The following is a 55,447-nucleotide window of genomic DNA, read 5'->3' on the forward strand; positions in this document are numbered from 1 at the left end:
CGCCTGCCCCTACGCCGACTCCTACACCTAGACCTACGCCTGCCCCTACGCCGACTCCTACACCTAGACCTACGCCTGCCCCTACGCCAACTCCTGCACCCACGCCTATCCCCACACCTGCACCAACTCCCACTCCTGCCCCTGCACCGACGCCTGCCCCCACACCTGCACCCACATCGCAGCTTTCATCTTCCCCGGTCACAGTGAGCATCCCCGTGAAGGAGGGCTGGAACCTTATCTCCTTCCCCGTCATGCCTTTGGACCCCAGAATATCCGAAGTCCTCGCCTCCGTGGCCGGCCTGTATAGCACAGTCATGGGCTATGATGGTGGCGGGCTGTCCTATTACCCCAGCCTGCCTGACGAGTTCAACACCCTGCGCCTGCTGGATCCCTACCAGGGCTACTGGATAAAGATGGAGAGAAAGGGGGTCTTGGTCATCTCCGGGTATCCAGCAACGTCCCAGACCCCGTTGGCATTGAAGCCGGGTTGGAACCTGGTAGGCTACCTGCCTACCAGGGCATTGCCCGTTGCTGAGGCTCTGGTCTGCATTGAAGGGCAGTATGATGCTGTGCTAGGCTATGAGGGTGGGGGCCTGTCGTTCTACCCGTTCCTGTCTGACGAGTTCAACACTCTTGCTGCCATGCGCCCGGGGTACGGCTATTGGATCCGAATGAAGACCTGGGGTAGCCTGGTCTATCCGCAGTAGAGAGAAGGCTTGAGAGAGCGAGGGGCTGTTTCAGGAAGCGCTTTCAGATGGGGCCTGCTACTGGTCATCGTGGTGGTGGGCTTGGCCGTCCTGCTTGACAATCTGCTTTCTCGCCAAAACAACCTGGAGCAGGGAGCAGAAGGGAAAAGCCCTCGTCCACCCCTTGTTGGGCAGCAACTCGCGGAGACCCCTATCTGGATGAACGTCCACAGCCCCTCCAGTCTGCTGGACGAGGAACCCCTGCCCGCCGGGACAGTAGTGGAGGCCTACGACCCTCAAGGTGCTCTCTGCGGCAGATTCGTGGTGGTGCAGGCGGGGAAATACGGTCTCATGCCCATATATGGCGATGACCCCTCCTCTCCGCTGGACGAAGGGGCTCTCCCGGGGGACACCATCACCTTCTGGGTTAACGGAAGCAGGGCAGCCAGCACCCCGGCCCGGGTCCACTGGACAACCTACGGCGACGTGCAGCGGGTTGACCTCTACGCTTCCTCTCCGGCAAACCAAAGGCGAATACGAGACTGGGTTGCCACGACCATGACCCAAATCGGCCGTTCACTCCGCGACCTTTTCACCCCCTGAAAGGCTCCCATAGTTCTGCCGGCCAACCTTTTCCCGGCCTGACCTTCCCCCAGAATTAGTATCACCGGTGATTAGAGTCCCGCCGCTGTTCCAGCATACTCCATGGGGGTCCGGTCCTTCAACGAGCTGTGCGGTCTGACCTCGTTGTAGTCCCTCCGCCAGTTCTCGATGGTGTCCCGGGCATGCCTCAGGCTCATGAACCAGTTCTCGTTCAGGCACTCGTCCCTGAGCCTCCCGATGAAGCTCTCGGCATAGGCATTCTCAATCGGCTTTCCTGGCCGGATGAAGTTCAGCTTCACGCCCTTGCGGTATGCCCACTCGTCCAGGGCCCGTCCTGCGAATTCGGGGCCGTTGTCCACGGTGATTACCTCTGGGAGCCCACGCAGTTCCCCTAGCCTCTCCAGTACGCTGGCCACCCTGGCACCCCCGAGGGATGTATCTACCTCGATGGCAGGGCATTCCCTGGAGTAGTCATCAACGATGGCCAGGGCGCGAAAGCGCCGCCCGGTGACTATGCTGTCGGCGACAAAGTCCATGGACCAGCGCTCATTCGGCCGCTGGGGTGACGGCATCACCACCCTCAAGCCGGCAGCACCTTTCCTCCGCCTCTTTCTCCTCAGCGCCAGACCTTCTTCGCGGTAGATCCTCTCCGCTCGCTTATGGTTGACCACCAGGCCCTCCCTCCTGAGCATGATGTGAAGCCGGGGACTGCCAAACCGCTTCCTCTCACCTGCCAGCTCCCTCAGGCGCCGGCGCAGTGTATCGTCACCATCCGACCTCGGCCGGTAGCGGTAGACCGAGGCCGAGATACCCACCAGGAGGCAAGCCCTTCTTTCGCTCAGCCCAAGACTGTCCCTGGCATGGGAGACCGCCAGGCGTTTGGCCCTGGGCTTCAGAAGTTTTTTGAGAGGAGTTCCTTCAACGCCCGAATATCCAGGGCCTGCTCCGCCACTATCTGCTTCAGGCGGCGGTTCTCGTCCTCCAGGGCTTTGAGCCTCTTGAGGTCACTCACCGTCAGGCCGGCGTACCTGGCCTTCCAGTTGTAGTAGGTGGCATCGCTGATCCCGTGCTGGCGGCAGAGATCCGAGACCTTGGCCCCGGCCTCCCCCTCCCTGAGCACCGCGATGATCTGTTCCTCGGTATGCCTTGATTTCACGTGAGCCCTCCTTCGCTATTCTATTACTGCGGAGGACTCTAATTCAGGGTGCTACTGTTTTCGGGGGGAGGGTCAGGCCCGCTCCAGCTCCAGGATTCCAACCCAATTCTAACCTCTTCCCAATGAGCTTCTAACCTTTCTCGCGCTAAGCTAGTCCGGAGGGTCATGAAGAGCAGGTAGGCCAGCGGAAAGGAGAGCAGGGATGAAGATACCGTTTGTGGACCTGAGGAGACAGTACGCCGCCATCCGGGGGGAGGTCCAGGATGCCGTAGCCCGAACCCTGGAGGGGATGCATCTCTTTCTGGGGGAGAACGTCCAGGCCCTTGAGCAGGAGTTTGCCAGCTTCTGCGGCTCCCGCTTTGCAGTAGGTGTTGGCTCCGGCACCGATGCCCTGTACCTGGCCCTGCGGGCCTCCGGTATCGGCCGCGGGGACGAGGTCATCACGGTTTCCCACACCTTTATCGCCACGGCGGAGGCTATCGCTCTCACCGGGGCGGTGCCCATCTTCGTGGACATAGACCCGGAAACCTACAACATGGACCCAGGCCAAATAGAGGAAAGGATAACTACCAGGACCAGGGCTCTGCTGCCGGTACACCTCTACGGCCACCCCGCGGAGATGGGGCCCATCCTGGACATCGCTCAAAGGCATGACCTGCGGGTGATTGAGGATGCCTGTCAGGCCCATGGGGCCCGGTATCACGGGAGGGCGGCGGGGAGCCTTGGGCACCTGGGCTGCTTCAGCTTCTATTTCACCAAGAACCTTGGAGCCTATGGAGAGGCGGGGATGGTGGTCACCGATGACCCCCAGCTCGCTGAGACCCTGCGCTTCCTCCGCAACCACGGCTCGCGCAGCAAGTATGAGCACTGCCTTCTGGGAGTAAATGCCCGCCTGGATGAGATACAGGCGGCAATCCTGCGGGTCAAGCTGCCCCACCTGGAGACCTGGAATGAGAGAAGAAGGGAACTGGCCCAGCATTATGCTCAGCAACTGCCGCCCTGGATGGTAAAGCCCGTAGAGCGGCCTGGCTGCCGCCATGTCTATCACCTCTATGTCATCCGCACACCATGGCGGGACCAGCTCAGGGAATGGCTCAAAGAGTGCGGAGTAGAAACCGGCATTCACTACCCCATCCCGGTCCACTGGCAGGCGGCCTGCCAGACCTATTCTGGGGCCAGTGGCCTTCTCCCTGCCACCGAGGAGGCTGTCAGCGAGATACTATCCCTTCCGATGTACCCCGAGTTGAAGGAAGAAGAAGTGGACTATATCTGCGGTTCCATCACGCAGTTCTTCGAGACACGGACAGCCAAGAAGGCTCCGGCGGCCCTGGTCGGGAGATAGGCAGGGGACGGAGAGTAGCAGGACCATCCCGCTCCCCGCTCACCCGGGGTCCGGTTATCCGGCCCTTCTCAGGGCACTAGCCAAGGTCAGAGTGGCTTTCGTGCCGTGGAACAGTAAATGATGGGTCTTACCGGCCTCCAAGGTCAACCCGCTGGAGCTCGCCCATGGCCGTCCAGCGGACCACTGCGGGGGTGGTGGAAGCCGTCTCGCCATCAACGGTGAACCGCAGCACATCCCCCGGCAGGGCCCCCTCGTCCTCTGGGGTAGTGGGGTCATCGGCATATACCGGCATGAGTCCATACCGTCCGGCCCGGGTGACCACGAACTCCCCGGAGAGCACTCCCTGGGGGTCGTAGGCCCTCACTACGGAGCCGACGGGCAAGGGCCTGTCGTTCCACAGGCTATCGGGGCTGTAGAAGTTCATCCACCACGGGGTTGGAGCAGGCTGGTCAGAAGCAGCCACTGCTACCCCACCCACCAGAAAGACCAGCAGGGCCGGCGCTAACACAAGGAGCAAGCGAAGAGTGGGATTCCTCGCAGCCCAAGGGCAGACCTTCACGAAAGTATTCATCACGCGATATTATGGAGGGAAGAGGGTAAGGGAAACGGTTAAGATGGGTAAGAAACCGGTTAGAACGGGGTAAAGGTCTGGTCTAGAGAAGCATCTAAATCAAGTTGCGCAGGTAGTCGCGGAGTTCCGCACCCAACTCGGGATGGTCCAGCGCCAGGGCTACGGTTGCCTTGAGCCAGCTCATAGGGGTCCCGGCATCATACCTGACCCCCTCATACTCCACAGCGTAAATCTTCTCCCTGGGCAAGAGCCGGCGGAGACCATCGGTAAGCTGAATTTCCTGCCCCCTTCCCGGGGGGGTAGCCTCCAGCGCAGCAAATATCTTGGGTTCCAGAACATACCTCCCCACGATAGCCAGGTCTGAAGGGGCCTGCTGGGGAGAGGGCTTCTCCACCAGGTCCAGCACCTGGTAAAGGCGAGGCCCAATCTGCTTTGGGGCGATGATGCCGTAGCGCCCGACTTCCTCCTTTTTCACCCTTTCCACCGCCAGTACACAGCCCCCCAATTCCCCATAGGCCTCTATCAACTGGCCAATAACAGGCCCGTTGCCAACAAAGACATCGTCGGGGAGAAAGAGGGCGAAGGGCTCCTCCCCTACCACTGCTTGCGTTACCAGAACGGCATTCCCCAGGCCCAGCTGCTCTTTTTGCCTCACATAGGCGATGTCCGCCATGTTGGAGAGCCGGCGGACCTGTTCCCAGAGGGCGGTCTCTCCCCGCTGCTGAAGAAGGTATTCCAGTTCAAAAGAACGGTCAAAATAGTCCTCAATGGCCCGCTTCCCCTGGGCTGTAACCATGACAACCTGCTTCAGTCCCGCGGTGACGGCCTCCTCCACGGCATACTGAATAATAGGCTTGTCCACCAGGGGCAGCATCTCTTTGGGTTGAGCTTTAGTAACGGGGAGAAACCGGGTGCCCCACCCCGCGGCCGTGATCACCGCCTTGCGAACTTTCATCGGCCTCCTTCACCCCATTCCTCACAGCCCGAAGGACCCGGTTGTATAGCGGAGAAAGCAGAAAACAAAAAAGGACATAGAGTCCTGCCAGTCCGCCAATCCCCACCAGCGCCACCAGCAATACCTTCAAGGTATAGCGAGCCTCTCTTGAGCGGGTACCCTGTTCCTGGGGAGGGCAAGAGAGAAGGTGCTGCCCTTCCCCGGTTGGCTCGTGGCCCATATCCTGCCGCCGTGCGCCTCCACGACGGCTTTGCAGAGGCTGAGCCCGAGCCCCTTCCCCAGCGCGGGCAGCCCGTTGTCCACGCGATAGAAGAAATCAAATATCTTTTCCAGTTCCCGTATGGGGATACCTATCCCTTCGTCCCTCACCTGGACCAGAGCAAGGGGCAAGAGCGAGGCGAGGTCTTCCTGGTCCCGGACAGCCGGGGGCAGCTCATCCACGCTCCGTACGTATTCTGACACTATTTCTATGGTCCCACCTTGAGGTGAATACTTAAGGGCATTCCCTATCAAGTTCACCAGCAACAGTCGCATCTTCGTTTCGTCCAGAGAAAGTCTTGGCATGGTGCGGGGCGCCTTCACCCTAATACAATGGTCAGGCGCCTCCTCCTGCAGCTCCAGGGCCACGGACCTGACGAGCGAGGGCAACGAAACTGGCCGCAGCACAAGATCGAAACCGCCCTTTTCCAGCCGCCAGGATTCGATCACATTGCCCACCAGCCGTGCAAGGCGCGAGCAAAGATGTTCTATAGCCAGGAGGTACTGCCTCTCCTGTTCATCGGAAATGCGGCCCTGCATTTCCTGGAGGACGGTGGCGTAGGATTTGAGGGTGCCCAGTGGAGAGAGGAGTTCATGGGAAAGGAGGACCAGTTCGTCCGGTTCAGCCCTCTTCCTGGAACCGACCTCTTCCAGGGTTATCATCCACCGCGCTCCATCCCTGCGGTTGAGAAGCCTCTGGTGGACGTGAAACCTTCTTCCGTTTCCCTTGGTCCCGGGCGACCTGATCTCTAGCTCCCCGTCCCCACCCGGGCGGGCAGACCCCGGACTGCGCCCCAGGGCCTCCGCACAGTGGCGCCCGATATTCTGCCCGATTAGCTGACGGGCCAGGGTGTTCTCGGCAATGATCCTGAGGTTCCGGTCCAGGGCAAGTATGGGCTGGGGGGCCTTTTCAAGGGCCTCACTCCAGCCAAACCAGCCCCTCTCGTTCCTCAAGAGACCCGTTTCGCTGCTACAAGCTCCGAAGATTCTATAGCCAGACGGTAGCCCAAACCCCTCTGAGTCAAAATGTATTTGGGGTTTTCGGGGTCTTCCTCAAGTTTCTTGCGCAAATAGCGAATATATAGCTTGATATACTCCCTCTCATTGACATAGGCAGGACCCCAGACATGGAACAGCAGCTCCCTGTGGCCTATTACCTTGTTCTGGTTGCGCATGAGGTAAACCAGCAAACGAAACTCCGTAGGGGAAAGTGTCACTCTCCTGCCATTAACCGATACCTGGTGGGTCCTCAGGTCGACGTGCACCTCCTTGCAGGTAAGAACAGCCGGCTCGTCTCCACCGTTGCTCTTGCTGCGTCGAAGAAGAGCCCTAACCCGGGAGAGCAGCTCCTTGTGGTCAAAGGGTTTGCTCACATAGTCGTCCGCCCCCAGCTCAAAGCCCCGCAGTATGTCGGTGTTGCCGTTTCTGCCACTGACGATGATGATTGGAACGTCAGATGCCTCCCGGATGCGCCGACAGGCCTCCCAGCCATCTATCCCGGGAAGCATGATATCCAACAGGACCACGGCAGGACGGGAATTGTAGAGAAGCCGTATTCCTTCTAGGGCATTGCAGGATGATAGGACTTCGTAGCCTGCCCGGGCCAGCCAGTCTTCGAGAAGCGCCCTGGCCTCCGGGTCATCTTCTACTACCAGAACCCGGTCCCCCATCTTAGTAACCTCCCGACCCGATTCTCCCTCTGGAGGGGTGAGAAGCGACTGCGTTATTCAGTCTCGTCTATAACCAAATAGTACTTCTCGCCCAAGGAGTATGGTACCTTTTTCCTACGCCGCCAGCAGAGAGCCTAGCGCATTTCCTCAATAATGTCAATATTGGAGATATCCCCCCACATACCAGAATTCTAACAAGATTCTAACCGACCCCTCCCCCAAAAATGACTTTGCCTTGCCCACAATGGGTAGGGCTCAAGACAGGTGCGTTTGAGAGGAGACAGAGGAGTTGCCTGAAAAGGCCCGTGAAAACGCTGGCTAAGGTTATCCTGGTAGCGGAGAGTGATGCCTTCTCCCGAGAGCTTCTGTCTTCTGTCCTAACGCGCTCGGGATACCGCGTCATCTCAGCGGCCACAGCCAGGGAGACTATGGATAAAGCCAGCCGAGAGGGACCGGACCTTATCCTTGTTGACGTGGCTCTGCCTGACATGGACGGATTTGAGACTTGCCGGCGGCTACGCCATAATCCGGCTACTGAAACAATACCGCTCCTCCTTATGGAGGCGGCGGCAGAGCCAGGGGCGCAGGAGAGGGCTCTCCTGGCCGGGGCTGAAGGAAGTACTTCCAAGGCGGCAATATCCGGGGAACTGGTTTCCCGTCTGAATCGGCTTTTCTGGCCCCTGGAGGCAGCAAAAGCTAATGACACCCTGACTCGCCTCCCGCAGTATCGTGCCTTTCTATCCCAAACGACCAGACTCCTCTCCAAGAACGAGCCTCTTGCCCTCCTGGCCGTGAAACTCGTTGGCTTCAGGGCTCTCAGCCCGAAGGAGAAGGAGCAGGCCATTCGCCTTGGAGCCATGGCGATAAGGGAAGCGCTGGCCATTCTGGGAAAGCCATCAGATATAGCCAGCTACCAGGGCAGGGGAAATTTCCTGGTTCTTACAAGCCCTTACCGTGCCTCAGCCCTGTGCCGCCGTATTCTTGCGCGCTTCCAGAGTCTGGCTGCAAGCTTCCTTACTTCCCAGCCTCCTCCGTCTCTTGTCATCGGCGGGGTCACCAATCTCCACCGTGGTTTCAGGAATGTCAGCGAGATAATCCGGCTTGCCGAACAGGGGGGCAAGTATGCTCGGCGGCGGGGGCTCGGGCACTATCTAGCCTCCTGGGAAAAGAGCCTCTTGGGAGAAGCGGTGCCCCCTCCTCCCCCGGCCCCTTTTCGGGGCGCGCGGCTGCAGGGGGAATAATCCATTTCCAATAGAATAGGGAGAGAGGGTCAGCGAAGATGCCAATAGGCAATCATCTTGTGCGACGGCTTGAGCTGCCGGTAGTAGCCATGGAGCTGGCAGTGAAATCCTTGCTCAGCGAGACGACCCTGAGCGCTGAGCATCGCAAATCTTTGGACACGGTTCACCGTCAGTTGGTGGGCCTCCTCCGTAGCCTGGACGACTTGAAGGCAGGGCGAATAGCCGAAGGCCCGTTGGTGACCCAGCCCGGGGAAGTTGACCTGGCGGAGGCGTTCAGCCAGGCCCTGGGCCTGATGGAAGGAAGGGCCCGGGAAAAAGACATAAAGCTGGAGGTGGCGGAACTGTCCCCCTGCAGCCTCTTCTGTGACGCTGGGCTCCTGCTGAAGGTATTCTTCTACCTTTTACGCGCCGAGGTAGAAGTGGCTCCCTCCGCGTCTCGGATTGCCATCAGGGGCTACCGGGAGGGGGAAAACGCCAGAATCGAAGTAATAAATCCCTCCCGTCCAGCCTGGCCTCGCGTGCTGCCCCGCACCGGTCCGGGCCAGGACCTCTCCCTGGCCCAACGCCTGGCCCACGCCGTGGGCGGTGCCCTGAGGGCCAAGAGGGGGAAAGAGCGGGGAACGATTATACTCCTCCCCTGCAGCTACAGCAGTCCCTACCTGAGGGTAGGCCGCTTTCAAACCCAGGTCAACTCCAGAGTTCAGCTAGCCCTGAAGGAAATCGGAAGAATCCGAAAGGGACTGGAAAGGGATGAAAAGCTGGCCCGCCGCATGGAAGAGAGCCTATCTGCCCTGGAAGGCGCGGTGAGGGAAGCTCGGAGCGGCGCCAACTCGCTGGCTCTCATCGGTGATGAGATGGCATACAGGGAACAGGTCCAGCAGGACCACGTGGCCCAGCTGGAACTGGACCAGCTCACCTTTTTTGAAGGTGTCCTCGATATTGCCCGCGAACTAGTATCATTCTACAAGGGTCTGGCTCTGAACCCGGAAAGGGCCAGACGCGTTGCCCGCTTGGCCCTTTCCATCGCCTCAGAGCTGCACCTCTCCACGGCACAAAAAAGGAGCATCTACTATGGGGCCCTCCTCCACGAACTGGTCTTGCCGCGGGAAGAGGAGGCCAAGTCACACCCTCCTGACGAGGCGAAGACAAAAGAGCGCCTGCAGCTCCTCAGGGCCCTGTCTCAGGTAAGCTTCCTCTCCAAGGCCCTCCCTCTATCCCTGGCTGTCCATGAGAGGTTCGATGGAACGGGTTCCCCTCACGGCTTGAAAGGGCAGAGAATACCCATGGAGGCCCGCATCCTCGCCGTGGCTGACCAATACGAAGCCTTGGTCTCCGAGGCCTTGCGCCTCGGCCCTGAGGCCTCAGAAAGGGTCAGGGAGGAAATAATGGCCGCCTCAGGGACGGCCTTTGACCCGGCAGTGGCAGACGCCTTCCTCCGGGCCTGGAAGAGCAGGAGGCTAGCCATAGAGATTGAAGAGGTGAGCCGCGGCGACTGAGACGCCCTTTGAGAGGGCACGGCAAGGCGCGTCAACATCATGCTCCTGGCAACCCGGGGATGACTTGAGGAGAAGGCCCGGGTTAACCCTCTGTAGCTAGCAGAGGCTGGGCGGAACTCAAATCGAGTTCCCTCTTTCACCTGTAAGCTCTTTCTTACAGCTTCCTTTCAACGACGGGGCAGCCAGTGGCTCTTGCCCATTTACCAAACCATTACCAGGTTTTCCGCCGAAATTGACAGAAACTTAATCCTCTTTGCCCTGGTTCTTTACCTCTTGGGCTTAAAGTCAGAATGCGAATAGAGAAAGGACGTAAAGATATGCCCAAGAAGGAAGAAACCGGACGCGTCAGCCTTGCGAAGGGAAAGGCCCTCCTGGCTATGAGGGACCGTTTCCTGTCCCTGCAGGAGAAGTACAGGGACCAACTAGAGCAGAATAGAGATGTTCCGCTGGTGGCCGAGGTAGTCCTGCGGGATGTAGTCAAGACGATGGAGAAAGAAGGGCTCAACTCTGTTCTGGAGCAGCCCCAAGGCGTCATGTTTGCTGAGCTCCTTGGACACATTGCCAAGCAGAGCTTCCTCTACGGGTACCTCTGGGCTAAGGGCGAAGAAGAGCAAGAGGCCATCGGAGAAAGCGGAACTCCCAACAGATAGCTCACAAGAACACCCTGGAGGGTTAGCGTGACCGGGCGCTAGGCTACGTCTGGCCGCCATGTGGTTTAGAAGGGCAGCAGTCTCCCCAGGCCAGTAGGGCCAGTCAGTCTCTAGTTCCCACCGAGACTGACGTGCCTGTGGCACGGGCAATCGTCTTTCCCTCGGAGTTGACGACTGTCATTTCCGAAATTGCCAGCGTCCTGCCGGCATGAACGACCCTGGCCTCAGCGTGAATGGTTTCCCCCACAGGCGCCGAACCCAGAAAATTGATGTTCAGCTGGACAGCCACATACATATTCTCCAGAGTATTGACAGCACAGCCAAAAGCCTGGTCAAGCAGCGAGGCAATAACACCACCTTGCACCAGATTGTCCCAGGTAAGAAAGTCTCTTCGGACCTCCAATCTCACCTTAGCGTATCCTCGGGAGAGTTCTTCAACTGTCATGCCAAGAAAGACGGCGTAAAATGAGCTATCAAACTTGCGACGCATCTCCTCAATTTCAGCCATGGCTTCAATCTCCTGTCTGCCTACACGGTCAGCAGAGGATAACGAATCTCTCTGCCCCACAGGATTGTAGCGGAATAGCAGCAGCAGCACAAGAATTGGCAGACCTGCTGGGAGCCAAGACGCAAGGGTGGTTCTGGACGGATGGGGCGGATAGACTCCCGGCGCATGATTGACAAAGGGGCGAGACTTTGTATATCCTAAGCACAATGTCGCTCTTGTGAAAGGGGGAACTACATGAAAAAGTGGCTCTACCTGGTGCTGGCCATGGGGTTGCTTGTTGCCGCGGTTCCGCTGGCGGGCTGTGTTCAGCCAGTAATGGCGGAACATTACAAGGTTGGTGCGGTCCTGGCTCTCACCGGCCCCGCCTCTAACCTGGGTGTCCCGGAGAAGCAGACGCTGGAGATGATGGTGGAGGAGATCAATGCTAAGGGTGGTGTCAATGGGCATCTTCTGGAAGTGATTATCTATGACAACGAGACCAGCGCAGAGAAGGCCGTTACCCTGGTGAACAGACTTGTGGAGCAGGATAAGGTGCTGGCTATCATGGGGCCCACTACCAGCGGAGATAGCCTGGCCGTGATCGACGCCGTTACTACGGCCAAGGTCCCTCTAATCTCCCTGGCCGCCAGCATCGGTATTGTGACTCCCGTAGAGCAAAGATACTGGGTGTTCAAGACCCCTCAGGCCGACAAAGAGGCAGTCACCGAGATTTACAAATACATGCAGAAGAAAGGCCTTACCCGACTAGCTATAATCACCAACACCTCCGGGTTCGGGGCTGGCGGGAGGAAGTTCCTGCTCTCGGATGCTGCCAGCTACGGGATAAGCATAGTTGACGACCAGACTTATAGTGTCGGTGACACCAGCATGCAGTCCCAACTCACCCATATAAAGGGTACCCCGGCTCAGGCGGTGATCGTTTGGGACACCGACCAGCAGGCCGCTATTGTGGCCTCCGACATGAAGACCCTTCAGATGAACATCCCCCTGTTTGCCAGCCACGGGATTGCCAATAAGGCATTCATCCAGAATGCGGGGGCCGCCGCCAACGGGGTTATCTTCCCCGCGGGCAAGCTACTGGTGGTGAACGAGGTCCCCGCTACTGACCCGCAGAAGCAGGCCCTGACAAAATACAGGAACGATTTCGAATCCAAGTATGGCAGTGGGACCGTCAACACCTTCGGGGGGCACGCAGCTGATGCCCTCAACATGGTGGTCCTGGCCCTCCAGAAGCTACCGGCAGGCCTGGACCTTGCCCAGTCCAGGGCCAATATCAGGGATGAGATAGAGAAGGTCAAGGATTTCGTGGGCATAAGCGGGGTCTTTACTATGTCCCCCCAGGACCACCTGGGAATGAAACCAGGGTCCCTTGCCGTGATCAAGATAGTTGACGGGAAATGGACCTGGGCTCAGTAGGGACAACTTGCCTCACAGGCCATAAGCTGTACTTAGCAGGAAGGGGGGAAAGGTGGTCTTTCCCCCCTTCCTGTGAGGGTGTAGCCAGGGACCGATGTCAACAGAGCAGTTCATCCAGTATCTGATATCCGGTATTACTCAGGGCAGCATTTATGCCCTGGTGGCGTTGGGGTTTACCACCATCTACGCTGTGACCAAGATCATCAACTTCGCCCAGGGCGAGTTTGTGATGTTGGGGGGCATGCTCTCCTTCACCCTGGCCCATTCCGCAGGCATGCCTCTGGTTCCCGCCTTGCTACTTTCGGTGCTGAGCACAGCCGCGATTGGTGCCATCCTCTATACTCTTGCCATCCGCACTGCCAGAAAGGCCTCGGTAGTGAGCCTCATCATCATCACCATAGGAGCCGCCATCCTCATCCGCGGCATTGCTGCGCAGCTGTGGGGGGTGGAGGCTGTACGTCCTCCATTTTTCACCGGGGATGAACCCATACCGTTCCTGGGAGCCCTCATCCGCCCACAGGCCCTGTGGATAATAGGCACCTCCCTGGCCGCAACCCTTCTCCTGCATCTCTTCATGTCCTACACCATGATGGGAAAGGCTCTGAAGGCATCTGCCATAAGCCAGACAGCCGCCGCCATGGTGGGGATTGACACCCGACTGATGGCTCTGTGGGCCTTCGCCATAGCGGCCGCACTGGGTGCCCTCGGGGGAGTGGTGGTGGCCCCCTTGAGCCTCACCGCCTACAATGTGGGCGTCATGCTGGGACTCAAGGGCTTTGTAGCCGCTTCTGTGGGCGGCTTCAAGAGCCCGGTGGCTGCCGTCGTCGGCGGTCTGACCCTTGGGGTCGTCGAGTCGCTGGCTGTGGGGGTGGACTGGGGGCCCTTCACATCCTCCTATAAGGACGCCATTGCCATTGTCCTCCTGCTGTTGGTCCTGCTGGCGCGCTCTGGGAGCCTGGCAGCAGAGGAGAGAACAGGCTGATGATTAGGAGGGCGAAGGGTAATTGGACCTATCTTATTATTGCAGCGTTGCTCCTATTGCTGATATTGATACCTTTCGACTGGTTCCTGGGTCGGTACACCAGCCTGATGATCTTCACCGGCATCAGCACCATGGTTACGGTAGGCCTGTGCTTGCTGATGGGCTATACTGGGCAGGTATCCCTGGGGCAGGCTGCTTTCTACGGCACCGGGGCCTACATATCCGCTATTCTGAGCAAGACCTACGGCGTCAACCCCTGGCTGGCCATGCTAATAGCTGCCGCAGCTACTGGCGCCTTCGCCTATGTCATCGGCTATCCCATCTTCAGGCTGAGGGGTAACTACCTGGCAATGGCCACCCTCGGCCTGGGCGTAATCATGTGGATACTGTTCCGGCAACTGAGCCAGTATACCGGCGGCCCCGATGGTATGGCTGGCATTCCTTATCTGTCTATCGGCGGCTTCTCGTTCAATACCCCCTTCAAACGATACTTCCTGGTCTGGTTCTTCTGCCTGGTCATCCTGCTTATCTCACAGAACATCATCAGGTCACGGGCAGGGAGGGCTCTCAAAGCTATTCATGGCAGTGAGGCCGCGGCCGAGTCAATAGGCATCAATGTTGCCCAGTTCAAGGTTAAGGTCTTTGTCTTGAGCGCCGTTTACGCCTCGCTGGCAGGCAGTCTCTTCGCCCATCACCTGCGCCACGTAAGCCCCCAGTCCTTCGATTTCCTGGCCTCGGTGAAGTTAGTGGTGATGGCGGTAATAGGAGGCCTGGCCAGTGTCTGGGGTTCTATCTTCGGCGCCGCCACCACCCGCATACTCAGTGACGAGCTGTTGCTCAGGTTCGGCGAGCTGGATGTAATAGCATACGGACTCATACTTATGCTGGTCATGATTTTCATGCCAGAGGGTTTGTTTGTAAAACTAAAGGATATCATGGGACAATGGCGCCTCAGATATGAGCAGAGGGGAACGAAGACTTGAGTGAATCCATATTGGAAGCCAGGAGTTTGGGCAAGACCTTCGGGGGGCTGGTAGCCCTGGACAAACTTGACCTGACTATAGAGACAGGGAAGATCACCGCCGTCATCGGCCCTAATGGGGCTGGAAAGACCACGCTGTTCAACCTTATCGCCGGGGTCTACTCAGCAACCGCCGGTGAGATTCGCTTCCAGGGAATGCCTATTAGCCAAACTGCAGCCCACAAAAGGACAGCGATGGGCATCGCACGGACTTTTCAAAACATCCTCCTATTCGGGAACATGACCGCCCTGGAGAATGTAATGGCAGGCCAGCATCCTCGCAGTAGCTATGGCTTCCTGGAGGCTGCCCTGCGACTCCCCAAGGCCCATCGCGAAGAGGAGACCATCTCTCTCAAAGCGATAAGGTACCTTAACCTGGTAGGCTTGGGGATGTATGCACAACAGGAGGCCCTGAGCCTGCCTCTGGGACAACAAAAACTCCTGGGCATCGCCCGAGCCCTGGCCACTGACCCCAAGCTTCTGCTGCTCGATGAGCCCGGTGCTGGACTGACTACCCTCGAGAAGCGAGCCTTGGCCGACCTAATCCACCGCATCAGTGAAATGGGAATAAGCGTGCTGCTGGTGGAGCACGATATGCCCCTGGTGATGGGCCTTGCTCAGTGGGTCGTAGTTCTAGATAGTGGACGAAAAATAGCTGAAGGCACTGCCTCCCAGGTCCAAAGGGACCAGAGGGTCATTTCTGCCTACCTTGGTGAGGAGATAGAGTGATGTTGAAGGTTGAAAAGGCCTCGGTGTCCTACGGCCGGGTCACAGCACTGCGAGAGGTCTCCCTGGTGGTGAACGATGGGGAGATTGTAACTCTTATCGGTACTAACGGAGCCGGCAAGACCACCCTCCTGAACGCCATATCGGGAATGGTGCCCCTAAAGAGCGGCAGCATCTGGTTGCGCGATAGCCGGCTGTGCGGACTTTCAACTCACGAAACCGTGAGGATTGGGCTGGCCTACGTTCCTGAAGGAAGGCAAATCTTCGGCTCTATGTCGGTGATGGACAACCTGACCCTGGGTGCCTACTCCCAATGCTCCCAGAACCGATTCAGCACTCTAGGGCCCATTGGTTGGTTCCTTCGTCGTCCCTCAGTCCAGTCCAATTTGGAAATGGTATTCAGGCTTTTCCCAATACTTAGAGAGCGTCAGAAGCAGCACGCGGGCAACCTCAGCGGAGGCGAGCAGCAGATGTTGGCTATTGCCAGAGCGCTGATGTCCTCCCCCAAGATGCTTCTGCTAGACGAGCCTTCTCTCGGATTAGCACCTAACCTGGTGAAGGACATCCTGAAACTCCTGGTCAGACTGAGGAATGAGGGGCTTACCATACTCCTCATTGAACAGGATGCTGCTGCTGCCCTCAGAATTGCTGATAGAGGCTATGTAATGGAGAGGGGACGAGTTACCATTGAGGGCACTGCCGGGGAGCTTCTAGGTGATGATAGGGTGATACAGGCGTACCTGGGTACAAGGATTTCTTAGTCTAATATAATACAAACGTGGTAAAATAGCTTGGGGCCAATGACGAAGGGACATGTGAAGAAGATGAAGCGCCTATTATCAGGCAACGAAGCCATTGCCCTCGGAGCATACCACGCCGGTGTAAGTGTTGCTGCTGCCTACCCAGGGACTCCCAGCACCGAGATACTGGAAAGTCTAGCCAGGATGGATGGCATCTATGTTGAGTGGTCCACCAATGAGAAGGTGTCCATGGAAGTAGCTATGGGAGCTTCCTATGGTGGGGTCAGAGCCCTGGTTCCCATGAAACACGTAGGATTGAATGTAGCGGCAGACCCCTTTTTCGCGGCATCGGTGACAGGGATAAGAGGGGGGCTGGTGGTGGTATCCTGCGATGACCCCGGTATGCACAGCTCTCAGAACGAGCAGGACAACCGCCATTATGCTCGCTTTGCCAAGGTCCCCATGCTGGAACCCAGCGATAGTCAGGAAGCCTATGACCTTATGAAATGGTCTCTTGAGATGAGCGAGGAATTCGATACACCGGTGCTCTTCCGCACTACCACACGGATCTCTCACTGTAAGACCGTGGTAGAAGTGGATGAAACCCCCCAAATCGCGAAGAGGTCTCCCAGATTCATCCGGGACCCCGGCAAATTCGTCATGGTCCCCACCAACGCCAGACCCAGGCATCCCCTCATGGAGGCGCGTATACAGAAGCTGTCATCATATGTAGAGACGTTTCCCCTTAACGAGCTAATCCTCAGAGACCGAAGCATCGGCGTCATCTCCGCCGGGGCTGCTTACCAATATGCCCGGGAGGTTTTCCAGAATGCCAGCTTCCTCAAGCTGGTGACCACCTACCCTCTCCCCCGTAACCTTATCAGGGAATTCGCAAGCAAGGTGGAAAGGGTAGTGGTGGTAGAGGAGCTTGACCCCTTCATTGAGGATTCCCTGAAAGCTATGGGCATTGATGCCCTGGGCAAGGAGTTCGTGCCCATCACCGGGGAGTTGAACCCACAGGTATTGGAAGAGGGAGCCGCAAAGGCGGGACTCCTCCAGAGAGCCAGAAAGACCAAGCCCGAGAGGTCTCCGGTGCCGCAGCTCCCCCTGCGTCCGCCGCTATTGTGTCCCGGCTGTCCCCACATGGCTGCCTCCTATGCCCTGAGGAGGCTAGACTTCTACCACACCCACCCCCAGGAGGACCCGGCATCGGGCAGGGAAGTCCTGGGGGAACTCAAGCGCCAGGGCGTAATAGCCACCAGCGACATTGGGTGCTATACCCTGGCGGTCTATCCGCCCCTCCTGGCCCTGGATACCTGTGCCTGCATGGGGGCGAGCATTGGGCAGGCCCACGGGCTGGAGAAGGCCGGGGTGGCCAACAAGACGGTGAGCGTCATCGGCGATTCCACCTTCCTTCACTCCGGCATCACCAACCTGGTCAACATAGTGTACAACAGGGGCAACAGCACGGTGATAGTTCTGGACAACAGCACCACTGCCATGACCGGCCATCAGGGGCACCCGGGAACTGGCATCACCGCCAGGGGAGAAGAGGGGCAGAGAGTGGTAATTGAGGACCTCTGCCGCGGCGTGGGGGTCAGGGATGTCAGTGTGATAGATGCCTTCAACCTCCCCCTCATTGAGGCTACCATAAGGCGATGTGTGGAGATGCAGGAGCCTTCCGTGATTGTGATTCGCGGCTCGTGTCCCCTTCATGTAAGGGGCAAAGGCACCGCGCTGGCGGTGGACCCGGAAAAATGCGACAGCTGCTTTGCCTGCCTCAGGCTTGGCTGTCCGGCTATAGTCATAGAAGGGGAAAAGGCCAGGATTGATTCCTTCCAGTGCCTTGGAGAGAGGTGCTCGGTCTGCCTCCAGGTGTGCACCCGGGATGCCATCAAGGCAGGGTAGGGTGAAAACAGATGTGCTCATGGTAGGGGTAGGAGGTCAGGGGGTGGTCCTGGCCAGCGATGCCCTGGCTGAGATTGCCATGAAGAACGGCTATGATGTGAAGAAGTCAGATACCCTGGGGATGGCCCAGCGGGGCGGCAGTGTGTCCAGCCACGTCAGGCTGGGGGAGCACATCTTCTCACCCATTATGAGTAAGGGCGACGCTGATTTTCTCCTGGCTTTCGAGCTGCTGGAGGGCGCCAGGAGCGCGGACTATCTCAGGCAAGGGGGCGTCGCCATCATAAATGACCAGGCCATCCCCCCATTGTCTGTGGTGGGCGATGCCTCGGCCTATCCCAGCACCAGTGAGGTGGAGAGGATTATCCGCCGGTACACCGATGAGGTCTACTTCCTGCCGGGACGGGAGATTGCCGAGGAGATGGGCAATGCCCAGGTACTCAATGTGCTGCTCCTGGGTTTCTTGTCCCGCTTCCTGGCCATGGATGAGCAGGCGTATATTGGGGACCTGTCTCAGCGAGTCCCGGCCAGGTTTCTGGAGTTGAACCTGAGGGCCTTCTCCCGGGGCAGGGAAGAGGCTGAATCCCGGAGGCTGGCAAAGCCCATAGGAATGCGAGAGCGCCGGAGGTCAAAACGATGATCTGGAGCCCCAAGTATGAGACGATGCCCAGAAAGGACCTGGAGAGACTCCAGCTGGAACGGCTGAAGGCCCAGGTAGCCCGGCTCAACGAGAAAGTCCCCTTCTACCGGCAGGCCTTCCTGGACAAGGGCATCACCCCTGCCAGCATTCGCTCCCTGGCAGACGTGGCCAGGCTGCCTTTCACAGCAAAACACGACTTCCGCGACAACTACCCCTTCGGGCTTCTGGCTGTTCCCCATGATGAGGTGGTGAGGATACACGCCTCAAGCGGTACCACAGGCAAGCCGGTGGTAGCTCCCTATACCAGCGGCGATATAGAGATGTGGACGGAGGTTATGGCCAGGACTCTGACTTCTGCTGGAATGAGCAAAATGGACATAATGCAGAATGCCTATGGCTACGGGCTGTTCACAGGAGGGCTGGGCTTCCATTATGGGGGGGAGAGGGTCGGTGCCGCTGTTATCCCCACTTCAACGGGCAACACCAAGAGGCAGCTCATGCTCATCCAAGACTTGGGGACCACTGTTATCACCTGCACTCCTAACTATGCGCTCATAATCGCTGAAACGGCACTGGAGATAGGATTAGACCTCAAGTCTACCAGGCTCAGGCTAGGAGTCCTGGGGGCCGAGCCCTGGTCGGAGCGGATGAGAGCAGAGATAGAGGCCAAGCTGCCCATCAAAGCCATAGATATATACGGACTTACCGAAATAGTGGGCCCCGGCGTCTCCGTGGAGTGCCCCCACCAGTGCGGCATGCACATCTTCGAGGACCATTTCCTGGCTGAAATCGTTGACCCCCGGACGGGTGAACAGCTTCCCTATGGCGAAAAGGGGGAACTCGTGCTTACCACCCTCACCAAGGAAGCATTGCCAGTTATCCGCTTCCGGACCAAGGATATAACCTCTCTAGACCCCTCGCCCTGCAAGTGCGGGAGGACCCTGGTGCGCATGTCCAAGGTAACTGGTAGGACTGATGACATGCTCATCGTCCGCGGCATCAATGTCTTTCCCTCGCAGATAGAGAGTGTTCTCCTTGAGGTTGAGGGCGTGGAGCCCCACTATCAGATCATAGTTGACCGGGAGCACCACCTGGACGAGCTGGAGATCTGGGTGGAGGTCTCGGAGGCCGTCTTCTCCGATGAGATGCGCAAGCTGGAGTCCCTGGAAAAACGGGTGAGAAAGGAGCTGGAGAGCGTCCTGGGTATCAGTCCCCGGATAAAGCTGGTGGAGCCGAAGTCCCTGGCCCGTACTGAGGGGAAAGCGAAGAGGGTCATCGACCGGAGGGAGCTGTAGATGAAAGCCAGGCAGGTTTCCGTCTTTGTCGAAAACCAGCCAGGGAGGCTGGTGGCCATGCTGGAGGCGCTGCAGACCAGGAATATAGACATTCGGGCCCTTTCTGTGGCCGACAATGCCGATTTCGGCATAGTCCGCATGATCCTCTCGGATACACGCTTGGGCGCCGATGTGCTGCGAGAAGCCGGATTTACCGTAAAGGAGACTACCGTCCTTCAGAAAGATATGCCCGATAGGCCGGGCGGTCTCCTGGAAACGGTAGCCAGGCCTTTGAGCGAGGCCGGTATCAACCTGGAGTACTTCTATGCTTTCCTTGACCCTGCTCCCGGCAAGGCTACTATTGTGATTAAGGTGGCAGACCCCGAGCGGGCTGAAAGGGTGCTCGGGCCGTAATGGAATGCACCGTCGAGCTTTTCGGAACCCTTCGACAGCTAATGAAGGCCTCTGAGGTCAAGCTCAAGCTGCCTCCCGGGTCAAGCCTCAGGGATGTATTGAGTAACCTGGTACAAAGAGAGGCCCGGCTGCTGGAAGGTGTGGTTGACCCAAAGACGAAGGCCCTCAACGGGCCCTACCGGTTCTACAAGGAGGGGAAGGGCTTTATGGATGACCTGGGCCAGAAGGTGGAGCACGGGGACCGCTTTTTGCTGATGTCGGCGGCGGTGGGGGGCTAGTTTGTATTCGTACAGCGGCAAGTGCCTGGTCGTGGACCTGACTACGCAGAGCACACGGCTGGAAGAACTGCCCGAATCCTTGCTCAGCAGTTATGTTGGCGGAGTGGGCCTGGGAACCCGGCTCCTCCTCGAGAAGTCGACGCCCGGTGCCGAACCCCTCAGCCCGGACAATCCTGTGGTCTTTGTCTCCAGTGGACTGGCGGGCACCATGGTACCGACTGCCAGCAAACATGCGGTAGTAACCAAATCCCCGCTGACCGGTCTGGTGGGCGATTCCCTTTCCTCCAGTCACTGGTCCCTGGCATTGAAAAGGGCAGGCTATGATGCCCTGATAATCACCGGAATGGCTTCCTCCTGGGTTTCCCTATTCATAGATGATGACATAGTTCACTTCCGCAAGGCAGACCACCTGTTAGGTAAAGGCAGCTCCCAGACTGAAGAAGCTATCCGCAGGGAGACAGGTGACAACAGGGTCAGGGTGGCATCTATTGGCCCTGGTGGGGAGAGACTGGTTCGCTATGCCTGCATCAGCAATGACAGCAACCGCCAGGCGGGTCGCACCGGCACCGGCGCCGTTATGGGTTCCAAGAGGCTGAAGGCTATCGCCATCAGGGGGACCAAGCCCATCTCGGTATGGGACCTCGACGGGCTTCAAAAAGTCTGCGCCGACCTCTACGCGAAAGCACAGACTTCTGCCACTGAGAAGTACAGAATGCTGGGAACACCAGCCAATGTTCTGGTCCTGAATCGTCTGAGCGCACTCCCCACCCGCAATTTCCAGCAAGCCTCCTTTGAGGGAGCTGAAGGCATCAGCGGGGAACACCTGGCAGAGTGCTATCTGGCAAAGGTAACCGCCTGTGCCAGCTGCCCTATCGCCTGTGAACACCTGTACCGGGTCCAGGACGGCCCCTACGCAGGGCTGGAGATGATGCTGGACTACGAGACCCTCTTTGCGCTGGGTCCTCTCTGCGGCATCAGCTCGGTGCCAGCAATACTAAAGGCAGCGGAGCTGTGCGACTTCTATGGCATAGACACCATAAGCACTGGGGGCTGTATCGCCTGGGCTATGGAGTGCTTCGAGAAGGGGCTGTTGACCACAAACGACACCCGGGGGCTGAGGCTGTCCTTCGGAAACCATGATGCTCTGGTGGAGATGGTGGAGCGCATCGGCAAGCGGGACGGCGTGGGCGACCTTCTCGCCGAGGGAACCAGGCGAGCTTCAGCTCAACTGAAGGGAGGCTCCGAGCATTGGGCTATTCATTCCAAGGGGCTTGAGTTGCCAGGCTATGACCCCAGGAGCATGAAAACCCAGGCCCTCGGATTCGCTGTGGGGCTGCGCGGCGGCTGTCATAACCGCTCCCCTTCGTACGAGGTGGATATGTCACCCGGCGTGGACCGGCTGAAAGCTGAACCGGGACGAGGGTTGCTCAACAAGGAGAAGGAGGACTTCGCCGCCGTCCTCGACTCCCTCATCCTCTGCAAGTTCATACGTCGTTGCTTCGAGGACTTCTTTCTGGAGGCAAGTCGGCTATACACCCTGGCCACCGGCATAAACATGAGCCCTGCTGACCTCAGGCAGGTTGGCGAAAGGGTCAACAACTTGAAGAAGGCCTTCAATATTCGCGAAGGATGGACACATGCCGACGACTGGCTCCCCCCCCGCATGTTTAAAGACCCCATACCTTCCGGCGAAGCCAAGGGAGCGGTCCTTTCCGAGGCAGAACTGAGAATGATGATAGATGATTACTATAAGGCACGCGGCTGGACTGCCGAGGGCCTCATTCCCCCGGGGAAGTTGAAAGAACTTAAAATGGATGATGTGATAGAATTGCTCAATGGATAGTGACATGGAGCGTAGGTACATCCACTGCGATGCTGATAAGTGCACTGGCTGCCGGATATGCGAACTCGTCTGCTCAGCATCCAAGGAAGGCAGGTTTCATCAGGAGCTATCCAGGATAAGGGTAGCCCAACCCACCCCCACCATAGTTACAAGCATCGCCTGCCGCTTCTGCGAGAATGCCCCCTGCATAGCTGGTTGTCCCAAAGACGCCCTGAGTATGAGTGGGGAGACTAATACTCTTAAGCTCGACAAAGCGCGCTGTACTGGTTGTGGCTGGTGCATAGAAGCCTGCGATTTCGGGGCTATCATGCTGGATAGAAGCACGAAATCGGTAGTCATGTGCGACCTGTGCCTTTCTCTTCCCGAACCCCGTTGCGTTGAGATATGCCCGAAGAAGGCCCTCAGTCTTTCCACGTCGGAGGCAGTTGCCCAAAAGGCCAGGGACCGGGTAGCGACGACTTCAAAAAAGTGTATAGTGTAGCCGCAAAGAGCAAAAGGCATATCCCGCTCGCTCTTGTTTCCGCAATAGCCGTATTGGCACTCCTGTGCGGACTATCTTTGTCTTTGCCTGCACTGGCACAAACCCAGCCCGCAAGTCTTAAGAACGTAGTGCTAACGGTATATCCTGAATACGACGACCCCATTGGCCTGGGAGTCCCCACAGTGCTAGTGATGCTCGACGGACAAATTGAAGGTGCAGTCCCGCCAACAACTGTCAGGTTCCTGGTACCGCAAGGTGCAACCATGTATTCCGCGGGGTCTGGACCTAGAGCAAATTATGTGGGAGGACCTCCCGACAGGAAACCTTCGGACATCAGCGGATGGGATGAGATCAGCTATGAGCTCCAGACTGACAACTTCGTCGTCGAATATTACATGCCCATACAGACCTCGCCGGACAAGGCGTTCTCAGTTGAGTTTGTTCCTCTGTACGACATTAGCCGTTTGACAGCTATTGTGCAGGAACCACGGCAAGCTACGAACTTCAGCTCGGCACCTCAGATGCAGCCTGTAACGCAACGGCAGTCTACCGATACGCAGGGGTTCAATCTGCGTTACTACACATACGCCACTTTGAAGAGCCTCCAACCAGTCGGCTTCTCCATCTCCTATACGAAGAAGAATCCTGCCCCATCACTGGAAATCAGCAGCTCCAACCAGGGACCTGTGCTCGTTGCCGTGATACTGGGTGTCGTTTTGCTGGGGATTGGAGTCTACTGGGCACTCAGGAAATCATCCTCTGTGAGATCGGGCAGAGATAGAGTCTCCAGAAAGGGACATGGCTCGGAACCTGGCGGAGACCGTTTCTGCACCCGGTGTGGTGCCGAGCTGGACAAGTCACACCGCTATTGCCGCAAATGCGGAACCAAGGGCCGTTAGAAGTTGGGTTCACATAGTTTACATAATCCGTGCAGAAAAAGATATAATGCGCGACACAGGTACAGGCAATCGGAGAAAAGGGGGGTACTACACGGATGACTGCAGTTCACATTCCCGGCAAGAAGTCCGGTCATATCATGCTGTTTGCCCTCAGTACCTGCGGCTGGTGTCAGAAGACAAAGAAGCTGCTGGATGATTTGGGGGTGGAGTACTACTACGAGTATGTTGACCACCTTCATGGCGACGAAAGGGAAAGAGCGATACAAGAGGTAGCGGGCTGGAATCCCAGTGGCACTTTCCCCACCCTGGTCATAAACGGTGAGAGATGCATCGTTGGCTACAAGGACGGGGAAATCAGGGAGGCGCTGAGCGTTGCCTGAGCGGGAGGTAACCGAGGCCGATATTGACAGCCTGCATAAGAGACTGGAGCAGGAAGCTGAATCTGCCGGCTATCATCTCAATGCTGATGTGCAGTTCACAAAGGGCCTGGTCAAGAGCCTGCTCGTAAACGAGCGCAGGTATGGCTACTGGGCCTGCCCCTGCCGCCTCGCCTCGGGAGACAAACAGGAGGACCTGGACATTATCTGTCCGTGTGACTACAGAGACCCTGACCTGAATGATTATGATGCCTGCTACTGCGCCTTGTACGTCTCTGAGGCTGCCCGGAAGGGCGAAAAGACCGTAGGCAGCATACCGGAGCGGAGACCACCGCCAGCGGAACGTCAGCAAAGAGCTCAAAGGCAACCAGGAGGAATGTTCGGGCTTTCCCTGCCCATATGGAGGTGCAAGGTGTGCGGTTATCTTTGCGCCAGGGAACAGCCACCCGAAGTATGTCCCATATGCAAGTCAAAGAGAGACCGCTTTGAGCGGTTCATTGAGGCAGCAAGGACATAGTGGGAATCACTTTTGCCTGGCGGTGGATGTCTTGGCCAGGGCTGCCTTGACCCGCTGCAACAGGGCAGTCGGTGAGACTGGCTTTTCGATATAATCGTCCGCAGCAAATTGCACCGCCGTCTCCAGGTGGTAGCGCCGTCTAGCAGGCTCCTCCCTCACCGAGCTCAGCACCACGATGGGCATGCTGTCGTAGGCTCGCCACTTCTCTTCTTCATGGAGTTCCTTCAGTACGGCGAAGCCGTCCTTCCGCGGCATAAGGAGGTCAAGCAGCATCAAGTTCGGCCTTTCCGCAGCCAGCTTGAGCAGCGCTTCCTCACCGTCTTTTGCCATGATCACCTGGAAGCCTGCTGGCTCCAGCATCATGCCTATAGCGTCACGCATATCAGGGTCGTCGTCCACCACCAGAATCTTGGCTCCCTCAGTTGTCTTCTCTGTCATTGCTGGCGCTCCCCCTGTGCCTGGCCCTGCCGAGGCAAGGTGAAGCTGAATCTGCTCCCCTGGCCGGTCTCAGGGCAGGGGCTTTCCGCCCAGACCCTGCCCCCGTGGGCTTCCACGATCCTTTTTACTATAGCTAGGCCAAGCCCCGTTCCCGGGACTTCCACATTGCTGCCCCGGAAGAACTCGTCGAAGAGGTGAGACATATCCTGGGGTGGAATGCCTATGCCGGTATCCAGCACCTCGATTAGGACCTCATCGGGCTTCTCCTTCACCCGCAGCGTCACCATGCCGCCAGATGGGGTGTATGTCACAGCGTTGACCAGGAGGTTGGTCAGCACTTGCTGCAACCGGAGTTCATCGCCCCGGACGTTGGGCAGTGGCTGGGGAAGCTCCTTCTTCAGCGCTATCTCTTTCTGCTGCGCCTCAACGGCCACCACCTCTAGAGAATTCTTGATCACCGACTCCATGTCGGTCTCCTTAAGCTCATCCATCAGTTGCCCAGCCTCTAATCTAGATAAATCCATGATGTTGCTGATAAGCTCAATCATCTGCATGACTCTCGTGCTGCTCCGTTTGAGAATCTTGAGCACCTTATCTGGGATTTCCCCAGCATAGCCTTCGAGCACAACACCCATATAGGCCTGAACAGCTGCCAGGGGAGCCTTGAGGTCATGCCCTGCCACGTATACGAGGCGAAGAAGGTCTTTTCTGCCCTCTTCCAGCTTGAACAGCTCTCTGGCCACCTCTCGTAGGCGGCCATGGAGGTATTCCCTACTTACTTCCAGCCTGGCCAGCTCCTGGGCCTCCTGAATGAGAAGCTCGTTGGCCTTTGCTATGGCCTCATGGGTCCCAGCCCTATCGAGAGCCAAGGCCCCAAGATTAGCCGCGGCCCTGAGGAAATCGATTTCCTCGGCGGAGTGACTGCGGGACTCCGAGGCGTAGATCCTGAGCACACCTGCCAGCTCCTCGCCCAGCATCATGGGCACTGATAGCATGGAGACGATGCCCTCTCTGATAGCCTCCTCCCGATATTCCACCCGGGCGTCGGCAGATACATCAACCATAGAGACATTCTTGCCGTCCGCAAACTCGGTCAGGATGTGGGTGCGCTGCACGGGCCCCTTCTGCACATACTCCCTGCTCAGCCCATAGTCGGCACTGTGCGTGAGTTGACCCCTTTCCGCGGTCAGCAACAGGACAGCGCAGCCCTTGGCGCCGACGGCCTTAGTGACGCTTTCCACAATTGACTGGAGGACGCCGCGAACCTCCAGAGTGGAATTCACCGCGCTGGCGATTTCATAAAGAGCCTTGTGGCCAACAAACCCCATCATAAACAGCGTGGGTTCGGATGAAGTCCGCCCCGGCCTTCACCTTCTTGGGCAGCTGCTCTACACGGCCAGGCTGGACAGGCGCACAATTGCTGTCTGATTACCGGCGACATTGACGCCATCGCAGCAGCTTTTCAGCAACTCACCCTATTTTTGCACCACGTGGCCTGAGGTGCCCCTTCGGCGCGGCATCTGCGGTCACTGCAAATTGGCCGCCGGTCAGGACCTTCTACAGCTTGGTTCCCGCGGCTGGAAAAGTAACCAGCTCCAACCGGCCGTCCAGGCCTGTGGGGCTCACCCAACACGCCTTCACCTCGCCAAAAAGCCGCCAAGCATCAGGCCAAACAAGACTAACTCTTCATGCCTTGATGTGGCCAAGGGGAAGCACGTCCCGGCCAAAAACCGTGTTAATCAGTACCGCTGCTGAGCAATACCAGGCGATGAGAGCGCACAGAATCCCCTCGTACCCGGCGATGGTCCTGACAGTGTGGCTATACTCGCCCCAGGCCAACAGGAAGAAGAGCAGGGTCAGAGTCACAAAGACGCTCACCACCCCCCAGGACGTTTTCAAAGAGGCAACTGTCGCGTAGGCTGTAAAGATACCCCATCCTACTAGGAACAGAGCCATACCAGCGGGAGCAACGGCAGGAAGCAAGTCTGCATTTTGCAGAATTATCATAGTGGCCAGGGCGATCCAGAAGGCACCAAATGACGAGAAACAGGTAGCCCCAAAGATGTCCCCACGCTTCATGTCCCACATACCGGCACAAAACTGCGCGAGGCCGCCATAGAACAATCCCACGGGTAGGACCATACCCAGGCTATTGGCATCGACAATCCCGGCATTGACGAAATTCAGCAGGAAGGTGGTCATAGCGAACCCCCCCAAGCCAAGAGCTGCCGGGTTTGCCAGTTTGTTGTCACTCATGAGTTTCTATCCTCCTCTTTTCGTTGTTCCCCTTCTCACGCACCGTCTTTGCTCCGTCTACCACTGACCAGCGTTTCTACTACCGAGGGGTCAGCCAGTGTGCTGGTATCGCCCAACTGGTCGATGTTGCCGGCAGCAATCTTGGTGAGTATTCGCCTCATGATCTTTCCGCTTCTTGTCTTGGGCAGAGCATCGGCAAACTGAATTTCGTCTGGCGAGGCTATAGGGCCAATCGTCTTGCGAACATGAGATACCAGCTCCTTTCTGAGAGCGTCAGATTCTTGCTCGCCAGCTTTTAGAGTGACGAAGGCATATATCCCATCACCCTTTATCTTGTGGGGCGTACCCACAACCGCAGCTTCTGCCACCTTGCTATGGGAAACCAGGGCACTCTCAACTTCGGCTGCTCCTATGCGATGACCTGACACTTTGATGACATCGTCTATGCGTCCCATTAACCAGTAGTAGCCATCTTCATCCACCCTGGCCCCATCTCCGGTGGTATACATGCCAGGGAACTGAACGAAGTAGGTCTTCTTGAACCTTTCTGGCTCACCATACACCCCCCGCATCAAGCCCGGCCACGGTCTCTTAATCACCAGATAACCACCCTCATTCACATCAGCGGCAGAGCCATCCTCTCTGAGCACTGCTGGCACAATCCCAGGAAAAGGCCATGTAGCTGAACCTGGCTTCAAGGGAGTAGCTCCGGGCAGTGGACTAATCAGTATGCCACCCGTCTCTGTCTGCCACCAGGTATCCACAATTGGGCACTTGCCCTTGCCTATCACATTGTAGTACCACATCCAGGCTTCAGGGTTGATAAATTCACCAACCGAGCCCAGGATACGCAACGAGCTTAGGTCATGCCTGTTGGGCCACTCATCTCCCTCTCTCATTATCGACCGAATCGCAGTAGGAGCAGTATAGAAAATATTAACCTGATACTTCTCCACAATCTCCCAGAATCTATCTGGATGAGGATAGGTAGGAACGCCTTCAAACATGAGACTTGTTGCTCCAAGGGCCAAAGGACCGTAGACGATATAGCTATGACCAGTCACCCAGCCAATATCCGCTGTACACCAGTAGGTGTCCTCTTCCTTTACATCGAATATCCATTTGAAGGTCTGCTGGCAGTATAAGAGGTAACCAGCCTGGGTGTGGAGAACACCCTTGGGTTTTCCTGTGCTGCCGCTGGTATAAAGGATGTATAGGGGATCCTCGGCATCCATTACCTCGGGCTCGCAAAGCAGTTCTGTACCATCAGCATTCATCTCGTCTTCCCACCAGTAGTCACGGCCCTCCTTAATGGGCACTTCAATCTTGGCCCTCTTGACTACTATCACATCCTTCACCTCGGGGCAGGCCTTGAGGGCCTCGTCTGCATTGTCCTTGCTCCTTATGATTCTACCGCCACGGTAGTAACCATCGACACAAACGAGCATTTTGGACCCGCAGTCAAGCATCCTGTCCCTGAGGGAATCTGCACTGAAACCGCCAAAGACCACGCTATGGACAGCCCCAATCCTGGCACAGGCCAGCATAGCAACCGGTAGCTCAGGAATCATAGGTAGATAGATAGATACCCGGTCACCCTTCTTGACGCCATGCTTCTTCAAAACACTGGCAAACTTGCAGACCTCCCCGTGTAGCTGTTGATAGGTAAGCGTCCTGCTATCACCAATGTCCCCTTCCCAGACTATTGCCGCTTTGTTCTTCCTCCATGTCTTGAGGTGCCTGTCCAGGCAATTGTAGCTGACATTGAGCTTTCCCCCAACAAACCACTGGTGCTTAGCCTCCTTGAAGTCTTCGACAAGCACCCTGTCCCACTTCTTATACCAATGGAGCTGTTCTGCCATCTCTGCCCAAAACCCCTCAGGGTCGTCAACAGACCTCTGGTAAATCTTCTTGTACGCGTCCGGGCTCTTGATATGAGCGTTTTCGCTGAGCTCCTCTGGAGGATAGAAGACTCTTGCCTCTTCCATCATAGAGGTAATTGCCTTGGGTTCTTCTTGCACAGTCATCCTCTCTTAACCTCCTTCAGTTCGATAGTCAACCTGCGGGTATTTTGGCATTGGCTACGGCCAGCCAAATGCCGTCTGCGGCGTCCCCTAATCAGCAGTAACACCTAGCAACTGAACATACGCCTGGTGTAGTCTTGTTGCCACCATCCGTGCTACTGCCTTGAAAACCACAACGCCCATGTCGGGGTGGGTGGAACACATGTTGGACAGCTCCTGCCCGCCCACTGCCAGTGCCGTTGTCTTCTCTATGGCTTTTACCGTAGCAGTATAAACGTGCGGCTCTATTATAGCTGACCAGCCAAAGCTCTCAAAGTTGGACGCCGCCTGGACCTGACGCTGGGCCATTGGCCCCACTTCCAGGAAAATCCCTACCAGGCCGTCTTCGATTACGTAGAGCTTCCCTCCTATCTTGCCCTGCTTGCATATAGACGCCCCCGGCTCAAATACCTGATGAGTGAACATTTTCTCCAGCAAGCCAAGTTGCTCGTTGTCCAACTCACGAAACAGGTCGGACCTCTTCAGCGCCTCTAGTTTGTTCAACTTTACCCCCCATTTAACATATTCCGCTCGGCAACGCACAGATTGCCTATGTGAATTATATCACTCACTGGCAAGAATACAAGTGGGTGTACTCCTTCAGGCGATTGGCGACACTTCCCTCTTTCCAGGTTCCGGACATTTTGTCAGATACTGTTGAGGGGTTAGGTAGCCAAGGACTGGGGCAAAATGGTCCCTCTCCCAGCCTGTCAAGCTGACGGGATTACCCTTCTTCAGCCCGCCCAATCTCTCGGGGCTCGATTATGCGCTTCGCCTCATCGGCGAGCCCCTGCGGCACCAGGATGCTCACTTGCCCTAAACCATCGACAGTGAGGCCATACACTCTGCCGGCACTCTCCCATTTGAGCAGGACGGGGATTCCTTCGCTCTCCAGATGCGACTTGACAACATTGGCAGCGAGCTCACCCTGAACCGTGCAGACCACCACAAGGTCTGATTGAGAGCATCCCATGTCTCTGCCTCTCCTCAGCGTCCACTATATCAGATAGTCCTCGTTCTTGGAAGGCGCTGGTGCAACATGAGGGAGGTAGATTGGGACTTCCCAGTGGCGTCTGTTCTTTAACGGCGGGGGGGGATGGGGGAGGCCAGGTAGTCGGCCAGATGGCGCCATCGCTGGGGGTCCTTCCCGGAGGTGAGTTCTGCAAGATACAGCCTCACCCTGTCGGGCTCTTTCAGCGGCTCTACCGAGATGTCCTCTGGCAGGAGGGGAATAACATCATGGTAGGCCCCTATGAAGAGGACGGCGGTCTCCCCTTCCTTCAGGGTTTCAGCGATGGTCCTGGCTATGAACCTGTCCCTTTCCTCCAGCAGGCGCGCCCTCCGGGCCTTGAGTTCCTGGGAAGGGCCTTCGGCGCCGGCTTCCTGGCGGGCCAGCCTCAGCTCCTCCAGGAGAAGGGAGGGGTCCTCGGTTTTTCTTATGTCTGCGCCCCTGTTCGCCAGGTCCAGAAGGAGGCGGTGGTTCAGGCTGCCCCTTCTGGCCGCCTCTTCTATGACCCTCCTGCCCAGCTCGCCATCGGCAGCCAGGCCGTCCTGGTATATCACCAGGTGGCTGCCTTCCAGGGATAGCAGGTGGTCCTCTACAGCCCGCCAGAACCGGGAGACGGCCTCCTGGTGCTCCGTCCACCGTTTGCCTCCCACCAGGGAGGCGCTTTTTTTCTCCAGGGCGGGGCCCAGGCTTCCCATATCCCCCCTGGTGTGAATGATGGGCACATAGAGGAGCTTTCTCATCTCTTGAAGGCTTTCAGGGCCTCTTCAAAGTGCCGGGCGGCGACCTGAAGGGAGGTTTCTCCCTGGGCTCTTGTCTCGGCTCCATTGATGAACCCCCGGATGGCCAGGAGAGAGGCCCTGCGGCAGACGGCCTCTATCTCGGAGCCAACCAAGCCCGGGGTGGTGGCCGCCAGGGCCTTCAGGTCCACATCGGGGGCCAGGGGTTTGCCCCGGGTGTGAATCCTGAAGACCTCCAGCCTCTCCTTTTCGTTGGGGAGGGGTAGCTCCAGCCGGAAGTCAAAGCGGCCGGGGCGGAGGAGGGCGGGGTCAATGATATCGGGCCGGTTGGTGGCGGCCAGGACCACCACCCCCTTGAGCTCCTCTATCCCGTCCAGCTCGGTAAGGAACTGGCTGATGACCCTTTCGGTGACATGGGAATCGGCGGCGGAGCCGCGGAGGGGGGCAATGGCATCCAGCTCATCAAAGAAGACGATACAGGGGCTGGCCTGCCTGGCTTTCTTGAAGACCTCCCGGATGGCCCTCTCCGACTCCCCCACCCATTTGGAGAGGAGGGCCGGGCCCTTGACGGAGATGAAGTTCACCCCGCTCTGGCTGGCCACCGCTTTGGCCAGGAGGGTCTTCCCGCTGCCGGGCGGACCGGTGAGCAGGATGCCCTTGGCCGGGACGGTGTTGGTCTGCTTGAATATTTCGGAGTATTTCAGGGGCCAGACGATGGTCTCCATAAGCACCCTCTTGGCCTCCTCCAGGCCCCCCACATCCTCCCACCGGACATCGGGCACCTCGGTGAAGACCTCCCTTATGGCCGAGGGCTCCACGTCCTTCAGGGCCTCCAGAAAGTCGTCCATCCTGACCTCCAGCTGGGAGAGGAGTTCATAGGGGAGGGTGTCGGCGTCAAGCTCAATCCCGGGCATTATCCTCCTCACCACCGTCATGGCCGCTTCCCGACACAGGGCCTCCAGGTCCGCACCCACGAAGCCATGGGTGAGCTCCGCCAGCTTCTCCAGGTCCACAGCTTGGGCAAGGGGCATCCCTCTGGTGTGGACCTCCAGAATTTCCAGCCTCCCCTTGCGGTCGGGCACCGCGAGGGCAATCTCCCGGTCAAAGCGGCCCGGGCGCCGCAGGGCCGGGTCGAGCATGTTGGGGACGTTGGTGGCGCCGATGACGATGACCTGGCCCCGGGACTCCAGCCCGTCCATAAGAGATAGGAGCTGGGCCACCACCCTGCGTTCCACCTGCTGGTCGCCCCGCATCTCCTCCCGCTTAGGCGCGATGGCGTCCAACTCATCAATGAAAAGGATGGCCGGGGCATGGGCCTGGGCCTCCTCGAAGACCTTCCTGAGACGCCCCTCCGATTCCCCGTAAAACTTCCCCATAATCTCCGGACCGCTGATATGAGTAAAGTAGGCTGAGGTCCCATTGGCCACGGCCCGGGCGATAAGGGTCTTGCCGCAGCCGGGGGGGCCGTGGAGGAGCACCCCCTTGGGAGGCTCTATCCCCAGCCTTTCAAAGAGCTCAGGGTATTTCAGGGGAAGCTCAATCATCTCCCTGATGCGCTGGGTCTCCTTCTGCAGCCCACCGATGTCCTCGTAGGTGACCCCGGGCTTCTCCTTCCCGGGGGCCCTTTCTCCCTTTACCTTGATGGTGGTGAGAGGGCCGACCATGGCCGCCCCCTTGGGGCTGATTTCCACCACCAGGAACTCCTGATAGCGGCTGCCCAGCAGGGTGGCCCTCACCTTGTCCCCCGGGGACACCGCCAGCCCCTCCAGGAGCCTTCCCAGATATCTTCTGTCCTTGTCCCCCAGGAAGGCGCTGGAAGGGGTCACGGGGGCCAGGAGCAGGCTTGAGGCGATGGGGCAGGTAATTTTCTGGACCTGGGCCTTTTCTCCCAGGCCTGTCTGAGCGTTCTCCCGGGTGATGCCGTCTATCTGGATAAGGCTCTTGCCCCGGTCCTGGGGATAGGCGGGCATGGTCTTGGCTACGGTGGGCCTCTTGCCCAGGACCTGGACGAACTCCCCAACCTCGACCCCCAGCCTGGCCATATCCTGGGGGTCCAGCCGGGCCATACCTCTGCCGACATCTTTGGCCAGGGCTTCGGATACCTTGAGGGTCAGGGCCTGGTCCATTCCCTTAAGCCTTTACCAGCTCTATCTCCAGGACCCCGTTCCTGTAAGAGGAGCGTACCAGGCTAGCCCGGGAGGGGAGGAGGAGCTCCTTGTGGTATTTCCTGTCGCCCTTCTCGGCGGTGAGCTCCAGGATGTCCTCCTTTAGCTCCAGGTGGATATCCTTCTCCTCTACCCCGGGGAGTTCCGCGATGACCCGCAGCCCCTTCCCCTCATCCAGCACATCCACCAGGGGCTCGCGGGTCTCCGCCACCTGGGGGCCCGCCGCCGTATCCTTTATGTTGCCGAACTGCTCTATGATGGGCTTGCCCCCCAGCCCCACCCGGACGCTGAAGCCGTAGACGGCTTTCCCCTTGCCGCCCAGAATTTCCTTTTCACCGGAGAGGGCCTCCTCTGTCCTCCCCTCCTCCACCATCCGGGACACCAGGTCAAACAGGCCCCCAATACCTTTGAAGACACCCCCCACACCCCCCAGGCTCACCTCCACCCCAACATCTTTCTCGGGCTTTGTTCGCTTCTCCTTCATAGACGCACCTCCCTTTTCATCTTCTGCCTCTGTCTGCCGCCTGAGCTCCTCCAGCCGGAGGGCTATAAGGGGCATCGGGCGGCTTGTCCCCGCCTCCCACCGCCTCACGGACTGAAAGGACACCTCCAGAAGCCGGGCGAAGCGCTCCTGGGAGAGCCCCAGCCTTGCCCTCAACTCCTTCACCAGCCTCCCCTCCATTGTTTATCACCCCCTTTGTCCTATATCGTATCAGGTGATATATCATATGTCAATACACATGATATATCAGGGGGGTGGTTAGCTAGGGGCTGGGGTCTGGCGGGTGGTGTTCCAGGCGTTCCAGGCGCTCCCTGAGGAGATGGTTCTCCTGTTCCAGTTGCCCTGCGCGGGAGGAGAGGAGGGGGTCGCTCTTCCACCAGTCGATGCCCATCTTCACGGCCGTGTCCACCGAAGCCACTAGGAGGCGGATGCGGATGGTGATGAGCTCCACGCTCCCGATGAGGATGGTGATGTCCCCGGCGATGACGATGCCCTTGTCCAGAATGCGTTCCAGGACCTCGGGCAGGGTGGCGGCGCCGCTGTAGGTGACGACTCGCTGCTGCATACTACATCAGCCTGCCCAGGGGGCCCAGGTCCAACCCCAGGTCCTCCTCCTTGAGGTGGAAGGTCTCTCTCATCTGATGCATCTTCTGCTCCATGAGCCTGAAGGCCCGCCCCAGGCGTTCCGTTTCCTGGGGGGTAAGGGTGCCCCGCTCCATCCGGCGCAAAGTCTCCCTCTCCAGGAGACGGCGTATGAGCTCCGCCAGGGTGAGGACGAGCCGGGCTATGCCGTCGGCCGTCTTTTCCGGGTCTATATCCGCAACCCCTGAGGGGGAGGAAGTGAACTCGGGGGACACCTCCTGTTCGCGCCCCGGGTGAGCTAGCCCCGCCTCTCCTACCTGGTCTTCAGGGGGACCAGACCCCGCACCCGGACCGCCACCATTCCCGGGGGACGGGTGGGGTCTCCAGTCCGGGGAGGGTCCGCCCTGCACCTCCCGTATCTTGTCCACCGAGGTCACCACCAGGCGGAGGGAGGCGAAGATGAGGTCCACCTCAGCCACGGAAAGGGTGAGGTCCCCGGCTACTACGACCCCCTTATCAAGCAGGCGGTCCAGGAGGTCCAGGAGGGTGGCCTCCCGCTCCCGAACCCTCAGCATGGTCACGGGGCTTCCACATCCAGGTCAACCTGGGCGAAATGGTAGGGGGGCCAGGGTCCCGAGAGGACGAAGCGCAGCCCCCGGCAGCTGAACTCTCCTCCCAGCCGCTCCAACTCATCCCGGAAGCGCACCGTATATTCCTGCGGCACCAGGTATGCCCCGTGGAGCACCACCGTCTCCTTCCCTTCCATCTCTCCCCGGACCTCCAGGGTCTCCGCCGCCTCGCAGACCCCTGTCAGGGCTTCGTGGACCTGCTGGGCCCACTGGGGCAAGCGCTCCTGGGCTTTGTCCTCCAGGAGCAGCTCCAGCTGCTTGCCCTGGAGGTAAGCCTTGCCCGGAGGTATGTTTTGGAGGCGCTCACGAAGGCTTCTAACCTCAGGGTCCTCCCTCGCCAGGGCTTCCGTAAACGCCTCCTCCCGGCAGTGGACCTTCACCCCCCATTCCATCTTTCCCGCCAGCCGCTCCAGCAGGGAGACCAGCTCCCTTTCCTTTGCCGCCAGGAGGGATAGGAGGCGGTCCCGGTCTCGGAAGAGGATGCCAAAGCGCACGGGCACGGGCACTACCGGAGCCCGCTGCATCACCTCCTGCAACACGGTGGCGTGGGCAAAGGCTTTTTCCTCCACCCATTGCACCTCCCCCGCCTTGAGGCGGTTCTCTACCTTCTCCGGGGCAAACTCCTCAAGGGAGACAGGGCTGGCCACTGCTGCCAGGCCGTTCCAGACCAGGAACTCCACCGCTCCTCCGGGCTGGACCCCTTCGCTGCGCAGGGGTGTGCCCGCCACAAAGGAAGGGGCAAGGCCGTATAGATAGATTCCCGTTTCGCCGGAGCTCACCCAGACTCTCCTTTCTCCATCAGACCTGGGGGCGGCGGCGCCAGGCCTCGGCCAGGCGCTCCAGCAGCTCCGCCTCCGTCCGAACGAACTCCTCCTGGCTTATCTCCCCCTCCTGGAGGCGGAGCTCCAGCGCCAGGAGGGCATCCCGCAGGGCCCCCTCGTCGTAGAGGGTGCCCTCGGCTTCTCCCGCGATGTGCCTGGCCAGCGCCATCAGGCCCTTGGCGGGTCCTGTGAAGGGCAGGAACAGAAGTCCCAGTCCCAAATATTTCCCCTACTGCCAGGAGATGGGCAGGTGGACGAAGTTAAAGGGCGGGGAGGGGCCCACCAGCCGGAAGCGGAGTCGGTCCTGGTATTCCTGGTCCAGGGAGCTGAGGGCCTGCCCAAAGACAGGCTCGGTGCCCTTTACCAGGAGAAAGGCGGCGTTCAGGAGGGTCTGCTCCATAGTGATATCGTTCACCTGGACCCCCGCTGCCAGAGGCTGGAGGCGCTCCAGGATGCGTCGGGACTCCACCTCCCGCCTGGTCTGAAGGGCTTCCTGCACCATCCTCCCCAGTTCTATCCGGTCCTGGTGGGTCTCAGCGGGGGGGCGCCGGGCTATGGCATCCCGGTAGCGGCGGATGTCCTGCCGCTGCGCCAAAATTTCCCGGAAGGGCTGGTCTTTATCCCGCCACAGGGCCTTGAGACCGAACTCTGCCTTGCCTTCCAGGGAGCGGAGCTGGTCCAGGAACTCCTGGCGGTAGCGGAGGAGCAGCTCCATCACCTTCTCCTGGCCCTCCGCTACCGTGCCGAAGGAGAAGGGGAGCACGGCGAACTCCCGCATCACCTCCTGGATGACAAGGAGATGTGCCACAGCGGTGGAGCGGGTGAGGGGATAGGGCCCGGGGCCGGCATCGCTGACCACCGCCGCCAGGTCGGCGGCGTGGATGGTGTGGACAGGCTCCTCCCCGTTTACCCGGGGGAGCTCTAAGGGCTTCTCCGTCCTGATGATACAGTAGAGGTATTTTCCAGCCTTGTCATCCATCCTCACCAGTCCTCCTCACCAGGTTTCCCCTTCCTTCATCGGCGACCCCCGCCGGCGCACCCCGAGGCGCTGGAAGTTGGCTACCCTCCCGTCCTCCAGGAGGACCAGGTAGCCCGCCAGGAGGTCGGAGGTATCGGGGACCGCCTTTCGCTCCAGGGTCTCCAGGGTAACCCTCCACTGCTCCCCCTCCTTGAGACAGGAGACCACGCTCACGATGGGTTGCCCCGTGAGCCGGGCTATCTCATCCCGGCCCTTTTCCACTGCCTGAGCCACGGTTGTCAACGGCATGGTGCCTCCTTAGTAGCGCATTTTCATAACGGGGTTGCCCGCCCGGGGCGAGCCTTCCCCCTGCTTTACCGGGGGGTCAGAAGGGTTGCCGCCGGGCGGGCGCACCCTCTTGAGGAGGTCCGCCTGGTAGCGCTCAATGGCCTGAAGCCGTTCCTTAAAGCCCTGGGACTTCCCGGCGAAGAGCCGCTCCTCCGCCAGCACCCGGGTTCGTTGCGCCGTCAGGCGGATTAGCTCCTGGTAGATGCGGATTTCGCTGGTCACCTGACTTCGCCGCAACACCGCCGGGCGGGTCATGGCCGGGCGGGAGCTGAACTTCTTCCGCACCATCCTTCACCTCCTCGCTTCCTGGCCCAGCAGGGCCTGGAGCTTTTCCCACGCTGGGGAGGCTTCGCTGAAGGGGACCTGGGACACCAGCACATCCCTACAGGTCTGGACGAACACGGGGTCCTCGGGGTGGGCCCGGGCCCCCTGCTGGCGCAGGATTTTGGCGATTTTTATGCAGTCCCTGAGGCTCCGCTGGGTGCCGGTGAGGCCGAGCTCCCGGAAGGCCCGAACGGACCGCACCACCCTCTCCGCTTCTTCCCGGGGGAGCCCGGAGCGCGACTGGGTTATGGCCACCTCCGTCTCCCAGTCAAAGGGGTCAAGGTAGATGCTGACCAGGCGGTCGCGCAGGGCGTCCTGGGTGGGGTGTACCCCCACATAGTCCTCTGGGTTGCTGGTGAAGATGGCCACGAAGTTGGGGTGCACCTGAAGGTATCCGCCGTCCAGCCGCAGGGCAGGGAGGGGGAGGACCCGCTCCTCAAGGATGGAAAGGAGTACGTTGTTAGTCTCAGGGCGGGAGCGGTTGAACTCGTCATAGACCAGGGTCAGACCCTCCCGGCAGGCCACCAGCAGCCGCTGGTCCACCCACTGCTGGCTCACCGATTCCTCCGTCTTCAGGACGCTGTGGATGAAGTTGTCCACCACCCGGCGCCGGTGGTACCCGGAGGACCCACCGACCAGGTCGGTGCTCCGGGTCTCCTCGTCCCCGTAGATGAGGACTACCGGGCGTCCAATTTGCTCTGCCAGGTGCAGGGCCAGGGTGGTCTTGCCCGAGCCCGCCGGGCCGCAGAGGTGGACCGGGAATCCGGCGGTTACATAGGCCAGGGCCCGATGGGTGAGCTCCCGGACCCTTTCCGTCTCCACAAAACCGGCATCGGCCTGTACACTTAACAGGGCCACCCCGGTCTCGCCGGTCTCGCTCACGCCTGCCTTTTCCCCCGCTGCTGGTGGGCCTTGCCAGATGGCGGAACATACTCCCTCTTGACGCTGGGCCCTGCTGTCGGCGCTGCGTGGGCGGTCCGCTGCCATTCCATCCTGGCCTGGGTGAGGTCCGCTCTCATGAGGGCCAGCGAGCCATGCTGCACCTCCGCCCGCAACCTGGCCCGCCCCGCTCTCAGCGCTGACCGCAGGGCCAGCCATGCCCCCCTCTGGTGGGCGCCCTCGGCGGCAAGAGCCTCCCGGTAGCCCTTCAGAGCAGTCTGACCGTCCTCTTTCATGCTCTGGAGAGCACTCTTCCTGGCCTCCCGGCTGGAGAGGATGCCCTCCACCGCCATCTTCATACTTGTAGCCAACATAAGACCTCCTCCTCCGGCACTGGCGCTGGGCGGGCCCCATGAGGAGCCTCTATGAAGCCCGCCCAGACCGTGCCTTTCCTGTGGTGTTCCCTCCGGGACTTATGCCGCCGCGGCAGCGGTGAGCCCTACTGCTTCCGCATACTTGAGAAAGGTGTCCACCGAGGCGACGACCACCCGGGCTTCTATTGCTAGGATCTCAATGCCCACCAGGGAGACCCTGGCCCAGACATCAATCACGATGCCCTTGTCCAGGATCCGGTCAATGACCTCTGCCAGGCTGGACTCGCTGAAGCTCTTTTGAACCGCCATCTCTGTTCACCTCCTTCCGTGTTTTGCCGCCTGCGGGGACGGCTCCCCTCGTCCCTGCGCCCCTCTTGGAGACATCCCCAGCTTACCCTCCAAGGCCCTTTCCCTGACATCCCCCGGAGGTGTCGGTTTGGGGGGCCAAAAGGCACGGTCTAAAAGGCCCATTCACCTGCCCGGCGGGAAGATGGGCCTGCTATATACGAGGATTAGGACTTGTGCGAAAATATCCGCTTGAGACCGGGCGGGACGAGAAGACGCCTCTAGAGGGCAGGAGGGCTGTGGGCAGGAAAGGGGATAAATACATACCGGCTTTCCGGTTCAAGTGGTTGACCCGCTTCTTTGACCCTTTCTTCCGGTGGACCGTCTCTTTGTATGGGGCGCGCAGGCCCCTAAGCCTTCCGTGAACTGAGTTTTTTGAGGACCTCTTCCAGCACCTGGGGCCAGTCTTTGCCCAGGTGGCGGAGGTTGAGCCGGAGCTGGGTGGGGCCGGCCTCAATCTCCCGGCCCAGGTCTGTGGGGGGCTTTATCCCATCCCGGAACTTTAATACCAGCTGGCCCTTTCCTTCATAGATGCTTTCCACCCCCGCCTTTGCCCCCAGGGCCTTTGTCCTCACTATGTAGAGCAGGTTCTTCACCGGGGTGGGGAGGGGGCCAAAGCGGTCCAGGAGCTCCGCCTCCACATCCTTTACCTCTTCCCCCTCCTCTATCCCGGCCAGGCGGTGATAGATAGATAGCCTCAGGCCCTCATCGGGGACATAGCCCGGGGGGATGTGGGCGGGGAGGGGGAGGGAGATGGTGGGGGCGGCGGTCCTGGGAGGGGTGGGGAGGCCAGTCCGGGCCGTCCTCTGTGCCTCCACCGCCTCGGAGAGGATGCGGGTATAGAGGTCAAAGCCCACCGCCCCAATTTGTCCGCTCTGCTCCGGGCCCAGCAGGTTCCCCGCCCCGCGTATCTCCAGGTCCCTCAAGGCAATTCGGAAGCCCGCCCCCAGCTCCGTGGCCTCGTAGATGGTCTGGAGGCGTTTCTGGGCCTGGGGGGTGAGCCTCTTCCCCCTCTGGTAGAGGAAATAGGCGAAGGCCCTCTCCGCCCCCCTCCCCACCCGGCCCCGGAGCTGGTAGAGCTGGGTGAGGCCCAGCCTGTCGGCGTCGTCCACAATAAGGGTGTTCACCCGGGGCAGGTCCAGGCCCGACTCAATGATGGTAGTGCAGACCAGCACGTCATGCTCCCCCCGGCCGAACTCCGCCATCACACTCTCCAGCTCCTCCTCCGCCATCTGGCCGTGGCCGATGGCAAAGCGGGCCTCGGGCACCAGTGCCCGGAGCTCCTGGGCCACCCGCCCGATGGTCTTGACCCGGTTGTGGACGAAGAAGACCTGTGCCCCTCTTTCCAACTCCCGGAGGATGGCCTCCCGGATGAGGCGGGGGTCCCTTTGCGCCACGTAGGTCTTAATGGGGAGGCGCTCCTCGGGGGGGGTCTCCATGGTGCTCATGTCTCTCACCCCGGCCAGGGCCATGTGCATGGTGCGGGGGATGGGGGTGGCGGAGAGGGTGAGGACATCCACCTCTTTCCTCATCTGCTTCAGGCGCTCCTTATGCTTCACCCCAAAGCGCTGTTCCTCGTCCACCGCCACCAGCCCCAGGTCCTTGAAGGCCACATCCTTCTGGAGGAGGCGGTGGGTGCCGAGGACGATATCCACCTTTCCCTCCCTGAGCCCCTTTATGACCTCCTTCTGCTCCTGGGGGGAGCGGAAGCGGCTGAGGAGCTCCACCCTCACCGGGAAGGGGGCCAGGCGCTGGGAGAAGGTCTGGAAGTGCTGCTGGGCCAGGACGGTGGTGGGGACCAGCACTGCCACCTGTTTGCCGTCCTGGACGGCCTTGAAGGCGGCCCTCAGTGCCACCTCGGTCTTGCCGTAGCCCACATCCCCGCAGACCAGCCGGTCCATGGGGCGGGGCCCCTCCATGTCCTTCTTGACATCGGATATTGCGCGGAGCTGGTCCGGGGTCTCCACATAGGGGAAGGAGGCCTCCAGCTCCCACTGCCACGGGGAATCGGAGGCGAAGGCGAAGCCGGGCGATAGCTCCCGGGCGGCATAGAGCTCCAGGAGCTCCCGGGCCAGGTCCCCGGCGGCCTTTTTGGCCCTTTCCTTCGCCCTCGGCCATTCCTGAGTGCCCAGGCGGGTAGGTGAGGGGGGCACCCCGGTGGGGCCCAGGTAGCGGCCCACCCGGTCGGCCTGGTCGGAGGGGACATAGACCCTGTCCCCCTCGGCGTATTCCAGGACCAGGTGCTCCCTTTCCTCCTCACCGCTCCCCAGCCGGGCCAGGCCAGCAAAACGGGCAACGCCGTGGTCCACGTGGACCACATAGTCCCCGGGGCGCAGGTCCAGGGGGAGGGGGCGGCGCACCGGCCTCTTCTTCGGCTCCCGCCACTCCCTGGTGAAGCCGAAAAGCTCTAAATCCGAGTAGAGGGCCAGGTCGCCATAGATGAAGCCCCCCTCCAGGGAGCCTTTAACCAGGGCCAGGGTGCCGGGGGCAGGGGGCTCCCTCAGGGCCTCCAGAGGCGGGGCCAGGATGTCCTTCTCCCAGAGGAGCTCGGCAAGGCGGGGGGCCTGCTGGGAGACCACCACTACCCGGTATTCGTCCCCCAGCCTCCCCTTGACCTCTTCCACCATCGGGGCCGTCTGCCCCCCGAAAGAGGGCGGAGGGGAGAAGGGCAGGCCTTCTTCCTCCCACCGCACCAGGCTGAGGCGGGGGAAGCTGGCTATCTTCCTCTCTATCTCCGGCCAGGGGAAGCAGGGGGTGGGGAAGGCAGGGGGCAGCTCCCCCCGCTCTATCCTCTCATCCCTCAGCTCCTCGGCCTTTTCGTATAGCCCTTTCAGGGCTTGCTCTATCTCCTCCGGCTCCTCCAGGGCCACCATGGTGCCGGGGGGGAGGTAGTCCAGAAGGCCCCCGCTGTTGAACAGGGGGGAGTAGAACTCAAAGCCGGGGAGCCACTGGCCGGAGAGGAGCATCTCCAGCTCCTCCCGCCATCTTTCCCCCTCCCGGAGGCCCTCCAGGCCCAGGCCGGCGGCAAGTCCCTCCGGGTCCAGCCCCTGGGGCAGGAGCAGCTCCCGGGCGGGGGTGATGAAGGCCTCCCCCGCCGGGCCCAGGGAGCGCTGGGTGGTGGGGTCAAAGGCCCGCAGGCTTTCAATCTCGTTCCCCGAGAATTCCAGGCGGAAGGGTTGGGGGGAGGCGGGGGGGAAGATGTCCAGGATGCCCCCCCTCTGGGCCATGGCCCCCGGCACCTCTACCGTTGTCTCCCGCTCGTAGCCCAGGGACTGCCAGCGGGAGAGAAGCGAGGATGGCTCCACCTTCTGCCCCGCCCGGAGGGTGTGGCAGGCCCCCAGGAAGGCCTCCCGTGGGAGGGTGCGGGAGACCAGTGCCCAGGCCGAGGCCACCACCACGGGGGCCGCCTCCCGGCAGAGGCCGAGGAGGACCACCAGCCTTTCCTGAACGGTGGTGGGGTCGGGGGCCAGGCGCTCGTAGGGCAGGCCATCAGGTTCGGGAAAGAGATACAGGGGGACCCCGGGGGGAAGCCAGAGGGATAGCTGCTCCATGAGCTTCCGGGCCCGCTCGTGGCCGGGGGCTATCACCAGCAGAGGGCCCCGGTAAAGGGAGGCCAGGAGGGGTGGCCGGGCTGGCCCTATAACCCCAGCCCGCGCCTCCTCTTGGCCTTCCAGCCTCTCCTTCAGCCCCTGAAAGAGGGGGAGAAGTGGCGAAAGGCTTCCTGCCCTTTCCATCCCAAACACCTCAAGGGCCAGCCGATAGCGGGATGGCCCTGGGCTATTATGCTATAATCAACCAGGCTTCTCAAATGCCTTCCACATACAAACGCATCGTGGCCAAGCTTGGCACCAGCCTGCTCACTGCTGGCACGGGGAGGCTGGACCTGGAGGTCATGGCCAGCCTGGTGGAGCAGGTGGTCCGACTCCGCCATCAGGGCCTGGAGGTCATCATCGTCTCCTCCGGCGCGGTGGCCGCGGGGAGGCAGAGGCTGGGGGATCTCCCCGAAAGGCGGGATGTGCCCTTCAAGCAGGTGCTGGCGGCGGTGGGGCAGAGCCGGTTGATGAACACCTATGAGCAGCTCTTCTCCTCGCATGACATCCCCATAGCCCAGGCCCTCCTCACCCGGTCCGACATCTCCCAGAGGGCGGGGTACCTCAATGCCAGGAATGCCCTGCTGGCCCTCCTGGAGCTACGGGTGCTGACAATCGTCAACGAGAACGATGTGGTGGCGGTGGAGGAGCTGGAGGGGGCCACCTTCGGCGATAACGACAACCTCTCGGCCATGGTGGCCAACCTTGTGGACGCCGACCTCCTGGTCATCCTCACCGACCAGGACGGCCTTTTCACCGCCGACCCCCGCCAGGACCCCTCCGCCCGTCTCATCCCCAGGGTGGAAAGGATAGACAGCGGCATTGAGCGGCTGGCCCGGGAGACGGCGGGGCCTCAGGGGACCGGGGGCATGGCCACCAAGATAGAGGCGGCCAGGCTAGCCACCAGCTCCGGCATCGCTGTGGTTATAGCCAAAGGGCGGGAAAGAGATATCCTCCCCCGCCTCGTCTCCGGCGAGGCCCTGGGCACCTTCTTCCCTCCTGTCCAGAGCAAGCTAGAAAGCCGGCGGCGCTGGCTCCTGGCCGGGCCTTTCCACGGCCGCTTGGTGGTGGATGGGGGGGCAGCCAGGGCACTCCGGGAGCAGAACCGCAGCCTCCTGCCCGTGGGGGTCCTGGAGCTGGAGGGGGACTTCTCCCGGGGGGAACTGGTCCAGGTCTTTGACCGGGAGGGGAACCGCCTGGCCTGCGGCCTCTCCAACTACAGTTCCGGGGACCTCAAGCGCATAAAAGGTGTGCGCTCGGAGAGGTTCCCTGCCATCCTGGGCTACGAATACGGCGAGGAGGTCATCCACCGCAACAACCTGGTGGTCCTCTAGTTTTGCCTTCAGGTCAGGTTCAATATCCGGGAGACACCCCTGACCAGGACGAGGAGGCCGCCTCCTATTAGACCCAAGTCCAGGGCCCTGCCTATCCAGAGAAAGAGCCTGCTCTGGAGAACGGAATGGACATGCCTGGCCTCACGACGGGCTATCTCCCTGTCTTCCGCAAGAGCGACCACGCCCAGCCCCACGGCAAAGAGGCCGGCGGCGATAAGACCTATTGACCTGAGCCAGGCCTCCACTTTGCTCTCCTCGCTAGCTTATCCCGCCCCCGGGGCAAAGTCAATTCAGGCACGGCGGCCCGGGGATAGGAAGGCGGCGATGACCCCCACCAGGAAGATGCCGTCAAAGACCCCGGCCCCGCCGATGGATAGAAAGGTGCCCCCGCTCTGGGCCACCTCTCTCAGGTTTAGCAGGTCGGCCCCTATCAGGGTCCCCAGGGTCCCTGAAACATAGGCCACCGGGGCTGCCTCCTTTCGCCCCAGCACCAGGGCTGCCCCTGCTGAGACGAGAGGCGGGATGAAAGGGTTCAGGAATATCCCCTCACCCGGGACCACCCTGGCAAGCCAGTTGGTCACCAGGGCGACTATCACCACGCCCAGGCCCATCCGGAGAAGGGGGGCTTTGGGCAGAAGATAGAGGCTCAGAAGCAGGGGGATAAGGGCCCCACCCACATTTATGGCAACTATGGTGGTAATCACCCGGGGGGGTTCAAGGAAAAAGACGTGCCCGAGCCGAAATACGTTCCCTGGTTCCATGGCCTGGGTCTGCCATACCGGGATATTGATGAGGCCACCGACCAGGATGGACAGGAAAAGGAAAAAGACCAGGGGCCGGGGAATGCCCAGCTTCACGAAAGAGATGGACACCATCCTGTAGAAGAGGAGGAACAGCAATACAGGAAGGAACAGGGCGAGCAGAAGCAACAGGATAAGGAATGGCATGGTCTAGCTAGGTAATGACAGCGGGAGCCTTCTCTTCTTCCTGACGCTTCACGGAAGGCTTTGCTTTGAGGGGTTGGGGGAATTCGTGTCGGAAACCCAGATAGTCCCGGATATCGCTGAAACGCAATGCCCCCTTTGGACACACCTGGATGCATCGCCCGCACCCCACGCAGTCGGCGACTTTTATCTCGCCATGCTTTTTGATGAGCTTGCGGATAGGGACCCCCATGTCGCACTCTTTTTCGCATAGATTGCAGTAGATGCATCTCTCCCGGTCGGCCTCAATCTTGAAGAAGCCCAACAGGTTGCCGATGGTCCCATAGGTGACACCGTAGGGGCACATATACCGGCAGTAGTTCCGGTTGCCGGTCCAGGGGACAATCAGGAAGGAGAGGAAGTAGAGGCCGTTGGTGATTGTCAAGAAATAGAAAATGTACCTTGCGGTAGTGTTAGCAGGCAGAAAGGCCAGGGTGCCAGGAGCAAGGCGAACGGCTATGACCAGGAGCAGATAGACTATCAGGCTGGCCAGCCAAAACCACTTCACCCACCTCAGTTTCCACATGAAATCGCCCTTCAAGGTCTTCCCCCTGTAGGCATCCCCCACTGTATCCCGTATCCCCACGCAGGGGCAGTACCAGCTACAGTCGGCCCTCCGTCCAAAAGAGAAGACCAGCAGCAGAAAGGCGAAGAAGAAGGCAGAGCCGATGAGGTGGTTGTAGAAGAAGTTGGAGCCGAGGAAGTATGGGATTACCAGATAGCCGGCAGTGGTAAGGGAGACCATTATGGCAATTCGGTTCCGGGTGTATCTATTCTTCCCCCTGGCCACCACCCAGATGCCGAAGGCGACAATGGCAATCCTGTCGGAGTAAGTGCTCAACCAGAATGAGTCCACCCAGTGCAGGTAGTTAACGTTGAAGTAACCGAAACCGGCATAAAGAAAGGCGAGGAAGCTGATTACCTCAATCGCCCTGACGGGCCACTTCCTGGGCGGGCCCTTGCTCACCATGCGATATACCTCAATATAGTGTACATCATCCTGGCTGCAGCTTTCAAGCTTGCCCGGAGGGAGCCGCTCACCTTGGAGCGGCCTATCCGCCGGCGGTAGCTGACCGGCACCTCTACTACCCGCTGTTTTCGTCTGGCGGCCTTTATCATCATCTCCAGGGTCCAGCCGTAGGTGCCTTCCCTCATGTTCAGGGAGAAGAGGCGGTCGGCCCGGATGGCCCTGAAGGGGCCGATGTCTGTGACCCTGAGGCCGTACAGGAGCCGCAGGGCCATGGAGAAGAGGACGTTGGCTACGAAGGCCTGGGGAGGCAAGGCCCCCTTTTCCCTCCGGCCCCGGATGCGGGAGCCGATGACCAGGTCGGCCTTCCCCTGGGCGATAGGCCCTATCAACAGCCCCATCTCCTCCGGGAAGTCACTGTAGTCCCCGTCCAGGAAGACGACCACATCGGCGTCCCCCGCTTCCTTCATGCCCCTCAGGCAGGCATAGCCATAGCCTTTCCTCTCCTCCCGGACCACACGGGCCCCTGCTTCTCGGGCCTTTTCCGCTGTCCTGTCGGTGGAGCCGTTGTCCACCACGATGACATGGCTGGCGAGGGGGGGTATCGCCCTCACCACCCGGCCAATGGCTTCTTCTTCATTGAGGGCGGGGATGATGACTGCCACCTTGAGGCCAATATCCCCCATCATCACAGCAGTCCAAGCTGGCGGAGGCAGTCCACAGTGTGGTGAGGTAGTTGGGGGCTCCCGCTGGCCATGAGCAGTCTCAGATGGGAAACGAGGAAGCGGAGGTCATCAACCGTGTCCACATCATACCAGGGCTCAAGGCACTCCGCCTCAAGGTCCAGCCGGTCCAGCCGGTCAACAGTCTGTCCCAGGACCTGGGGGGTGCCCCAGGCGACCCCCTCAAAGAGCTCCGGCTGGGGGGCCTGGAGGCCGATAAGGTAGTAACCCCCATCCAGGCTGGGGCCCAGGACCACAGGCCTTTTCTCCAGGGCCGAAAAGGCAGCCCTCAGCCGGCCCAGAGGCAGAGTGGGCAGGTCTCCCCCAATCACAACAGCCAGTCTGTGCCCTCGGGCAAACAACTCCTGGAAGGCCTGGCTCATTCGTTCACCCAGGTCGCCACCGCTCTGGGGGATGAGTTCAAGAGGCTCTTTGACCATATCTCGCAGGGCCTGTCGTGCTTCCTCTGGCGTATAGAATATGATTGTCTCCCAGCTCCGCGCCCTCATGGCCAGCGCTACCGTGTCCAGCAAGAAGCAGCGATACAGGGCCGCTGCCCCCTCCGGGGTGAGGGCAGGGGCCAGCCGGGTCTTGACCTGCCCCGGTATGGGCGCTCTGGCAAAAACGGCCAGAGCCCTTTTCAAGAGCGCAGCTCCCTATTGGCCCAGGCTGGCGGGTGGCCCACCCTGCGCTTCATATCCCACCTCTCGCAGAAGCTGGCCGCATTGGGCGGCTGTCAATCCTCGTCCTTTGGTGGTCTCCTCCTTCAAATCTCTAGGGTTGGAGCCGCTCTCACCCCAGACGAGGTTGGCCCCTGCCAGGAGGCTGGGCAAGTTCGGTTCGTGGGTACAGTGGGCCCTTACCGAATCGCCCATCACCAGGCGGACAACGGCCACAATCTTGGCCAGCTCAAGCTCCGATATCGTGCCCCGACTGGCCAACGCAGTACCGGCAACGGGGATGCGGCGCATAGCCCCACTGAACCAGACCCCGTATTCTTTGCCAATGAAAGTCTTCTCCACTATCTCCTCGACTGTATGCTCCGGGCCGATGGGTTCCACGCAGTAAGCCAACCGCAAACCGGCCTGGAGGATGGCCCGCATGGTGGCCAGTCTCCTCTCCGGCGGGATACCGGTGTCTCTGCCCTCACCCATCCTGACCACATGGTAAGCACCCTGGAAGCCGACTTTCAACAGCCGCCGGGCCTCGTTGAGGCCGAGGTCATCTATGTTGGCTATCAGTGGGACCTCAGCCGGTATGCTGGCCCGGACGGCCTCGGCTACCTCCAGGAAGCGGTCAAAGTCGTAGTTGCCTGTGGTCATGAGGTAGATAACGTTGGCCCCTTCAGCCACAAATCGGTTGGCCCCGTCTACGACCTCCTCGGGGTTCATGTCAAGCCTCTCCCTGAAGAGGCCAGCCTTGGCCCCAAAAGAACAGAAGCCACAGCTATGAGGACAGGGGGCAACATTGACCCCTACCTGGGCGTGGATTTCTCCTCTGTTGCCCGAGCTCTCTCGGGTAAGCTGGTTGGCCGCTGCCATCAGGACATACATCTCGGGGGAGAGGGGACCTACCTCTTTGAGCAGCCAGGCCGCTTCCTGGCGGCTTAGGGCTTCACGAGCCAGGGCTTTTTCCAGTATGTATTCCAGTTTGGGTCTAATCTCCATTTTCGCCACCTCCTGACCAGGCCATAGAGCATGAGCAGATAGGGAGGCCCATATTCAACCAACCTGACCCATCCCATCTCCTGCCATGTGCCTGCGGCTTCGTAACCGATGTATATGGAGCGGGCAAGGATTACCGTGCCGGTAAGAAGAATCCACCCCGCCGACCTGAAGAAGCACAGAAATGGAAGCACCCAGGTCAGATACCAGGGATGGACCGTGGGGCTGAGCAGAAGGAAGGCCCCCACAAGCCAGAAAGAATACCTCAGAAGGAGCAGGTCTCTCCCCTCCTGCTGATGCGACCTGGAGTATAAGTAGAGCAGGTAAGCGAGGAAGCCGAGGAAGATGGCCCCCACCAGCGCCTTGGAGACCAGCAGGGCATCGGGTTTTTCCATCATTGTTCCCAGAACGCCGGAGACCAGGGGGAAGAGGCTTCCGTTGAAAAGTCCCCGGCCCATAAAATAGGAAAAGCCCTGAAACAGGCCGGCCCCTGCCCCCAGAAAGGGGAGGTAGCAGGCGATAGTGACCCCGGCGAAGACCAGGGCCCCCTTTCTGCCCCAGCGCGGGAGGAAAAGGCCGGCGAAGAGGAGGGGATAGAATTTGGCGAGCACCCCCAGCCCCAGAGCTGCCGAGGACAGAGCGCTTTTCCTTTTGAGAAGGGCAAAGAAGGAAAGCAAGGTCAGCAAGATGGCCAGGGAGTCTATGTGGCCGCTGTTGGCAAACTCTATAGTTGCCAGCGGGGACCAGGCATATGCGATGGAGTACCTCTCATCAAGGCGCAGTTCTTTCAAGATAAGGATGAGGACCCCGATGGAGAGAAGATAGAAGAGGACGGAAAATAGCCTCAGGGTGAAGGGGCTGGGAGAGATGAGATAGCCTGCGGCGAAGACAAGCTGAGAGAGGGGGGGGTAGAAGGTGTGGACATTTCTATTTTGAACCTTCTCCCAGTTGGCATCTATGAGGGGCTGCAGCTGTTCGGCATCTGGGCTGTCGGCATAGGGGTTGAGGCCGTGGCTGAAGACCTTTCCGTCCCAATTATACCTGTAGATATCGTCTGACAGGGGATTTGGGGAGAAAAGAAGGGTGACCTGGAAGACCAGTGCAAAGAGCAGGACCAGGACCGATGTCTGTTTTAGAGAGGCTGGCTTGTCTGTTCTTGATATCCACCAGATAGTGAGAAGGTATATGGCGAAGGGCAGCCAGAAGAATATCTCCAGGAGGTATGAGCCCCGGTATATCCCACTGGTCAAAAGCAGTAAAAGCAACCCGGCCTCCAAGAGGAGGCCGAGCGCTATCAGGGCCTTGTTCTGGCGAGCAAGACCTGTCACGACCAGCCCTCGCCAGGGTTACCGATTAAGAGACCGGAGCAGTAAGGTCCACGAACCAGAAGATGACGACGACAGGGATGATATTTGCTTGCTTTGAGGTAAGGGTGCCAGGAGAACTCACAGTAACGGGCGCGGGGCGACTGACCCAGCTCTTTTTCGGTTCCCACCACCCTGATATTTGAGGCTTCGTCAGGTCAATTCTTGGGTTGGCAGACGGCGGGTCATAAGTCATAACGAGCGTCGCCTCCGGGCTCACCGTCCCGTCCTTCACGGCACCGCCAATATCGTAGGCCAGGCCGACCACCACACCCTCCTTGGACTCCGGTGGCCTATAGGGGGTGATGGTTATGGACTTGCCGGGCTGCTTTTGGGCATCCAGGACTGTCGCTCCCGCCGGTAGCGTCAGCTTCGCCCGGCCGTCAGAGGAAGCTATTGCTACAGCCTCCGTAAGCTTCCCTGCGGCGTCCATCTTCCCCGATAGGTCCACCGTAACCGGCGCGGGGACTCCGGGAGTCGCGGTAGGCGTGGGTGTCGGTGTAAGCGTCGGTGTGGGTGTGGGTGTTGGGGTCGGGGTGGTGGCAGGCACAACGCAGGCCGCCAGCAGAAGAACCAGGGACAGCACGCTGAGGACGAACCAGCTGTACCGTGGCGCCAGACCCTCGCTAAACAACATCCTGTGTCTCCTCTCTCTGGTGGACCAGCCTCCGAAAAGGCACGGCAAAAATAGCAGAAACTGGGCTACCCGGTCAAGCTTTCGGCCCATGTTAATTCAATCGGCCTTAGCCAGTCACATCAAAACGTTTGTTGAGAAATCTGCAGAGCGCGCTTTGGCTGACCTGAGTTGAGCTTTCGGGTGTCCCTGTGTGTTGCCGTGGCCTCATACTGCTTTCGTTCTCGGCAGAATTCACATTTGGAGCAGGAGTCCTGGGCAGATACGAGACAATAGATTCCCTCTTCTTTCCAGCATGGTTTTGCGCACGAGACGAGCTCAGAGCGGTGCATACAGGCGGGGCAATCATCCAGTTGCCAGCAAGGGTAAACCCGGAGAAAATATCGTATTGACGGTAGGTTTAGCTCTTGCCCTAGCAGCCCTTGAACGAATCGCAATCGTTTCAGATCGTTCTCAGAATAGAATCGCTTGCCGCCTCTCCTCTGTGGTTGAACTAGACCGTGTCTTTCCCATACCCGAATTGTTTCCGGATGCACACTAAGCAGCTCTGCAACTATACCTATCGGGTAGACTGGTCGGCTCTGCATGACCTTCAAATCTCCTGCATTATCTTAATGAGGTGACTTCAAATTGTCAATTGATGTCTGTATATAGCTACCTAGGAGAGGGGGATGGTGTAGACCTCACAGTAGAGGACGTAAGCTCCCAGGTGGTCTATCTTTGCTGAGACAGAGGCTGACGTGCTGCCCGTTCCGTCCGTTGACGCCCCGCCGAAACCAGAGGCTAGGCCGACCTGCACACCTTTCTCCCTGGCGAGGGCGGGCTTCATGGGCCCGTTCTCGCCGAGATAGGCCAGGTAGACCAGACTCGTGTCAATGTCCTGGTAGGCAAAAGGATAATTGGCCCGGGGGTCATAGCTGATGGTGAGGGGTGCCGGTGGGTCCACGGTTGCCCCCGCTGGGCCGAACTCATAGGCCTCCCCCACCCAGGCCGCATCTGTCCGCAGGGGCAGCCTTCGGACTGTCATGGAGATGTCTGCTACGGGCTGGCCCTGGGCATCTAGCACCTTAGTCCCCCTGGGCAGTTCAAGGACTGCGAGGCCGTCCCCAGAGATCACCTGGACACCCTCTGTAAGGGCACCCGTTGCATCCTGCCTGCCTGATAATGACACACTGAGCCCTGGGCGCGGTGCGAGAGCCGACGTCTCAGTTGGGGCGGGCGTGGATGGCCCGGCTAATCTCGGCAAGGCCTGCGACAAGCCGTAGGCTAGCAACGCCACTGTTGCGACCACCAGCACCGCCATACGGGCCAGCAAGATGTATTCGCCCCTGCGGTCTAGGGACCGAATAAAGTGGCCGTGGCTGGACTTTCCCATTCTTCTCTCTTCTGCCTGGGGGCACCTAGCCCCCGGGGTAAGGTGACCTTATGAACCACAGTAGAGGACGAAGGTCACAAGACGGCTTATTCTTGCTGCAGCGGAGGCAGCCTGGCGGCTCACGGTGGCCAGGGCGGGCCTGATGGGCCCGTTGTCGCCCAGGTAAGACAGGTAGACCTGTCTGGTATCTACTATGCTCGCCCCGAAGCTATCCGTAACCTGGAAGGGATAATAAGCCCGGGGGTCGTAACGGATGGCAAGGGGGGCCGGTGGTTCCACGGTTGCCCCCGCTGGGCCGAACTCATAGGCCAGCCCCACCCAGGCCCCATCTGTCCGCAGGGGCAACCTTCTGGCGGCCACGGTGATGGAAGACAGGGGCTGGCGTTGAGCATCCATCACCTTTGTCCCTCTGACCAGGCTGAGAACAGCCAGGCCATCCGGGGAGATGACCTGGACATCTTCGCTAAGACTCCCCTCTTTACCCAGCGGGAGAGGGTAGACTCTGGGAGCGGGCGTCGGCGTGGGAGTGGGGATGTCTAGCAGTGGCAGTGGGAAGGTAGCAGGCGTCTCGGCTGGAGCGGCCACTGGAGCGGACGTGGTGGCTGGCGTTGCACCTTCCGGCAAGACCCGCGGCAGGGCAAATGTCAGCAACATGCCTATTATTACAACCAGCACCGACATGGACGCCAGGGATACATATTTGCTCCCGCGAGGGGGGCGGTCCTCAAAGCTGTCCTGCTCAAGCTTTCCCATTTCTAGACAAATTATAGCCATTCTAGGAAACTTGTTCAACTTGACAACTTGAAGTAGGGGTGGAACAATGGAGGCTGGTTGTTCGCGCTGGAGAGGCGGAGATGGCCACTTTTTCCTTCTGCCCAGGCCCTCCTCCGGGGCTATTGAGGAGGCTGGCACTTTTAGCAGGCTGAACCAGCAGGTGTTGGAGCGGGTCCGCCAGAAGTGCCATCACCTGCGGGGGGTGGGGAACTAACTGGTCGCCCAGCGCTTGGCCGTGTCCTGCCCCTTTGGCCGCGCCGCTGTCTCGACATGGCAGGCCGTCAAGACGCAGTCACATATTTCATAAGGAGGGTGCGATGGCAAGATATTTGGTGTTGCTGATGCTGGTTGTCATGCTGGGCGCATGTGCGGTGCCAACGGCTGCTCCCTCTGCGCCGGCAACGCCTTCTTTGGCAACTCCCCCACCTTCAACGCCGGGCCCGGCGGCCCCTTTGCCAGTAACGGCCTCGCCTCCACCGCCGGCCAACTCCTCTCTCGTCTCCCTGCCCTCGCTGGCTGGCGTCGTAAACCAGGTGAAGCCGGCGGTGGTAGCCATCCTCACCGAAGTCCAGCAGGCAGAGGGGGCTGGCTCGGGCTTCATCTTCCGCCCCGATGGCTACATCCTTACCAACAACCATGTGGTGGAGGGTGCAACACAGATAACGGTGGCCCTGCCCCCCGGCTCGCGCTTTCCCCGCGGCACCACCCTCCCCGGCAAGGTGCTGGGGCAGGACCCCCTCACCGATACCGCTGTGGTCAAGGTTGAAGCCTCTGACCTGACCACGCTTCCCATGGCCAGGGCGCCGCTCCAGGTGGGGGATTGGGTCATCGCCGTGGGCAATGCCCTGGCCCTGGAAGGCGGCCCCACGGTCACCCTGGGCATTGTCAGCGCCCTGGGAAGGAGTGTGGATGAGGAAACCGGTGTAACCCTCTATGACCTCATCCAGACCGACGCTGCCATTAATCCCGGCAACTCAGGAGGCCCGCTGCTGAACCTCTCCGGGGAGGTGGTGGGCATGAATACTCTCGTTGCCGGTGGGGCCCAGGGCATCGGTTTTGCTGTGTCTGTGAATACTGTCCTCTCGGTGGTGGATGAGCTCATCCGCTTGGGGAAGGTGAACTGGCCCTGGATTGGGGTGACGGTGGGTTCAGTGACCCCAGCGGTGGCCAGCCAGCTCGGGCTGGCGGTGCAGGAGGGGGTGCTCATCCGAGAGGTTTCCCAGGGGTCCCCGGCGGAGCGGGTTGGGCTGAAGCAGAACGATGTGATAGTCCGCCTGGGGGGGGTGGATACCCCTGATTATCTAATCTTCTTACAGGAGCTGAGGCGGCGCCGGGCAGGGGACCAAGTGGAGTTGGCCATCCGCCGGGGAAACGACTCCCTCTCGGTGACGATTACTCTCGCGGAGAGGCCCCCCAACCCCTGAGGGCAGCCACTCGCCCGACTTCTCCCCAGAGGCCCGTGGGATGTCCTCGTGGGCACCCTTTGACCAGGCCCTATGAGGAACCGCGCTGGTAGGTTCCGGCAAAATAGGGGCGGAGCGACGCCGCTACCTCTTCGGGAAGGTCATCCACCACGCTCACCCCGAAGAACCGTTCCAAAGGGCCGGTGTCATTGGTGTAGATTCCTCTGGGGTAGGGGCGGGAGATGAGCCTGAACTGCACCGGAAAGTAGGGCAGGGGCTCCCCCACTGCTGAGCTGAAGGACGCCAGGTTGAAGCTGCCCACCCCTATGGCCTGGTAGCCCCGCAGGACCGCTGACAGGGCCTGGCAGAAGTGCTCTGTTTCCCTTCCCTCAAGCCCGGAGAGGGGGCAGGGCCTCTTGAAGACAAAGAGCACCTCGCGGGAGCCCCGGGGGGCAAAGCTGGTCATGACGGCCACGACTTCGTTTTCCCCGATGAAGCGCTCCTTCTCCTGCCGCTCCCGTTCCACCAGCGCCTCCCAGTAGCTTGTCCCCCCCCGGAAATGTGCCTGGCTCCGTTTGAGAAGTTCCCTGAACCGGGGCAGGGGCTCCCTCTCCAGCCAGAGCTGGCTGTGGGGGTGAACGATGCTCCCTGCCGAGGGGGGCATGTAGTTCATTACATAGACCGGGTAGCGGGCGGAAGGGTCAATGGCAGAGAGCCAGAGGAAATAGTCCTGGGCCGCCAGCAGGTTGTCAATGAGCAGCCCGGGACTGAAGGCGTCCAGGGGGAGCCAGTGAGAGCGGCCCATAACCGAGACGGCTCCGTGGGAGGCGAAGGGATGAAGGTTCGGGAAGGTCACCGTCTCCCCCCTGCAAAGCCTGCCCCCGGGCAGGATGTCCTCCGGGAAGGTGGGGGTAGCCCCTTTTAGTCTCTCGGGGCAAAAGGGGCACCCCTGCTGGGAGGCGAGGGCCAGGCCCTCGGGGTCGCCGGCGCCCTGCCCCTGGCGGGGCCGCCCGGCCCGCTGGGGGTTAATGCGGGTCTGCCACCCGGTAAGGGGGTCATAGCGGAACTCCACAGAGTTTCCCGCTGGCTTTTCTTTGCGGAAGCGGACCACTATGCACCCCTCCTGTAGTGCCGGCTCAGCTCCGAGGCGTATCTCGTCCCAAGAGTGGCGGCGTTTTCTTCCAGCCACTGGCTGAAGCGGGTGTGTCCCAGAGGGGAGGCGCTGGAGATGAGGAGGTCCGACATCAGTCCCAGGATTTCGTCCCGGGTAAGCACCACATCCTTCACCAGGTAGCCCACTAGCCTGGCCAGGGGAAGGGCCAGCCCCGGGGGAACATGAAGTAGCCTGGCTTTGCTGTGGACTTTCTTGGCGATGAGGCGGACCAGTCCGGCAAAGGTATAAACCTCGGGGCCTGCGGCGTCCAGGACCAGGTTTTCCTCCTGCTGTCCGGCCCGGACCGCCATCTCGGCCACATCTTCCACATAGACTGGCTGGAGCCGGTAGCCCCCACTCCCGGGAATGGCAAAGAAGGGGAACCTTCTGAGGAGCCAGGCGATG

General features: G+C 59.9%; 63 protein-coding genes (1 of these 63 cut by a window edge). 24 read left to right on the forward strand and 39 right to left on the reverse strand.

The window, feature by feature from the left end; genetic code table 11:
* Positions 1-215 precede the first annotated feature (215 nt).
* Together KJ624_07155 and KJ624_07160 are read left to right on the forward strand one after the other, a co-directional pair.
* Positions 216-707 carry a hypothetical protein gene (locus KJ624_07155; GenBank protein MBU2009593.1) on the forward strand — a complete coding sequence of 164 codons (492 nt, stop codon included), beginning with the start codon at positions 216-218 and terminating at the stop codon, positions 705-707.
* A 9-nt stretch (positions 708-716) separates the two neighbouring features.
* Positions 717-1,289, forward strand: a complete 573-nt coding sequence (locus KJ624_07160) for a hypothetical protein (protein MBU2009594.1) — start codon at positions 717-719, stop codon at positions 1,287-1,289.
* A 71-nt stretch (positions 1,290-1,360) separates the two neighbouring features.
* Here the strand turns inward: KJ624_07160 and KJ624_07165 are convergent.
* Positions 1,361-2,445 (reverse strand): IS3 family transposase gene (locus tag KJ624_07165; protein MBU2009595.1). Its coding sequence is split into 2 segments (ribosomal slippage): positions 1,361-2,196 and positions 2,196-2,445, totalling 1,086 coding nucleotides; the frame shifts between segments, so codons are not numbered across the junction.
* A gap of 202 nt (positions 2,446-2,647) precedes the next feature.
* Here KJ624_07165 and KJ624_07170 point away from each other — a divergent pair.
* A complete protein-coding gene (locus tag KJ624_07170; protein ID MBU2009596.1) occupies positions 2,648-3,787 on the forward strand; it encodes a DegT/DnrJ/EryC1/StrS family aminotransferase in 1,140 nt (379 codons plus the stop codon).
* Positions 3,788-3,914: 127 nt separating this feature from the next.
* On the opposite strand, the gene KJ624_07175 is transcribed toward KJ624_07170, so the two are convergent.
* From KJ624_07175 to KJ624_07190, 4 genes are all read right to left on the reverse strand, one after another.
* Entirely contained in the window at positions 3,915-4,304 is a 390-nt protein-coding gene (locus tag KJ624_07175; GenBank protein MBU2009597.1) for a hypothetical protein, read from the reverse strand.
* Between the two features lie 148 nt (positions 4,305-4,452).
* Positions 4,453-5,313, reverse strand: a complete 861-nt coding sequence (gene galU, locus KJ624_07180; GenBank protein ID MBU2009598.1) for a UTP--glucose-1-phosphate uridylyltransferase GalU — start codon at positions 5,311-5,313, stop codon at positions 4,453-4,455.
* Positions 5,314-5,439: 126 nt separating this feature from the next.
* Entirely contained in the window at positions 5,440-6,525 is a 1,086-nt protein-coding gene (locus tag KJ624_07185) for a hypothetical protein (GenBank protein MBU2009599.1), read from the reverse strand.
* On the reverse strand, positions 6,522-7,241 hold the full coding sequence (locus tag KJ624_07190; GenBank protein MBU2009600.1) for a response regulator transcription factor: 720 nt from the start codon (positions 7,239-7,241) through the stop codon (positions 6,522-6,524). Before KJ624_07190 ends, KJ624_07185 begins: the two co-directional genes overlap by 4 nt.
* A gap of 305 nt (positions 7,242-7,546) precedes the next feature.
* Between KJ624_07190 and KJ624_07195 the strand changes: the two genes are divergently transcribed.
* From KJ624_07195 to KJ624_07205, 3 genes are all read left to right on the forward strand, one after another.
* A complete protein-coding gene (locus tag KJ624_07195) occupies positions 7,547-8,482 on the forward strand; it encodes a response regulator (GenBank protein ID MBU2009601.1) in 936 nt (311 codons plus the stop codon).
* A gap of 59 nt (positions 8,483-8,541) precedes the next feature.
* Positions 8,542-9,978, forward strand: coding sequence for an HD domain-containing protein (locus tag KJ624_07200; GenBank protein ID MBU2009602.1), 1,437 nt, complete (start codon positions 8,542-8,544; stop codon positions 9,976-9,978).
* A 317-nt stretch (positions 9,979-10,295) separates the two neighbouring features.
* Positions 10,296-10,628: a hypothetical protein gene (locus KJ624_07205; protein ID MBU2009603.1), complete on the forward strand. Its 333-nt coding sequence runs from the start codon at positions 10,296-10,298 to the stop codon at positions 10,626-10,628.
* A gap of 103 nt (positions 10,629-10,731) precedes the next feature.
* On the opposite strand, the gene KJ624_07210 is transcribed toward KJ624_07205, so the two are convergent.
* Positions 10,732-11,136: a PaaI family thioesterase gene (locus tag KJ624_07210; GenBank protein MBU2009604.1), complete on the reverse strand. Its 405-nt coding sequence runs from the start codon at positions 11,134-11,136 to the stop codon at positions 10,732-10,734.
* Positions 11,137-11,370: 234 nt separating this feature from the next.
* Between KJ624_07210 and KJ624_07215 the strand changes: the two genes are divergently transcribed.
* The 15 genes from KJ624_07215 (at position 11,371) to KJ624_07285 (ending at position 24,649) form a co-directional block, all read left to right on the forward strand.
* Positions 11,371-12,552 (forward strand): ABC transporter substrate-binding protein, encoded by a 1,182-nt coding sequence (locus KJ624_07215; GenBank protein ID MBU2009605.1) that lies wholly within the window; start codon positions 11,371-11,373, stop codon positions 12,550-12,552.
* A gap of 94 nt (positions 12,553-12,646) precedes the next feature.
* A complete protein-coding gene (locus KJ624_07220) occupies positions 12,647-13,534 on the forward strand; it encodes a branched-chain amino acid ABC transporter permease (GenBank protein MBU2009606.1) in 888 nt (295 codons plus the stop codon).
* A complete protein-coding gene (locus tag KJ624_07225; protein ID MBU2009607.1) occupies positions 13,534-14,517 on the forward strand; it encodes a branched-chain amino acid ABC transporter permease in 984 nt (327 codons plus the stop codon). Before KJ624_07220 ends, KJ624_07225 begins: the two co-directional genes overlap by 1 nt.
* Positions 14,514-15,284, forward strand: a complete 771-nt coding sequence (locus KJ624_07230) for an ABC transporter ATP-binding protein (protein MBU2009608.1) — start codon at positions 14,514-14,516, stop codon at positions 15,282-15,284. The genes KJ624_07225 and KJ624_07230 overlap by 4 nt, the downstream gene beginning before the upstream one ends.
* The gene (locus KJ624_07235) at positions 15,284-16,042 is read left to right on the forward strand and encodes an ABC transporter ATP-binding protein (protein MBU2009609.1); all 759 of its coding nucleotides are present in this window, start codon (positions 15,284-15,286) and stop codon (positions 16,040-16,042) included. The genes KJ624_07230 and KJ624_07235 overlap by 1 nt, the downstream gene beginning before the upstream one ends.
* Positions 16,043-16,105: 63 nt before the next feature.
* Positions 16,106-17,929 carry an indolepyruvate ferredoxin oxidoreductase subunit alpha gene (gene iorA, locus KJ624_07240; GenBank protein ID MBU2009610.1) on the forward strand — a complete coding sequence of 608 codons (1,824 nt, stop codon included), beginning with the start codon at positions 16,106-16,108 and terminating at the stop codon, positions 17,927-17,929.
* Entirely contained in the window at positions 17,910-18,566 is a 657-nt protein-coding gene (locus tag KJ624_07245) for an indolepyruvate oxidoreductase subunit beta (protein ID MBU2009611.1), read from the forward strand. Before iorA ends, KJ624_07245 begins: the two co-directional genes overlap by 20 nt.
* Positions 18,563-19,861: a phenylacetate--CoA ligase gene (locus tag KJ624_07250; GenBank protein MBU2009612.1), complete on the forward strand. Its 1,299-nt coding sequence runs from the start codon at positions 18,563-18,565 to the stop codon at positions 19,859-19,861. The genes KJ624_07245 and KJ624_07250 overlap by 4 nt, the downstream gene beginning before the upstream one ends.
* Entirely contained in the window at positions 19,862-20,254 is a 393-nt protein-coding gene (locus KJ624_07255) for an amino acid-binding protein (protein ID MBU2009613.1), read from the forward strand.
* Positions 20,254-20,532 (forward strand): MoaD/ThiS family protein, encoded by a 279-nt coding sequence (locus KJ624_07260; GenBank protein ID MBU2009614.1) that lies wholly within the window; start codon positions 20,254-20,256, stop codon positions 20,530-20,532. Before KJ624_07255 ends, KJ624_07260 begins: the two co-directional genes overlap by 1 nt.
* Before the next feature lies 1 nt (position 20,533).
* Positions 20,534-22,375, forward strand: coding sequence for an aldehyde ferredoxin oxidoreductase family protein (locus KJ624_07265; protein ID MBU2009615.1), 1,842 nt, complete (start codon positions 20,534-20,536; stop codon positions 22,373-22,375).
* On the forward strand, positions 22,368-22,856 hold the full coding sequence (locus KJ624_07270; GenBank protein MBU2009616.1) for a 4Fe-4S dicluster domain-containing protein: 489 nt from the start codon (positions 22,368-22,370) through the stop codon (positions 22,854-22,856). Before KJ624_07265 ends, KJ624_07270 begins: the two co-directional genes overlap by 8 nt.
* A 128-nt stretch (positions 22,857-22,984) precedes the next feature.
* Positions 22,985-23,755 (forward strand): zinc ribbon domain-containing protein, encoded by a 771-nt coding sequence (locus tag KJ624_07275; protein ID MBU2009617.1) that lies wholly within the window; start codon positions 22,985-22,987, stop codon positions 23,753-23,755.
* A 95-nt stretch (positions 23,756-23,850) separates the two neighbouring features.
* A complete protein-coding gene (locus KJ624_07280) occupies positions 23,851-24,135 on the forward strand; it encodes a glutaredoxin family protein (protein ID MBU2009618.1) in 285 nt (94 codons plus the stop codon).
* 22 nt (positions 24,136-24,157) lie between these two features.
* The gene (locus KJ624_07285; protein MBU2009619.1) at positions 24,158-24,649 is read left to right on the forward strand and encodes a ferredoxin:glutaredoxin reductase; all 492 of its coding nucleotides are present in this window, start codon (positions 24,158-24,160) and stop codon (positions 24,647-24,649) included.
* A 6-nt stretch (positions 24,650-24,655) separates the two neighbouring features.
* On the opposite strand, the gene KJ624_07290 is transcribed toward KJ624_07285, so the two are convergent.
* The 20 genes from KJ624_07290 to mfd all read right to left on the reverse strand — a co-directional run bounded on the left by KJ624_07290 (position 24,656) and on the right by mfd (position 42,813).
* Positions 24,656-25,087: a response regulator gene (locus tag KJ624_07290; GenBank protein MBU2009620.1), complete on the reverse strand. Its 432-nt coding sequence runs from the start codon at positions 25,085-25,087 to the stop codon at positions 24,656-24,658.
* Positions 25,084-26,418, reverse strand: coding sequence for a GAF domain-containing sensor histidine kinase (locus tag KJ624_07295; protein MBU2009621.1), 1,335 nt, complete (start codon positions 26,416-26,418; stop codon positions 25,084-25,086). Before KJ624_07295 ends, KJ624_07290 begins: the two co-directional genes overlap by 4 nt.
* Positions 26,419-26,773: 355 nt before the next feature.
* A complete protein-coding gene (locus tag KJ624_07300) occupies positions 26,774-27,343 on the reverse strand; it encodes an acetate uptake transporter (protein MBU2009622.1) in 570 nt (189 codons plus the stop codon).
* A gap of 35 nt (positions 27,344-27,378) precedes the next feature.
* Positions 27,379-29,370, reverse strand: coding sequence for an acetate--CoA ligase (acs, locus tag KJ624_07305; protein MBU2009623.1), 1,992 nt, complete (start codon positions 29,368-29,370; stop codon positions 27,379-27,381).
* Between the two features lie 87 nt (positions 29,371-29,457).
* Positions 29,458-29,910, reverse strand: coding sequence for a cyclic nucleotide-binding domain-containing protein (locus KJ624_07310; GenBank protein MBU2009624.1), 453 nt, complete (start codon positions 29,908-29,910; stop codon positions 29,458-29,460).
* A 220-nt stretch (positions 29,911-30,130) separates the two neighbouring features.
* Complete coding sequence (locus KJ624_07315) at positions 30,131-30,352, reverse strand: DUF2007 domain-containing protein (protein ID MBU2009625.1); 222 nt, start codon at positions 30,350-30,352, stop codon at positions 30,131-30,133.
* Between the two features lie 134 nt (positions 30,353-30,486).
* Positions 30,487-31,155, reverse strand: coding sequence for a hypothetical protein (locus tag KJ624_07320; GenBank protein ID MBU2009626.1), 669 nt, complete (start codon positions 31,153-31,155; stop codon positions 30,487-30,489).
* Positions 31,152-33,278, reverse strand: coding sequence for a CDC48 family AAA ATPase (locus KJ624_07325; protein ID MBU2009627.1), 2,127 nt, complete (start codon positions 33,276-33,278; stop codon positions 31,152-31,154). Before KJ624_07325 ends, KJ624_07320 begins: the two co-directional genes overlap by 4 nt.
* Before the next feature lie 4 nt (positions 33,279-33,282).
* Positions 33,283-33,999 (reverse strand): helix-turn-helix domain-containing protein, encoded by a 717-nt coding sequence (locus KJ624_07330; protein ID MBU2009628.1) that lies wholly within the window; start codon positions 33,997-33,999, stop codon positions 33,283-33,285.
* Positions 34,000-34,081: 82 nt separating this feature from the next.
* Positions 34,082-34,384, reverse strand: coding sequence for a gas vesicle protein (locus tag KJ624_07335; GenBank protein MBU2009629.1), 303 nt, complete (start codon positions 34,382-34,384; stop codon positions 34,082-34,084).
* Between the two features lies 1 nt (position 34,385).
* Positions 34,386-34,976, reverse strand: a complete 591-nt coding sequence (locus KJ624_07340; protein ID MBU2009630.1) for a gas vesicle protein K — start codon at positions 34,974-34,976, stop codon at positions 34,386-34,388.
* A gap of 2 nt (positions 34,977-34,978) precedes the next feature.
* Positions 34,979-35,809, reverse strand: coding sequence for a GvpL/GvpF family gas vesicle protein (locus KJ624_07345; GenBank protein MBU2009631.1), 831 nt, complete (start codon positions 35,807-35,809; stop codon positions 34,979-34,981).
* A 19-nt stretch (positions 35,810-35,828) separates the two neighbouring features.
* Entirely contained in the window at positions 35,829-36,071 is a 243-nt protein-coding gene (locus tag KJ624_07350) for a gas vesicle protein GvpG (protein MBU2009632.1), read from the reverse strand.
* 9 nt (positions 36,072-36,080) lie between these two features.
* The gene (locus tag KJ624_07355) at positions 36,081-36,830 is read right to left on the reverse strand and encodes a GvpL/GvpF family gas vesicle protein (protein MBU2009633.1); all 750 of its coding nucleotides are present in this window, start codon (positions 36,828-36,830) and stop codon (positions 36,081-36,083) included.
* A gap of 15 nt (positions 36,831-36,845) precedes the next feature.
* On the reverse strand, positions 36,846-37,118 hold the full coding sequence (locus tag KJ624_07360; GenBank protein MBU2009634.1) for a gas vesicle protein: 273 nt from the start codon (positions 37,116-37,118) through the stop codon (positions 36,846-36,848).
* A gap of 9 nt (positions 37,119-37,127) precedes the next feature.
* Entirely contained in the window at positions 37,128-37,445 is a 318-nt protein-coding gene (locus KJ624_07365) for a hypothetical protein (GenBank protein ID MBU2009635.1), read from the reverse strand.
* Between the two features lie 3 nt (positions 37,446-37,448).
* Positions 37,449-38,468 (reverse strand): gas vesicle protein GvpN, encoded by a 1,020-nt coding sequence (gene gvpN / locus KJ624_07370; GenBank protein ID MBU2009636.1) that lies wholly within the window; start codon positions 38,466-38,468, stop codon positions 37,449-37,451.
* Positions 38,360-38,734, reverse strand: coding sequence for a hypothetical protein (locus KJ624_07375; protein ID MBU2009637.1), 375 nt, complete (start codon positions 38,732-38,734; stop codon positions 38,360-38,362). The genes gvpN and KJ624_07375 overlap by 109 nt, the downstream gene beginning before the upstream one ends.
* Positions 38,735-38,833: 99 nt before the next feature.
* The gene (gene gvpA, locus KJ624_07380; GenBank protein MBU2009638.1) at positions 38,834-39,043 is read right to left on the reverse strand and encodes a gas vesicle structural protein GvpA; all 210 of its coding nucleotides are present in this window, start codon (positions 39,041-39,043) and stop codon (positions 38,834-38,836) included.
* A gap of 386 nt (positions 39,044-39,429) precedes the next feature.
* A complete protein-coding gene (gene mfd / locus KJ624_07385; GenBank protein MBU2009639.1) occupies positions 39,430-42,813 on the reverse strand; it encodes a transcription-repair coupling factor in 3,384 nt (1,127 codons plus the stop codon).
* A gap of 74 nt (positions 42,814-42,887) precedes the next feature.
* Here mfd and proB point away from each other — a divergent pair, with 74 nt between their 5' ends.
* Positions 42,888-44,003, forward strand: a complete 1,116-nt coding sequence (gene proB / locus KJ624_07390) for a glutamate 5-kinase (protein MBU2009640.1) — start codon at positions 42,888-42,890, stop codon at positions 44,001-44,003.
* Between the two features lie 8 nt (positions 44,004-44,011).
* Here proB and KJ624_07395 read toward each other — a convergent pair whose 3' ends face one another.
* From KJ624_07395 to KJ624_07445, 11 genes are all read right to left on the reverse strand, one after another.
* Complete coding sequence (locus KJ624_07395) at positions 44,012-44,248, reverse strand: hypothetical protein (protein ID MBU2009641.1); 237 nt, start codon at positions 44,246-44,248, stop codon at positions 44,012-44,014.
* A 45-nt stretch (positions 44,249-44,293) separates the two neighbouring features.
* The gene (locus KJ624_07400) at positions 44,294-44,950 is read right to left on the reverse strand and encodes a DUF1614 domain-containing protein (GenBank protein ID MBU2009642.1); all 657 of its coding nucleotides are present in this window, start codon (positions 44,948-44,950) and stop codon (positions 44,294-44,296) included.
* A 7-nt stretch (positions 44,951-44,957) separates the two neighbouring features.
* Positions 44,958-45,956, reverse strand: a complete 999-nt coding sequence (locus KJ624_07405) for a 4Fe-4S binding protein (GenBank protein MBU2009643.1) — start codon at positions 45,954-45,956, stop codon at positions 44,958-44,960.
* Positions 45,950-46,642, reverse strand: a complete 693-nt coding sequence (locus tag KJ624_07410; protein MBU2009644.1) for a glycosyltransferase family 2 protein — start codon at positions 46,640-46,642, stop codon at positions 45,950-45,952. The genes KJ624_07405 and KJ624_07410 overlap by 7 nt, the downstream gene beginning before the upstream one ends.
* Positions 46,642-47,319 carry a TIGR04282 family arsenosugar biosynthesis glycosyltransferase gene (locus KJ624_07415; GenBank protein MBU2009645.1) on the reverse strand — a complete coding sequence of 226 codons (678 nt, stop codon included), beginning with the start codon at positions 47,317-47,319 and terminating at the stop codon, positions 46,642-46,644. The genes KJ624_07410 and KJ624_07415 overlap by 1 nt, the downstream gene beginning before the upstream one ends.
* Before the next feature lie 12 nt (positions 47,320-47,331).
* A complete protein-coding gene (locus KJ624_07420; protein ID MBU2009646.1) occupies positions 47,332-48,342 on the reverse strand; it encodes a radical SAM protein in 1,011 nt (336 codons plus the stop codon).
* On the reverse strand, positions 48,282-49,667 hold the full coding sequence (locus KJ624_07425) for a DUF2029 domain-containing protein (GenBank protein ID MBU2009647.1): 1,386 nt from the start codon (positions 49,665-49,667) through the stop codon (positions 48,282-48,284). Before KJ624_07425 ends, KJ624_07420 begins: the two co-directional genes overlap by 61 nt.
* A 25-nt stretch (positions 49,668-49,692) precedes the next feature.
* Positions 49,693-50,340 carry a hypothetical protein gene (locus KJ624_07430; GenBank protein MBU2009648.1) on the reverse strand — a complete coding sequence of 216 codons (648 nt, stop codon included), beginning with the start codon at positions 50,338-50,340 and terminating at the stop codon, positions 49,693-49,695.
* Positions 50,341-50,459: 119 nt separating this feature from the next.
* Positions 50,460-50,924 carry a MerR family transcriptional regulator gene (locus KJ624_07435; GenBank protein ID MBU2009649.1) on the reverse strand — a complete coding sequence of 155 codons (465 nt, stop codon included), beginning with the start codon at positions 50,922-50,924 and terminating at the stop codon, positions 50,460-50,462.
* Between the two features lie 71 nt (positions 50,925-50,995).
* A complete protein-coding gene (locus KJ624_07440) occupies positions 50,996-51,403 on the reverse strand; it encodes a hypothetical protein (protein ID MBU2009650.1) in 408 nt (135 codons plus the stop codon).
* A gap of 357 nt (positions 51,404-51,760) precedes the next feature.
* Positions 51,761-52,465 (reverse strand): hypothetical protein, encoded by a 705-nt coding sequence (locus KJ624_07445; GenBank protein ID MBU2009651.1) that lies wholly within the window; start codon positions 52,463-52,465, stop codon positions 51,761-51,763.
* Between the two features lie 67 nt (positions 52,466-52,532).
* Here KJ624_07445 and KJ624_07450 point away from each other — a divergent pair, with 67 nt between their 5' ends.
* The gene (locus KJ624_07450) at positions 52,533-52,700 is read left to right on the forward strand and encodes a hypothetical protein (protein MBU2009652.1); all 168 of its coding nucleotides are present in this window, start codon (positions 52,533-52,535) and stop codon (positions 52,698-52,700) included.
* Between the two features lie 103 nt (positions 52,701-52,803).
* Positions 52,804-53,910: a trypsin-like peptidase domain-containing protein gene (locus KJ624_07455; protein MBU2009653.1), complete on the forward strand. Its 1,107-nt coding sequence runs from the start codon at positions 52,804-52,806 to the stop codon at positions 53,908-53,910.
* Positions 53,911-53,980: 70 nt separating this feature from the next.
* Here KJ624_07455 and KJ624_07460 read toward each other — a convergent pair whose 3' ends face one another.
* Together KJ624_07460 and KJ624_07465 are read right to left on the reverse strand one after the other, a co-directional pair.
* Complete coding sequence (locus KJ624_07460; protein MBU2009654.1) at positions 53,981-55,000, reverse strand: hypothetical protein; 1,020 nt, start codon at positions 54,998-55,000, stop codon at positions 53,981-53,983.
* Positions 55,000-55,447 carry the end of an NAD(P)H-binding protein gene (locus KJ624_07465; protein ID MBU2009655.1) on the reverse strand. The gene runs 479 nt beyond the window's last position, so the window shows 448 of its 927 coding nt (coding positions 480-927); its start codon lies off the right edge, out of view — the gene reads right to left on this strand; it ends in the stop codon at positions 55,000-55,002. Before KJ624_07465 ends, KJ624_07460 begins: the two co-directional genes overlap by 1 nt.

It is taken from the genome of Chloroflexota bacterium, from assembly GCA_018825785.1.
Lineage (GTDB): Bacteria > Chloroflexota > Dehalococcoidia > JACVQG01 > JAHKAY01 > JAHKAY01.

Excerpts from the sequence above, each read along its gene's own strand:
- KJ624_07170 (MBU2009596.1), top strand. The coding sequence starts at position 2,648 with ATGAAGATACCGTTTGTGGACCTGAGGAGACAGTACGCCGCCATCCGG.
- galU (MBU2009598.1), bottom strand. The coding sequence starts at position 5,313 with ATGAAAGTTCGCAAGGCGGTGATCACGGCCGCGGGGTGGGGCACCCGG.
- KJ624_07190 (MBU2009600.1), bottom strand. The coding sequence starts at position 7,241 with ATGGGGGACCGGGTTCTGGTAGTAGAAGATGACCCGGAGGCCAGGGCG.
- KJ624_07205 (MBU2009603.1), top strand. The coding sequence starts at position 10,296 with ATGCCCAAGAAGGAAGAAACCGGACGCGTCAGCCTTGCGAAGGGAAAG.
- KJ624_07210 (MBU2009604.1), bottom strand. The coding sequence starts at position 11,136 with ATGGCTGAAATTGAGGAGATGCGTCGCAAGTTTGATAGCTCATTTTAC.
- KJ624_07215 (MBU2009605.1), top strand. The coding sequence starts at position 11,371 with ATGAAAAAGTGGCTCTACCTGGTGCTGGCCATGGGGTTGCTTGTTGCC.
- KJ624_07220 (MBU2009606.1), top strand. The coding sequence starts at position 12,647 with ATGTCAACAGAGCAGTTCATCCAGTATCTGATATCCGGTATTACTCAG.
- KJ624_07225 (MBU2009607.1), top strand. The coding sequence starts at position 13,534 with ATGATTAGGAGGGCGAAGGGTAATTGGACCTATCTTATTATTGCAGCG.
- KJ624_07235 (MBU2009609.1), top strand. The coding sequence starts at position 15,284 with ATGTTGAAGGTTGAAAAGGCCTCGGTGTCCTACGGCCGGGTCACAGCA.
- iorA (MBU2009610.1), top strand. The coding sequence starts at position 16,106 with ATGAAGCGCCTATTATCAGGCAACGAAGCCATTGCCCTCGGAGCATAC.
- KJ624_07245 (MBU2009611.1), top strand. The coding sequence starts at position 17,910 with ATGCCATCAAGGCAGGGTAGGGTGAAAACAGATGTGCTCATGGTAGGG.
- KJ624_07250 (MBU2009612.1), top strand. The coding sequence starts at position 18,563 with ATGATCTGGAGCCCCAAGTATGAGACGATGCCCAGAAAGGACCTGGAG.
- KJ624_07255 (MBU2009613.1), top strand. The coding sequence starts at position 19,862 with ATGAAAGCCAGGCAGGTTTCCGTCTTTGTCGAAAACCAGCCAGGGAGG.
- KJ624_07260 (MBU2009614.1), top strand. The coding sequence starts at position 20,254 with ATGGAATGCACCGTCGAGCTTTTCGGAACCCTTCGACAGCTAATGAAG.
- KJ624_07270 (MBU2009616.1), top strand. The coding sequence starts at position 22,368 with ATGGATAGTGACATGGAGCGTAGGTACATCCACTGCGATGCTGATAAG.
- KJ624_07280 (MBU2009618.1), top strand. The coding sequence starts at position 23,851 with ATGACTGCAGTTCACATTCCCGGCAAGAAGTCCGGTCATATCATGCTG.
- KJ624_07290 (MBU2009620.1), bottom strand. The coding sequence starts at position 25,087 with ATGACAGAGAAGACAACTGAGGGAGCCAAGATTCTGGTGGTGGACGAC.
- KJ624_07295 (MBU2009621.1), bottom strand. The coding sequence starts at position 26,418 with ATGATGGGGTTTGTTGGCCACAAGGCTCTTTATGAAATCGCCAGCGCG.
- KJ624_07300 (MBU2009622.1), bottom strand. The coding sequence starts at position 27,343 with ATGAGTGACAACAAACTGGCAAACCCGGCAGCTCTTGGCTTGGGGGGG.
- acs (MBU2009623.1), bottom strand. The coding sequence starts at position 29,370 with ATGACTGTGCAAGAAGAACCCAAGGCAATTACCTCTATGATGGAAGAG.
- KJ624_07320 (MBU2009626.1), bottom strand. The coding sequence starts at position 31,155 with ATGAGAAAGCTCCTCTATGTGCCCATCATTCACACCAGGGGGGATATG.
- KJ624_07325 (MBU2009627.1), bottom strand. The coding sequence starts at position 33,278 with ATGGACCAGGCCCTGACCCTCAAGGTATCCGAAGCCCTGGCCAAAGAT.
- KJ624_07330 (MBU2009628.1), bottom strand. The coding sequence starts at position 33,999 with ATGGAGGGGAGGCTGGTGAAGGAGTTGAGGGCAAGGCTGGGGCTCTCC.
- KJ624_07335 (MBU2009629.1), bottom strand. The coding sequence starts at position 34,384 with ATGCAGCAGCGAGTCGTCACCTACAGCGGCGCCGCCACCCTGCCCGAG.
- KJ624_07340 (MBU2009630.1), bottom strand. The coding sequence starts at position 34,976 with ATGCTGAGGGTTCGGGAGCGGGAGGCCACCCTCCTGGACCTCCTGGAC.
- KJ624_07355 (MBU2009633.1), bottom strand. The coding sequence starts at position 36,830 with ATGGATGACAAGGCTGGAAAATACCTCTACTGTATCATCAGGACGGAG.
- KJ624_07360 (MBU2009634.1), bottom strand. The coding sequence starts at position 37,118 with ATGCCGTTGACAACCGTGGCTCAGGCAGTGGAAAAGGGCCGGGATGAG.
- KJ624_07365 (MBU2009635.1), bottom strand. The coding sequence starts at position 37,445 with ATGGTGCGGAAGAAGTTCAGCTCCCGCCCGGCCATGACCCGCCCGGCG.
- gvpN (MBU2009636.1), bottom strand. The coding sequence starts at position 38,468 with ATGGCAGCGGACCGCCCACGCAGCGCCGACAGCAGGGCCCAGCGTCAA.
- KJ624_07375 (MBU2009637.1), bottom strand. The coding sequence starts at position 38,734 with ATGTTGGCTACAAGTATGAAGATGGCGGTGGAGGGCATCCTCTCCAGC.
- gvpA (MBU2009638.1), bottom strand. The coding sequence starts at position 39,043 with ATGGCGGTTCAAAAGAGCTTCAGCGAGTCCAGCCTGGCAGAGGTCATT.
- mfd (MBU2009639.1), bottom strand. The coding sequence starts at position 42,813 with ATGGAAAGGGCAGGAAGCCTTTCGCCACTTCTCCCCCTCTTTCAGGGG.
- proB (MBU2009640.1), top strand. The coding sequence starts at position 42,888 with ATGCCTTCCACATACAAACGCATCGTGGCCAAGCTTGGCACCAGCCTG.
- KJ624_07400 (MBU2009642.1), bottom strand. The coding sequence starts at position 44,950 with ATGCCATTCCTTATCCTGTTGCTTCTGCTCGCCCTGTTCCTTCCTGTA.
- KJ624_07405 (MBU2009643.1), bottom strand. The coding sequence starts at position 45,956 with ATGGTGAGCAAGGGCCCGCCCAGGAAGTGGCCCGTCAGGGCGATTGAG.
- KJ624_07410 (MBU2009644.1), bottom strand. The coding sequence starts at position 46,642 with ATGATGGGGGATATTGGCCTCAAGGTGGCAGTCATCATCCCCGCCCTC.
- KJ624_07420 (MBU2009646.1), bottom strand. The coding sequence starts at position 48,342 with ATGGAGATTAGACCCAAACTGGAATACATACTGGAAAAAGCCCTGGCT.
- KJ624_07430 (MBU2009648.1), bottom strand. The coding sequence starts at position 50,340 with ATGTTGTTTAGCGAGGGTCTGGCGCCACGGTACAGCTGGTTCGTCCTC.
- KJ624_07435 (MBU2009649.1), bottom strand. The coding sequence starts at position 50,924 with ATGCAGAGCCGACCAGTCTACCCGATAGGTATAGTTGCAGAGCTGCTT.
- KJ624_07445 (MBU2009651.1), bottom strand. The coding sequence starts at position 52,465 with ATGGGAAAGCTTGAGCAGGACAGCTTTGAGGACCGCCCCCCTCGCGGG.
- KJ624_07450 (MBU2009652.1), top strand. The coding sequence starts at position 52,533 with ATGGAGGCTGGTTGTTCGCGCTGGAGAGGCGGAGATGGCCACTTTTTC.
- KJ624_07455 (MBU2009653.1), top strand. The coding sequence starts at position 52,804 with ATGGCAAGATATTTGGTGTTGCTGATGCTGGTTGTCATGCTGGGCGCA.